The following is a 57,427-nucleotide window of genomic DNA, read 5'->3' on the forward strand; positions in this document are numbered from 1 at the left end:
GAAACGAGGCGCTGCACTTCGCGCTGCGCAACCGCAAGCTGGTCGTCGGCACGATCATCATCCTCGTGTTCCTCGTGGCCGGCCTGGCCGGGCCGCCGCTGTTCGGCCACGGGCCGAACGAGTACGTCGGGCCGCCGATGACGCCGCCGTCCGCGGAGTTCTGGTTCGGCACCACGACGTTCGGCCAGGACGTCTTCGCCCAGTTCGTGTACGGCCTGCGTTCGACGTTCCTCGTGGGCGTGCTCGGCGGCGTGCTGGCGGCGGTCGTCGGCATGGTCGTGGGGTTCGTCGCGGGCTACCGCGGCGGATGGGTCGACGAGCTGCTCAACATGCTCACCAACATCGTGCTCGTGCTGCCCGCGCTGGTGGTGCTGCTGATCGTCAACGCCTACCTGGGCGTGCGCAGCATCGGCGTGCAGGCGCTGTTCATCGGGCTGACCTCGTGGCCGTGGGCCGCGCGGGCGATCAGGGCGCAGACGTTCTCGCTGCGCTCGCGCGACTTCGTCGACCTCGCCCGGCTGAGCGGCGTGCGCACCCCGAAGATCATCCTCCGGGAGATCGCGCCCAACATGAGCTCCTACCTGTTCCTGACGTTCATCCTGCTGTTCGGCAGCGCGATCCTGATCGCCGCGTCGCTCGACTTCATCGGCCTCGGGCCCACCGAGGGGGTCTCACTCGGCCTGATGCTCAACAACGCCGCACGGTGGAGCGCGCTCCAGCTCGGCCTGTGGTGGTGGTTCATCCCTCCGGGCGCCGGCATCACGGCGATCGTCGGTGCGCTCTACGTCATGAACGTCGGGCTGGACGAGGTGTTCAACCCGAAGCTGAGGGAGATGTGACGTGGCGCTGAATGTCACCGACCTCCGGGTCTACTACCGGACGCTGCGCGGCGAGGTGAAGGCGCTCGACGGCGTCACGTTCTCCGTCGCCGACGGCGAGATCATGGGCCTGGCCGGGGAGTCCGGATCGGGCAAGTCCACGCTCGCCAAGAGCCTGATCCGGCTGGACGGCCGCATGCGGCACGTCGGCGGCACGGTGGAGCTGGACGGCACGGCGATGCCGCTGTCGGACGACGACGCGATGGACGAGTTCCGCTTCCGGAAGGTGTCGCTCATCCCGCAGTATTCGATGAGCGCGCTCAACCCGACCAGGAAGATCGGCAGGATGGTCGGCGAGCTTCTGGAGGCGCGCGGCGAGCGGCTGGAGCGGGCCGAGCTGGAGCGGCGGCTCGAACTGGTGGGGCTGTCGAAGGACGTGCTCGACCGCTATCCGATAGAGCTGTCCGGCGGCATGAAGCAGCGGGTCGTCATGGTCGTCTCGACGCTGCTGAACCCCTCGCTGCTGATCGCCGACGAGGTCACCTCGGCGCTCGACGTGTCGAGCCAGAAGGCCGTGGCCACGACGCTGCTCGGGTTCCGCGACCGCGGCCTGGTCACGAGCATGATGGTGGTCACCCACGACATCTCGCTCGTCTACCAGATCGCCGACACGATCATGGTGATGTACGCCGGGCGGCTGGCCGAGAAGGCCCCGGCCGGCGTGCTCGTCACCGCGCCGAAGCATCCGTACACCCGGCAGCTCATCTCCGCGCTGCCCGAGGTGGGGGTGCGCTACGAGGACCGGCGGCTGGCGGGGATCCCCGGCAACCCGCCGTCCCTGCTCAAGCCGCCCGGGGGATGCCGGTTCAGGGACCGCTGCCCGCTCGCGTTCGACCAGTGCGCCGAGCAGCCGCCGTTCGCCGAGGTGGCCCCCGGCCACTTCGTCGCCTGCTGGAAGGCCGAGTGAATGCTGAAACTCGATAGCGTCTCCAAGGTCTACCGCGTCGGCGCCTTCGGCGGAGGCGCGATGAAGGCCGTCTCCGACGTCAGCTTCGAGGTCGGCGAGGGGGAGGTGGTCTCGCTCATCGGCGAGAGCGGCAGCGGCAAGAGCACGCTCGGCCGGATGATCCTGCGCCTCGCCTCCGTCAGCTCCGGCACGATCACCCTGGACGGCAGGGACATCACCTCGATCAAGGACCGCAAGGAGTACTACCGGCAGGTGCAGGGCGTCTTCCAGGACCCCTTCAGCTGCTACAACCCCGTCTTCCGGGCCGACCGCGTCTTCGCGATGATCAAGGAGCAGTACTTCCCCCGGGTCGGCGCGGACGAGTGGCGCAAGCGCGTGGAGGGCGCGCTGGAGAGCGTGCGGCTCGACCCCGGCAACGTCCTCGGCAAGTATCCCCACCAGCTCAGCGGCGGCCAGCTCCAGCGCATGCTGATCGCCAGGGCCGTGCTCCTCGACATCCGCCTGCTGGTCGCCGACGAGATCATCAGCATGCTCGACGCGTCGACCCGCATCGACGTGCTCAACCTGCTGGCCGACCTGCGGGCGCGCGGCCTCGCCATCCTGTTCGTCACGCACGACCTGTCGCTCGGCAACTACGTCAGCGACAGGACCGTCGTGCTGCGGCACGGGAAGATCGTGGAGATGGGCCGGACGGACCTGGTCTTCGGCAGCCCGGCGCATCCCTACACGCGCTCGCTGCTGGCCTCGGTCCCGCGGCTGCACGCCAAGTGGACGGACGTCGTGCCTGAGGACATGGCCGAGGACATGGCTGAGGACATGGCCGAGGACGTGCCGTGCGCCTACCACGCGGCGCCGCAGGAGCGCCGGACCCGTCCCGGGCTGGCCCAGGTCGAAGGCGACGTGGAAGACGACCACTTCGTGGCCTGCTCCGGCTGCACGGGGCCGGGGATCGAGGAGAAGAAGATTAAGGAGAAAGCGTGAGCTCTCACCGTCCGCTGCACGACGGGTGGACCGTCACCGCCGTGTCGTCGACCGGGCAGCTCCGGCCGGTGGTCGCGGGACTGCCCGCGGCCGTTCCCGGTTGCGTCCACACCGACCTCCTCGCCGCCGGGCTGATCGAGGATCCGTACCTGGACGACAACGAGAACCGGCTGACCTGGATCGGGCGCACGGCATGGTCGTACGAGACCACCTTCACGTGGGGATCAGCGGGGGACGGGACCTACGACGGCACCGGCGACGGCACCGACGACGACCGGGCCGACCTCGTCTGCGAGGGACTCGACACGGCCGCCACGCTCGTGCTCAACGGCGTCGAGATCGGCACCACGGCCAACATGCACCGCTCGTACCGCTTTCCAGTACGGCACCTGCTGAACGTGGGCGAGAACACGCTCAAGATCCTGTTCGAGCCGCCGTACGGGTATGCGGAGGCGCAGAAGGCGGCCCTCGGCGACCGCCCCGGCGCGTACGCCGAGCCGTACCAGTTCATCAGGAAGATGGCCTGCAACTTCGGCTGGGACTGGGGGCCGACGGTCGTCACCGCCGGGATCTGGCGGCCCATCGGCATCGAGACCTGGAGCACCGCCAGGATCGCCGAGGTGCGCCCCTTCGCCGCCGCGGACGGCACTGTCGAGGTGCACGTGGCGGTCGAGCGCGCCGCCGAGGGGCCGCTCACGCTCACCGCGTCGGTGGCCGGAAGAGGGGCGGGCGTGACCGAGACGGTGACGCTCGCCGCCGGGCAGCGCCGCGCCGTCGTCACGCTGACCGTGCCGGACCCCGACCTGTGGTGGCCGCGCGGGTACGGCGAGCAGCCGCTGTACGACCTGACCGTCCGGCTGGAGGACCAGGAGTGGACGGGCCGGATCGGATTCCGGTCGGTCGAGCTCGACCGCACCGACGACGCCTTCACCTTCGTGATCAACGGCAGGCCGGTCTTCGTCAAGGGCTTCAACTGGATCCCCGACGACTGCTTCCCCAGCCGGATCACGCGGGAGCGTCTCGCCGAGCGGTTCGCCCAGGCGGCCGCCGCGGGCGCCAACTGCCTGCGGGTCTGGGGCGGCGGCATGTACGAGAGCGAGGACTTCTACGACCTCGCCGACGAGATGGGCCTGCTGGTCTGGCAGGACTTCCCGTTCGCCTGCGCGGCCTACCCGGAGGAGGGCCGCTTCGCGGCGGAGGTCGAGGCCGAGGCCCGCGAGCACGTCGCCCGCCTGACCCGCCACCCCAGTCTCGTGCTGTGGTGCGGCAACAACGAGAACATCGAGGGCCACGCCGACTGGGGCTGGCAGGAGAAGCTGGAGGGCCGCAGCTGGGGCGGCGGCTTCTACTACGACCTGCTGCCCCGGGTCGTCGCCGAGCTCGACCCGAGCCGGCCCTACTGGCCGGGCAGCCCCTACTCCGGTGCCCCCGGCCTGCCGCCGAACGACCCGTCCAAGGGCACGGTGCACATCTGGACGGTCTGGAACCACCAGGACTACACGCACTACGCGGCCTACACGCCGAGGTTCGTGGCCGAGTTCGGCTTCCAGGGCCCGCCGACGTACGCGACGCTGCGCGCGGCGGTGTCCGACGACCCGCTGACGCCGGTCTCCCCGGGCGTGACCCACCACCAGAAGGCCGTCGACGGCAACCTCAAGCTGCTGCGCGGCCTCGGCGAGCACCTGCCCCAGCCGGACGGGTTCGACGACTGGCACTACTACACGCAGCTCAACCAGGCCAGGGCGATGGCGTTCGGCATCGAGCGGTTCCGGGCGCTCGCGCCCCACTGCATGGGCACGATCGTGTGGCAGCTCAACGACTGCTGGCCGGTGACGTCCTGGGCCGCGGTGGACGGCGGCGGACGGCGCAAGCCGCTGTGGTACGCGCTGCGCCGCGTGTACGCCGACCGGTTGCTGACCTTCCAGGGCGACGCGCTGGCGGTCGTCAACGACACCGACGAGCCGTGGTCGGGTGAGCTCGCCGTCGAGCGGCTCACGCTGGCGGGGGAGATCCTGGCCAAGGAGCGGTTCGACGTGTCGGTCCCGGCGCGCGGCACGGCGTCCGTGGAGCTGCCCGAGCTGCCCATACCCGAGGGGGTCGCACGGCCCGGCGATCCGTCGGGCGAGGTGCTGGTGGCCGCCCTCGGCGACGTACGCGCCCTGCGCTTCCCGGGCGAGGACCAGGCCATGGACTATCCGCCGGCGGAGATGGACACGGTGGTCGAGGAGATCGAGGGCGGGCTGCGGGTGCGGGTGACCGCGCGGACGATCGTGCGGGAGCTGGCGCTCTTCCCCGACCGGCTCGACCCCCGTGCGACCGTGGACGACCAGCTCGTCACGCTGCTGCCGGGGGAGACCGCGGTCTTCCACGTCACCGGCGGGGAGGTGGACCCCGGCGCGCTCGTCCGTCACCCGGTGCTCCGCTGCGTCAACGAATCCCGTTAGTCTCGGAATCCCCCTTGACGCCCGAAGGACGCACGTGGACCTGCTCACCAACCCCATAAAGGACTACCCCTGGGGCTCCCGCACGGCCATCGCCGAGCTGACCGGGCGGCCCGCCTCCGGGCCGGAGGCCGAGATGTGGCTGGGCGCGCACCCGGCCGCGCCCTCCCGGCTGACCAGGGACGGGGCCGAGACCACGCTCGCCGACGCGGTCGCGGCCGACCCGGCGGGGACACTCGGCGCGGCGGTCGCCGGCCGGTTCGGTGAGCGGCTGCCCTACCTGATGAAGCTGATCGCGGTGGACGCGCCGCTGTCGCTGCAGGTCCACCCGGACGCCGGGCAGGCCGCAGACGGCCACGCCCGGGGGGACGCGAACTACACCGACCCCTGGCACAAGCCGGAGCTGATCTGCGCGCTCACGCCGTTCACCGGGCTGGCCGGCTTCCGGCCGCCCGAGCAGTCGGCGATGCTGGTCGAGCGGCTGCACGTGGACGCGCTGCGGCCGGTGGTCGCGGCGCTGCGCGGCGGTGACGTGCTCGGCGCGCTGCGGGTGCTGCTGGAGTGGCAGGGCTCCAGGCGAGAGCTGGTCGAGTCGGTGGTGTGGGCGGCCTCCGCCGTCCACACGCCCGACTACGCGCTGGTGGTGCGGCTGGCCCGGCGCTACCCGGAAGACCCGGCCGTGCTGGCGCCGCTGCTGATGCACCGTCACACGCTGGCCCCCGGCGAGGCGCTGTTCCTCGGGGCCGGGGTGCTGCACTGCTATCTCGACGGCTTCGGCGTGGAGATCATGGCCTGCTCCGACAACGTGCTGCGGGCGGGCCTGACCGGCAAGCGCATCGACGTGGAGGAGCTGCTGCGGATCACCGACGCCGCGGCGCAGCCGCTCCAGGTGGAGCCGGTCGGGGGCGCGTACGTGCCGCCGGTGCCGGAGTTCCTGCTCCGCAGGATCGCGCCCGGCGCGAACGGGGCGCTCCCGGGGGGCCTGCCGAGGATCGTGGTGTGCACGGAAGGCGTCGTGAACGTGGGCACGGCCGACGCGGAGGTCAAGCTGCGGCCGGGCGAGTCGGTGTTCACTGCCGCGTCGGAGGGCCCCGTCGAGATCGGCGGGGACGGCGTCGCCTTCTGCGCCGAACCTCACCTGTGACTGACTTAGCGTGATGTTTGTCCTACGCGGCGTGATGTGAACGCACGCCGCGGGTAGGAGCCCCTCATCGTCAAGCGCGGCCCGACGAGGGGGATCCATGGGGCGCTTCAGGGTTGCCGGTATCGCCGCGGCGTCGTTGGGGGCGGTCGCGCTCTCCGCCTGCGCGGGCGGCGGGGGCAAGCAGGTCACACAGGCGAGCCCGGCCGGCCACCAGCAGAAGAACGCGGCGGCCGGGGCGGCGCTGCGCAAGTCCGAGACGGCCGCCGCCGCTCAGGTGAAGGCCAACGAGCTGGGGCAGGTCCCGGTGATCATGTATCACCGGATCGTCAAGAACCCGCCACCGGGCGACGACCGCAGCCCGAAGGACTTCCGCGACGAGCTGGAGCGGCTCGCGGCGGATGACTACGTGCCGGTCACGGCGGCCGAGTACGTCACCGGGAAGATGGACATCCCGGCGGGCAAGCACCCGGTGGTGCTGACCTTCGACGACTCCTCGCCCTCGCAGCTCACGCTCGACGGCATGGGCAATCCGACGCCGGACTGCGCGATCGGCATCCTGATGGACGTCGCGAAGAAGCACCCGGGCTTCCGGCCGGTGGCGACCATGTATGTGATCAAGGACCTGTTCGGCAAGGCCCGCCAGGAAGAACAGATGCAGGTCCTGCAGTGGCTCAAGGACCACAACTTCGACATCGGCAACCACACCCGCGACCACCTCAACCTGCTCGGCAAGCCGAAGGCCGAGGTGGAGAAGCAGGTCGCGTCCGGCCAGTCGCTGATCACCTCGCTGGTCAAGGCTCCGGTGGTCACGCTCGCCCTGCCGTACGGCAACCAGCCGCACGAGAAGAAGTGGGCGCTGCAGGGGGCGGCCGGCGGCACCCGCTACGACTACAAGGGCGTATTCCTCGCGGGCTACACGCCGTCGCCGTCGCCGTTCACCAAGGACTTCGACCCCCTCGGCATCCCGCGGATCAGGTCGAAGGAGAAGGTCGGCGACTGCAAGAAGTTCTGCTCGATGGCGTGGCTCGACTGGCTCAAGGCGAACCCCACCGACCGCTACACCTCGGACGGCAACCCCAACACGGTCGCCTTCCCGAAGTTCAAGGCGGCCTTCGTCGCGCCGTCGTTCACGTCGCGCGCGCTGCCCTACTGACGGGACGGATGACCATGCGGGGGCGGCTACCCTGCCAGCATGGACGACGCCATCGCCGACGAGACCGCCCTGCGGGGGCTCACGCCGCGGCTGATCGGCCCGGAGATCATCGCGGTCTTCGCGGTCTCGCTCGGCGCCAGCGCCCTGCTGTCGCTCATCCGCCTCATCGGCGCACTGACCGCGCCGAAGGACCTGGGCGACCAGCACGCGGTGCTCGTCGGCTCGCTGGCCCCGGGCCGCCCGTGGCTGGACCTGTCGCTGCACCTCGCGGGGATCGCGGTGAACGTGGCGCCGGTGGGGCTCGTCGCCTACCTGCTGGCCCGATCGGGCGAGTCCGTGCGCACTATCGGGGCCGACTGGCGCGAGCCGGGCCGCGACACGGTGCGCGGCGCCGCGCTCGCGGCGGTGATCGGCGGCAGCGGGCTGCTGTTCTACCTGTTCGCCTTCCGGTCCGGGTTCAACCTGAACGTCGTGCCCGACAGCCTGCCGGACTACTGGTGGCGGATTCCGGTGCTGGTCGCCGAGGCCGCCCAGAACGGCGTGCTGGAGGAGGTGCTGGTCGCCGGTTATCTGCTGCACCGGTTGCGGCAGCGCGGCTGGTCGCCGTGGCGCGCGGTGGGGGCGTCGGCCGTCCTGCGCGGCTCCTACCACCTCTACCAGGGCTTCGGCGGCTTTCTCGGCAACATCGCGATGGGCGTGGTCTTCGGCCGGCTCTATCAGCGCTGGGGGCGGACGATGCCGCTGATCATCGCGCACACGCTGATCGACGTGGTCGCCTTCGTCGGGTACGGCGTGCTGCGCGGCCGTGTTTCCTGGCTGCCCTGATCTCCCGTCTAATCGGGCGGAATGCGTTCTCTCCGGCGCGCCTGATTGATTTGGGCCTGTTACCGGTGCATCGTTGACGGGCCGCCGCACGTCTGGATCCCCCCGGGCAAAACCGGCCTGTCCTGGCCGCATTTTCATTCGGGGAATTCGCATGAGGCGTTTATCGATACGCATTCCATATCCGGCGCGCCATCCGTCGCGCCGTCGCGCCGCCGTCGCCCGCCGGCCCGGGGGTCCCACCCGGCCGCCGGGCCGCGAACGTCCGGCAGGCCTTCGGTACCGGTGCCCGGTGAGGGGTGGAGCCGCGAGCCCGCGCCGCGCCGCGCCCGTCACCACGACCGCCGTGCCCGTGCGCACGGCCCTGCCCGTACGGCCCGCTTCCGGGGACACCGGGTCGCGGGGGGTGGTCTCGCCGAGGCGGGCCACGGGCGACTTATTACCGCCGGTGCCGAGGGCACGGTCCGATCCGTTATGAGTGTTGAGCACGCCGGGTGCCCGCAGGGGCGCCCGGCGTCTTCGCGTTCGGACACCGGGCTCAGGCGAGGCAGCGCAGTGCGCTACGGAGCCGGGCGTCCAGGGGATGCCCGGCGGGCAGCCGGCCGACCGTCGCCTCGACGAACTCCTCGGGGAGAAGGTCGGCGGTCAGGTCGTCGTCCAACTGCACCTCCACGCGGCCGCAGGCGCGTTCGACCCTGACCGGCGCCCCCTGCTCCTCCAGCGCGAACATGCCCACCCGGACCCGCCAGTCAAGGCGTTCGGCGGCCTCGTGGGGCGACACCGGAGCCCCGACGTCGTCGGCGTGCGTGGCGTACTCCGAGTCGTAGTGGAAGGCCTGGAGGCCGGCCGGGTAGGGGCCGGCCGACGTGTGCAGTATGCCGTCGCGGCCGAGGGCGCGCATCCGCCGTCGCGTCTCCCCGTTCTTGGTCCGCCACTCGTCGAGCACCTGCTCCACCGGCAGGCCGCGCCGCTTGCGCACGCACCACTCGTTGAAGCCGTCGAAGCCGCCGCCGACGCCCTCGCGGTCGAGCAGCTCGTAGAACCCGTCGATGTCGTCGTCCAGGCACGCGTGGTTGTACAACTCCTCGCCGGCCAGGTGGGCCAGCACGTCGCGCACGGTCCAGCCGTCGCACCGCGAGGGGCGGTTCCAGCCGTCCTCGTCGAGGGACGAGAAGAAGCGGTCGAGCCGCGCCGCCTCGGTGTCGAAGATGTCGAAGGGGTCGAGCCCCGCCAGTTCGTCCCGCGCAGAGGTCATGCCTGTGCCGTACCCTGACCCGCCGCACCCTCACTTCGCGCCGGTACGGCAGGCGTATCAGGCGGTGTCAGGACATTTCTCGCATAAGGCGGACATTTAAACCTGCAGTGGCCTCAACAATGCGCAGGGGAAGGGAAAGACCGGGTCTTAGGTCGTTTGTCCGGTGATCTGCGCGGAAACCCCGAGATCGGTAAGCACGCTGGTCGTGCTCTGATTGTTCTAGGGGGAAAACGAAATGGCAAAAAGCACGAGCGTCGCCGGGGTCCTCACGATCGGCGCCGTTCTCGCCGGTGGCGCCGTGATCGCGAGTGCTCCTCTCCTCGTGGCCCCGGCGGAGGCCGCCTCGATGTCCGCGCAGCACAGCCTCGTCCGGTTGGGCCATCCGCACTCCCGGGGCAAGGGCAACCGCCAGAAGAACAAGCACCGGCAGAATCAGCGGCTGCGGGAGCAGCAGCGGCAGCACCAGTTCCTGATGCGTGACCTCACGCTGGTCCTCGTCCCGTACCAGAAGGACACGACGGGCGCGACCGCGCTGCCGTACAACTGGCAGAACGACAGCGTCTCCGACGTGCAGTACACCGGTCAGAACCAGTTCGACGCGCTGGAGAACGTGCCGAGGGCGGTCGAGATCAACGTCGACGGCGAGGAGGGGGACACCAAGACGACGGTCTCCCCGCAGACGGACGAGCACGACGTGGACATCGCCGTAGACGGGAAGGAGGAGACCAAGCACCACCCCGCGCTCCGGCCGATCAGCACGCCGACATTCACGGCGACGCCGACGCCCATGACGACTACGACGACAATGACGACGACGCCCGTCGAGGCGGACGCACAGCCGGTCGCGCAGCCCGCTGCGGCCCCGGCAGTCGTCGCCAAGCCGGTCGCCAAGCCCGATGCCGCGCCTGCCGTGAAGCCCGCTGTCACGCCCGCCGTGAAGCCGGTCGCGCAGCCCGCTGTCACGCCCACGAGGTGCGCGCCCGCCTGCTCGCCCGGTCTCCTCTCCTTGCCCCTGAGCCTGTCGCTCACGGCCACGGTCTCCCTGGCGCCGGACGCGAACGCGGGCACGACCGCGAAGCCGACCACCACGACCACCGCACCGGCCACCGCGACCACCGCACCGGCCACCACGGCCACCGCGCCGGCCACCACGACCGCGAAGCCGGCCACCGGGGTCTGCGCGCCGCTGGCCGCGAGCTGAGCGTCAGGCGTCCCTGCGGGCCAGCAGGACGGCGGCCAGTGCGTACGGCACCGCCACCCAGGCGACCATCACCGCGAGCGCGGCGAGCGGCGACAGGAGCTCGCCGCCGAGTGATTGGGGGTTGCCGGTGCCGGCCAGCTGGCCCGCCAGGGCGCCGGGGAGGACCGAGCCGATGCGCTCGTTCCAGGGCGCCGGGACGTTGTTGACGATGATCGGGAGCACATACCAGACCGCCACGAGCGCGGCAATGGCGGCGACGGCCGACCGGGTGATCACGGCCAGGCACAGGCCGAGCAGCGCGAACATCGCGACGGACAGGCTCAGCGCGAGGAAGAGCGGCATCTGCCGGCTCAGCGCCTCGGCCGACTGCCCCCGGATGACCCGGTCCCCGATGATGAGCCGCCCGGCGGCCCACGTCGCGAGCACGGCCGCGAGCCCCGTGCAGAAGGCGACGACCGCGACGACGCCCGCCTTGGCGGCGAGCACCCGCCCGCGCGACGGCAGCACGGTGAACGTGGTGCGGATCATGCCCGTGGCGTACTCGCCGGAGCAGGCGAGGACGCCCAGCACGGCCAGGGACAGAGAGGCGAGCCAGTTGGCGAGCTCGGGCAGCGACGACACCTCCAGGCGATCCCGCTGACCGGGCGGCAGGCCCTCCCACAGGCGGACGGCGTACCACGCCAGCAGGGCCATGAGAGCGACGACGACGCCGATCACGCCGAGGACGACGCAGGTGGACCGGAGGGTGCGGAGCTTGAGCCATTCGGCGGCGAGGGCGTCGATCATCGGCCCGCACCCCCACCCGTGAGCCGCATGTAGGTCTCCTCCAGCGAGGCGCCGCGCGGGGTGACCTCGTGGAGGGGGATCGCGTGCCGGGCGGCGAGTTCGCCGATCTCCTTCGGATCGAGGCCGCGCACCGACAGGCCCCCGCCGTCCTCGGCGGCGACCGTCCCGCCCGCGGCCGACAGCGCGGCGGCGAGGTCGTCGGCCCGGCTGCTGCGGACGAGGACGTCCCGCACGGCGGTCAGCTCCCGCATCGGGGTGTCCGCGATGAGCCGCCCACGGCCGATGATGACGAGATGGTCGGCGGTGAGCTCCATCTCGCTCATCAGGTGGCTCGACAGGAGCACCGTGCGGCCTTCGGCGGCGAGGCCGCGGAGCAGTTCGCGGATCCAGCGCACGCCGTCCGGATCGAGGCCGTTGACCGGCTCGTCGAGCAGCAGCACCGCGGGGTCGCCGAGGAGCGCGGCGGCGATCCCGAGGCGCTGGCGCATGCCGAGCGAGAAGCCGGCGACGCGCTTGCGGGCCACCCCGGCCAGGCCCACCTGTTCGATCATGGACACGACCCGGTCGCGGCCGATGCGGTTGGCGCGGGCCATCCAGCTCAGGTGGGCGAGGGGCGTACGCCCGCCCTGGACGGCGCCCGCGTCCAGGAGCGCGCCCACCTCCCGCATCGGGTGGCGCATCCGGTCGTAGCGGCGGCCGCCGACCAGCGCCTCGCCGCTCGACGGGCGGTCCAGGCCGAGGACGACCCGCATGGTCGTGGACTTGCCCGCGCCGTTGGGCCCGAGGAACCCGGTCACGCGGCCTGGTTTCACGTGGAACGTCAGCCCGTCCACGGCGACCGTGCGTCCGAAACGCTTGGTCAGCTCTCTGACTTCGATCATGTCCCGACGGTCTCGCGGACGGCCCGCTCTCCGCGTCGGAGCGAGGTGCGATCCGCCGGCCGCGCCTCAGACCGTGGGATGACAGACCGGGGCAGGAGGCGCGCGTGCGCGCGTATGGCTAGCGTGGGCGCGTGGACGATCCGGACGTGCGGCCGTTGTTCCCCCGGCCGCTGCGCCCCCGCGAGCTGGTCGCGCTCGACGTGCTGGCCGCACTGGGGTACGCGTTCGTGCTGGTCGTGCAGTCCCCGGACGTGCGTCACCCGGCGGCCCTGGCCCTGGTCGCCGCGATGACGCTGCCGCTCGCGGTCAGGCGGCGGTGGCCGCTGCCGGTCTTCTGTCTCGTCGCGGTCGCGTCCGTGGCGGCCATGACGCTCGGCGTCGTGCGCGAACCGCTGGCCGCCGCGGCGTACGCGCTCTATCCGGTCGCGCTCGGCATGCGGCGGCGCCGGTGGGAGCCGACGGCGGCGATCGGCGTGCTGACCGTCGGAGCGCTGCTGCTGGCGGCGTTCGGCGGCGTGGCGGCCGAGCCGGAGGTCAGGCGGATCGTGGAGACGGTCGTGCTCGGCTCGCTCGCGCTGGGCGGCGCGTGGACGATCGGCCGGGCCGTGCGGGAGCGCCGGGCGTACGCCGCGCGCCGGGCCGACGAGGCCGCCGAGCGCGCCGTCACCGAGGAGCGGCTGCGCATCGCCAGGGAGATGCACGACGTGGTCTCCCACACGCTCAGCCTCATCGGGGTCAAGGCCGGGGTCGCGGTGCACGTGGCGGACCGGCGGCCGGAGGAGGCGCTGGAGGCGCTGCGCGTCATCGAGGCCACGAGCAGGCAGGCGCTGACGGAGATGCGGCACATGCTCGGCGTGCTGCGGACCACACCCAGCACCACGCCCAGCACCACGCCGAGCACAACCCCCGGCACCACGCCCAGCACAACCCCCGGCACGACTCCCGACGCGCTGTCTCCCGCGCCGGGCCTCGCGGGCTTGCCGGACATCGCCGAGCGTGCCGCAGCGGCGGGTGTACGCGTCGATCTGGACGTGCGGGTGACGGACCGGCTGTCCCCGGCCCTGGAGCTGGCGGTGCACCGGATCGTCCAGGAGGCCGTCACCAACGTGGTCAGGCACGCGGCCCCGGCGGCGTGCCGGGTGCTGGTGCACGACGAGGGAGACCAGGTGCGGATCGAGGTGACCGACGACGGCCCGGGCCGGAGGGTCCTGCCCGCGGGCGTGCCCGGGCATGGAGGCAGGCATGGGATGGGACACGGGTCGGGACACGGGTTGGGACACGGGATGGGGCACGGCCTGATCGGCATGCGCGAGCGCGTCGCGGCGTACGGCGGGGACTTCACGGCCGGTCCGATGCCGGGCGGCGGGTTCCGCGTGCTCGCCCGGCTGCCGCGGGAGGGGGAGGGGACGTGACCGAGCCCGAGCCGATCCGGGTGCTGCTCGCCGACGACCAGGAACTGCTGCGCGGCAGCCTGCGCCTGCTGGTCGACAGCACGCCGGGGCTGGTCGCGGTCGGCGAGGCGGGCACCGGGGCACGGGCCGTCGAGCTGGTCCGCATCGAGCGTCCCGACGTCGTGCTGATGGACGTGCGGATGCCCGGCATGGACGGCATCGAGGCGACCCGGCGCATCTGTGCCGAGCCTTCCGGCGCCAGGGTGCTGATCCTCACCACGTTCGACCTCGACGAGTACGTCTACGCGGGGCTGCGGGCGGGGGCGAGCGGGTTCCTGCTGAAGAACACGCCGCCGGCCGACCTGCTGGCGGCGATCCGGGTCATCGCCGCGGGCGAGGGGCTGCTCGCGCCGAGCGTCACGCGGCGGCTCATTGCCGAATTCGCCCGGACGGTCGCGGACCGGCCTCGATCAAGCCCTTCGCTCGACGGCCTCACCGTGCGGGAGCGTGAGGTGCTCACGCTGGTGGCGCGCGGGCTGTCCAACCTGGAGATCGCCGCGAACCTGCATGTGAGCACGGCCACGGTGAAGACCCACATCGGTCACCTGCTCGCGAAGCTCGGCGCGCGCGACCGGGCCCAGCTGGTCATCGCCGCTTACGAAGGGGGGCTCGTCTCCACGTCGCGGACGCGCCCGTGACAGGGTGGAGCACGTGGAGAGCTTCGATGTGATCGTGATAGGCGCCGGTCCGGCGGGCGAGGTCGCGGCGGGACGAATCGCGGCGGCCGGCCTGAGCACCGCCATCGTGGAGAGCGAGCTGGCGGGAGGGGAGTGCTCCTACTGGGCCTGCATGCCGAGCAAGGCACTCCTGCGGCCGGTGGACCTCGCGGGCGAGGTGGGCCGGGTCACGGGGCTGCGGCTGGCCGGTCCTGACGAGGGCGGTCCGATCGACGCCGCCGCGGTGCTGGCCCGGCGTGACGCCGTCGTCTCGCACTACGACGACACGGGCCAGGCCGGGTGGCTCGAATCGGCGGGAGTGACTCTCGTACGCGGCACGGGACGGCTCGCCGGTCCCCGACGGGTCGAGGTAACAACGGCCGACGGCGGCACCCGCACGCTCGTCGCGGACCACGCCGTCATGCTGGCCACCGGGAGCCGTTCGGTGATCCCGCCTGTCGCCGGCCTGGCCGCCGCCCAGCCGTGGACGAACCGCGAGGCGACCGGCGTGCGCGCGATACCCGAGCGGCTCGTGGTGATCGGCGGCGGCGTGGTCGCGTGCGAGATGGCCCAGGCCATGCGCGGGCTCGGCACCCGCGAGGTCACGATGCTCGTCCGGGGCGGCGACCTGCTCACGAGGATGGAGCCCTTCGCCGGGGAGATGGTCGCGCGATCGCTGGCGGACCAGGGGGTCGACATCCGCAGGCACGAGAGCGCGGAGAAGGTCGAGCGGCCGGAGCCGGGCGGCGAGGTCACGGTGCGGCTCGCGAGCGGGGGGACGATCACGGCCGACGAGATCCTGGTGGCCGCGGGTCGCCGGTCCGCCACCGACGACCTCGGCCTGGCCACGGTCGGGCTGCCGGAGTCCCGCCCGGTCGAGGTGGACGACAGCATGCGGGCCACCGGCGTGGCGGACGGCTGGCTCTACGCGGTCGGGGACGTCAACGGCCGCGCGCTCCTCACGCACATGGGCAAATACCAGGCGCGGGCGGCCGCCGACGTGATCGTCGCCCGGGCCCGGGGCGAGGCGGACGACCGGCCCGGCATGCGCGACCGCGCGGACCACGCCGGGGCGCCGCAGGTGATCTTCACCGATCCGCAGGTGTGCGCGGTGGGCCGCACGGAGGCGCAGGCCCGCGCCGAGGGCTTCGACGTGCGGGTCGTGGAGTATGACATGGAGCAGGTGGCCGGTGGCTACCTGCTCGGAGACGGCTACCGGGGCAAGGCCAAGGCGGTGGTCGACGAGCGCCGCCGGGTGCTGCTCGGCGTGACCTTCGTGGCTCCGGGAGCGGCCGAACTGCTGCACGCCGCGACGATCGCGGTCACGGCCGAGGTGCCCCTCGACGACCTGTGGCACGCCGTCCCTGCGTACCCGACGGTCAGCGAGGTGTGGCTGCGCCTCCTGGAGGCGTACGGGCTCTAGCGTCGTGGTCCGTCGAGCGGTCACCCGTCGAAGCTGACCAGTCCTGTCTGGTAGGCCATGACGACCAGTCGCGCGCGGTCACGCGCACCCGGCTTCGTCATCGCGGGCTGACATGGGTGCGGGCGGTGGCCGGGCTGAGGGACAGCTCGGCGCCGCGAATGAGCGTGCCCTGCACCTGCATGACGGTGACGAAGAGCGCGAGCACCACGTCGTGTGCCATCACACGCAGGGGAAACGACGCGGCACGGTGTTCCATGCCGTGACCGTACTGTTCGCGTGCCCGGACACGGCTCCGCCCCGGACGCGCGACCCGCTACGCCGACGGCGTAGCGAGACATGAATCCTCTACGTCCGATTGCGTAGACGCCGCCGTCCGCTGTCAGAGGCCAGGGCGGCTTCACCGGCGCGACGATTGCCGCCATGAACGGTCACCCTCCCCCGACCTGGAGGAGCGCGCCATGCGTAGATTCGTCTTCGGTCTGCACGCAGTCGGCGGTCTCTCCATCATGGCGGGGGCCATGACGATCGCCCGGTAGGCCCGGTAGGCCCGGTAGGCCCGGTAGGCCCGGCAGGCACGGCAAATGGCCAGGCCGGGCGCCCCCGTGCGACCGGCTTCATGAGCACCACACTGCTGATCGTCCTGGACCACCGCACCACGACTGCTCGCCGCGAGGCGGGGGCGGCCATGTCGTGTTGATCCTGTCCAGGGACGGGACGCCGGCGACGGGCAGCCCGCTGTGGGTGGACACATTCGACGTCCGCCCGAGTGAGACACGGGAAGTCGCGTTCCGCGGCGGGAACCGCGGGATCTGGATGAATCACTGCCACAACCTCCCCCATGCGCATCAGGGCATGATGCTGCGCCTCCGCGACGACGGGGTCACGACGCCGTCCGGCGGCTCGCACGGCGCCGGCCCGGGCCATGGCCCAACGACGTGAGGAGAAACCTGGTGTCGATCGAGATTCCCCGCACCGACGGAGCTCTGGCGAGACTGGCCCGGTTCTGTTATCGCCGGCGCCGCCTGGTCGTCCTGACCTGGATCGTCGGCGTGATCGCCGTGGCGTTCGCCGGTTTCGGCTATGGTGCCGCCCCCGAGAACGACTTCTCGGGCGGGAACTCCGACTCCGCCAAGGCGCAGGCGCTGATCGAGAAGCACTTCCCCGAGCGGCAGGGAGACACGCTGACTCTCGCCATCAGGGCAGAGCGGGGAATCGACGATCCCGCCGCCCGTCAGAGGATCGAGAAGACACTCGCCGATCTGACGGCCGCACCGGTCGTGGGACCGGTGACCTCGCCCTACCAGGACAAGAGCCTGGTGACCGCGGATCGCCGCATCGCCCGCACGACCATCCCGCTGACCCGGAAGGAGGTGGACAAGACCGAGGTCAAGCCCTTGGTGGACATGGTCAGGAACGCCTCCGGCGACGGCGTGACGCTGGCGCTGGGCGGGACTCAGGCGGAGAAGGCCGAGACACCTCCGCAGGGCTCGGCGGAGAGCGTGGGCATCCTGGCCGCAGCGGTGATCCTGTTCGTCGCCTTCGGGTCGCTGGTGGCGATGGGCTTGCCGATCGTGACCGCGCTGCTGGCGATCACCGCCGGAATCGCCCTGATGAAGCTGGTCGGCTATCTGGTCCCCGCGCCGGATTTCACCGTCATCATCGCCGCGATGGTGGGGCTCGGCGTCGGCATCGACTACGCACTGTTCATCGTGACCCGCTACAAGGACGGCCTGCAGGACGGCGACGACCCCGAAAGCGCCACGGTCAAGGCCATCACCACCGCCGGTCACGCGGTGCTGTTCGCCGGCACGACCGTCGTGATCGCGCTGATGGGCCTGTTCGTCATGGGACAGCGGCTGATGACCGGAGTGGCCGTCGCCACGTCGGTGATCGTGCTGGTGACGATGATCGCCGCGGTGACTCTGCTGCCGGCGTTCCTGGGCTTCACCGGCTACAAGATCAACGCGCTGCGCCTGCCCCGCCGCACGTCCCGGGAGCGCCGTACCCTCGCCGAGCGCTGGGCCGGTGTGGTGCAGCGCAGGCCGCTGGTCTCCGCCGCTCTGGCCGGCGCGGTCCTGGTGGTGCTGGCCGCTCCCACCCTGTCGATGCGGCTGAGCAACCCCGACGCCAGTGTCCAGCCCCGCGACAGGAGCAGCTACCTCTCGTACGAGATCCTCTCCGAGGGCTTCGGCCCCGGCTACGGCGCACCCCTGATCTTCGCCACCGAGGCCGGATCCGGCCAGGCCGATCTGCGTCCCCTCGTCGCAGCGGTCGGCGCGACCGAGGGCATCGCCTACGCCATGCCTCCTCAGGTCAGCGATGACGGGCAGGCCGCGATCTTCATGGCCTTCCCCACGACCGGCTATCAGGACGAGGCGACCGCGGACCTGGTGCACCGGCTCCGCGACGACGTGCTGCCCACGGCGCCCGGCGGCAAGGGGGTCTACGTCGGCGGTCCGAACGCCGCGACGATCGACACAGCCGACGACGTCGGCTCGCGCCTGCCCCTGATGATCGCGGTCGTCGTCGCGGTGTCCCTGGTGCTGTTGATCGCGCTGGTCCGGTCGGTCACGATCGCGGTGCAGGCCGCTGTCATGAATCTGCTGTCGATCGGCGCCGCCTACGGCGTGCTCGTCGCGGTCGTCCAGTGGGGATGGCTGGGCTCGGCCCTCGGTTTCCCCACGACCATGCCGATCACGACGTGGGTGCCCATGATGATCTTCCCGGTCCTGTTCGGCCTGTCCATGGACTACGAGGTCTTCCTGATCTCGCGGGTGCGCGAGGAGTACGAACGCACCGGTGACACCCGGACGGCCGTCGCCCGCGGAATGGCGCGGACCGCCAAGGTCATCACGGCCGCGGCCGCCATCATGATCGCCGTTTTCACGACATCCCTGCTCGGCTCCGACGTCGCGGTGAAGCAGGGCGGTCTCGGCATGGCCGTGGCCGTGCTGATCGACGCCACCGTCATCCGGCTGGTCCTCGTCCCCGCGGTGATGGAACTGTGCGGCAAGGCCAACTGGTGGATGCCCGGACGCCGGGCACCGAAGCCGGCCCCCGCACCATCCGCCGAGGTCGGGGAGGAGGTCAGGGTCTGAGTCATCGGATCACCAGGGCGGGGTGGCGCGGGTCCTCGACGCGGACGGCCACGTCGGCGGCTCGCAGCGGCCCGGTCTCGCGCTCGTACCGCTCGTAGGCGGGCAGCGTCCACCGCTCCTCCGGCGGTGTGCGGCGGGCCAGCGCGGCGGCCGACAGGGACAGATGGACGGTCACGTCGAACGGCAGGCCGCGCCCGAGCAGCAGCGCGCCGTCGATCAGCACCACCCCGCCCGGCTTCAGCGTCACGTAGCCGGCACGGGTGGCCCGGTCGCGCTCGCTGTCCCACAGCGAGGGCAGCACCCGGCCCGTACGGCCCGGCTCCAGCGGCCCGAGCACCTCGCGGACGAGGCCGCCCACGTCGAGCCACTCGTCGTGGAACACGTCGGGGTCGGTCCGGCCGAACTCCAGCCGCAGCGAGGCCGGGCGCAGGAACCCGGCCGCGGGCACCCGCAGGACCTCCCTGCCGCGCAGGCGCAGCGGCTCCACCAGGTCGTCGGCCAGCCGCCCCGGCCCGGCGGCGGGAGCGCCGTCCACGGCGACCCGCACCCACGCGTCGCGCGGCCGGTCGGCGATCAGGTCGGCGAGTTCCTCCACGAGCAGGGACGGGGAGACGGGACGGGCACGCACGTGCCCATCATCTACCCGTTCAGCCGGCGGCCGGAGATCTGCTCGGGGGCGACCACGATGAAGTGGTCGCGGCTTCCGGGCACCCACGGTGTGAGCGGCAGCGCCGACAGGCGGGCGATCTCCTCCGGGTCGGAGACCGCGCGGGCGTGCCCGACCGCGGTCACCGACCAGCCCGTACGGAATGTCGGGTCGAAGTCGTCGGCCTCGAAGGCCACGACGGCGTTGCGCGCCGCGGCGGCGAGCTTGGACCCGGGGGCGGTGCGGATGACGATGTTCCCGTCGAGCAGGCAGAAGTTGACCGGCTGGACGGCGGGGAGGGCGCGATCGGTGAAGACGATCCTCCCGATGGGGACGGAGGCCAGCAGGTCGAGGCACTGCCCTCCGCTGAGGATCTCCAGGCCGGCCGAGTCGAGCTTCATGTCTGCAAGCCTGCGCGATCGGCCGTCGCCGGGTTAGGGACGAAGGTCCCGTTGTCCACGTCGATCGGCCCGGTGTCCGTGGGCGCGGTGTCGATGGGCCCGGTGTCCGTGGGCGCGGTGTCGATCGGCCCGGTGTCCATGGGCGCGGTGTCGATGGGCGCGGTGTCGATGGGCGCGGCGTCGATCGGCCCGGCTCAGCCGTCCCGCCCGGCCTTGAGGCGGGCGGCGAGCGCGGCGGCCTGGGTGCGGCGCTGCATGTCGAGCTTGCTCAGCAGGTTGGACACGTAGTTCTTGACCGTCTTCTCGGCCAGGAACATCCGCTCGCCGATCTGGCGGTTGGTCAGGCCCTCGCCGATCAGCTCCAGGATCTGCCGCTCCTGGTCCGACAGCGCGGCCAGCGGATCCTTCTTCGCGGCCTGGTCGCGCAGCCGGTGCAGCATCGCGGCCGTGGTCTGCGGGTCGAGCAGCGACTGCCCGCCGGCCACCGTGCGCACCGCGCCCACCAGGTCGGAGCCGTGGATCTGCTTGAGCACATAACCGGCCGCCCCGGCCATGACCGCGTTGAACAACGCCTCGTCGTCGGCGAAGGAGGTCAGCATCAGGCAGGCCAGGCCGGGCACCTTCGAGCGCACCTCACGGCAGACGTCCACCCCGCTGCCGTCGGGCAGGCGCACGTCGAGCACCGCCACATCCGGCTTCAGCGCGGGGATGCGGGCCACGGCCGACTCGGCCGTGCCCGCCTCGCCGACGACCTCGATGTCGTCCTCGGCGTCCAGCAACGCCGCCACCCCACGCCGTACGACCTCGTGGTCGTCCACCAGGAACACCCGAATCATGACCTGGACGCTAGCCTTCCTCGGGCCGCCGGAGAAGTGCCGAAGGTCCCGCGTGTCGGCCTCGTCTCATGCCGGACCTCAGTGGCGGGACAGGCGGCGCAGGGCGCTCCTGATCCTGCCGCCGAACGGCGCGCGCCGCCGGGGCTGGGCGTCGCGGGCCACCCGCAGCTCCGCGAGGGCCGTGGCCGCGTCGGGCCGCTTGGCCGGTGTGGGATCGCGCATCCGCCGTACGAGGTCCATGACCTCGGGGGCGACGCCTCCGGCGTCCGGCTCGGCGTCCATGCCGGGGGCGGGCAGCTCGCCGGTGAGGAGCTGGAAGGCGATCACCCCGGCCGAGTAGACGTCGGCGGCCGGGGTCATCCGGTCCGGGCGGGCCCGGCACTCGGGGGCGACGTAGTGGACGTCGAGGATGTTGGGCAGCTCGTTGGCCACGGTGTGCTTGCGCGGGCCGGGCTTGGCGTAGTCGAAGCCGGTCAGCATCCCGTTGCCGTCGTCGGTGACGAGCACGCAGGCGGGGGTCAGCGCCCTGTGGATGACATTGTTGGCGTGGACGTGGGCGAGGCCGTCCAGCATGTCCTCCATCACGGTGAGCTTGGCGTCGATGCCCAGCTTGCGCCCGGTGAGATGCAGGTGCAGGGCCTGCCCGTGGACGTCGTCGAGCACGAGCACGAACCGGCTCTCGTCGTCGATGGCGAAGAAGTCCCGTGAGCGTACGACGCAGGGATGCGGCGGGATCTTGGCGAGCGACTGGTAGGCGTTGGCGATCCGGCGCTGCTCGGCCACCCGCCGCCGCTGCTCGGCCATCGGGTCGGCGCGATAGACCCGCAGCAGCACGGTCCCGCTGGTCGGGGCGGTCGCGTTGACGGCGCGATACTCGGTGACCCGGCTGTCGCCGCCGAGCTGCTCCTCCACCTCCCAGTTGCCGAAGCGCGGGGGCGCGGTCGAGCGGCGCACGGTGCCGTTCAGCGCCTCCAGGATCGCGGTGCGGTACGGCTCGGCGTCGCGGCTGCACCCGTGCCGCACCCGGGACACGTCACTGAGCATGGGGATGAGCCCGGCGATCGTGGTGACGTGCCGGGCGTCCCGGCCGGTGGGGTCGACGAGGACGGCTCCGGGCGCGGTCAGCACCACCACGTTGTCGACGTACAACCGCTCCAGCTCGCGGTGCTCCTCGATCAGCAGGCCCTTCAGCGCCCGCGCGGTGCCGCGCAGCTTGGCCACCGGCGAGCCGAACGCCTCCCGGTGCTGGGGGAACCACCGGGTGCCCGACACCTCGAACCGGCCCCGGGCCCCCTTCACGTCGATCACCACGAGGGAGTGGCCGGTGAGCACGACCACGTCCACCTCGAACAGGTCGGCTCCGCGCGGGATCTCGATGTTGTGCAGGAGCAGCCAGTCGTCAGGGGCGTTGTCCCGCAGGTGCGCGATGACCCTTCGCTCGGCGTCATTGACGGGGCGTCCGCCACCGACGATATGAGCCATCTCTGCCGCTCCGCCTCTCTGACCAGATTGAGAACTTAATCCTCCTAGGTAGCGGTATTCCCGCGCCACCACTGATTCCCCCGCATTGTCCCAGGGGAAATCTGGAGCCCCATCTTCGGGCCCGCTCTGGTCGGGGATGGCGGCCATCGCGGTTTGTGGCGGCTGTGCCGGGAAACGGTGTATTTCATGCGAGTTGTCGTGATTGGGGCAAGCGGGAACGTCGGCACGAGCCTGCTCGCCACCCTGGAGTCCGAGCCCGCCGTGACCTCCGTCGTCGGCGTGGCCAGGCGGAAGCCGGACTGGCAGCCGGCCAAGACCGAGTGGCGTACGGCCGACATCTTCAGGGACGACCTCGATCCGATCTTCGCGGGCGCCGACGCGGTCGTGCACCTGGCCTGGCTGTTCCAGCCCACGCACGACCCGGTCACGACCTGGAACTCCAACGTGCTCGGCGGCATGCGCGTCTTCGACGCCGCCGTCCGGGCCGGGGTCTCCGTCCTCGTCCACTCGTCGTCCGTGGGTGCGTACTCGCCCGGGCCGAAGGACCCGCCCGTCGACGAGTCGTGGCCCACCCACGGCTGGCCGAACGCCGCGTACGGGCGGGAGAAGGCCTACATCGAGCGCGTGCTCGACATCTTCGAGCGCGACCACCCGGACATCCGCGTGGTGCGGATGCGCCCGGGGTTCATCTTCAAGGAGGAGGCCGGGACCGAGCAGCGCCGGCTGTTCGCCGGGCCGTTCCTGCCGCAGCGGCTGTTGCGGCGGGAGCGGATCCCGTTCGTGCCGGACATGCCGCGCCTGCGGTTCCAGGCGCTCCACTCCGAGGACGCCGGCGAGGCGTTCCGGCTGGCGCTCACTCGCGACGTGCGGGGCGCGTTCAACCTCGCCGCCGGCCCGGTGATCGACCCGGCCGTGCTGGCGGACCTGCTCGGCGCGCGGCGTGTGTCGGTCCCGGCCGCGGTGGTGCGCACGGCGGTGTCGGCCGGCTGGCACCTGCGGCTGATCCCGGCCTCGCCCGGCATGGTGGAGATGGTCCTCCAGATCCCGGTCATGGACACCACCCGAGCCCGCGAGGAGCTGGGCTGGCGGCCCCGGCACAGCGCGGTGGACGCCCTGCGCGCGGCGATCGAGGGAATGCGGCGCGGTGCGGGCATGGAGACCCCGCCGCTCGCGCCCGACTCGGGCCGGGAGCGGGTCAGGGAGGTCACGACGGGCGTGGGCACCCGGCCATAGATACAGGCCCACCTGGAAACGGCCGTGAGAGCGGCCCTGATAGGCGACGGCGAGGGAGGCGCGATGGCGCTGCTCGACCCCGACTGTGTACGGCGGCTGCTGGAGTCGGCCGACCCGGACGTCGCGCTGGTGTTCGTCCGCGGCGAGTGCCGGGTGATGCCGCTCGACGAGATCGACGAGAAGCATCGCAAGCTCGTGGTGGTGCGCCGCGCGGACCTGCCCGAGGCCCAGGGCGACGAACCGGTGACGGAGGAACGGGTGGAGGCGCTCACGCGGTGCCTGGAGAACGCCGTACGCGACCTCGGCGGCTGAGGCCGCCACCCGCCTGGTGATGCGTGACGGAGGCGTCACGTTCGGTAACATCGTCTCGGACATCCCCCGTCTGAGAGTGGTCCCGGCCTTCCCGTCTGATGCCGTCCTCTGAGACAAATGACGGCGTGTCGCGCGCTGACCCAAAATTCCGGAAAGCGCGGCGGATAAATCGGACAGTGAACTTCGCACCGCCGGACAAATCAGGATCAAAAGCTATCGCAAGCTGTGATCTGATCGTCACTCTTCGTACGGAACCCCGAATGCCGCTCGTATTCGTTGCGTGCACGGTGGGTCACCTGTGAACATCAGGGAAAGGTCCGGAATCCCTCCTACCGGGTCGGCGGCGCGACAGCGGCGGGGATTCCGCCCATGGCGCGCGTCGACCGGATGGAAACGGATTCCTGATCGGGCCGATCGACAGGTCCGAGACTTCGGTCTCGGCCGGCGCATATGGGGAGGGGGCCCCGATGACTGCTATCAGGCCCCGCGGGAGCGGGGGACGCCGTCACGAAGGGCGGATTCACGACCCGGAGTTCGGCTCGTGGATCGGCGAGGTGGCCAGAGCGGTCCGGGACGTGGTTGACAGCACACCCCGGACCATCCGCCTCTGCGCCCTGATCGCGGTTGCCGCCGCGTCATGGGCATTCCTCAGGTAGCCGTCCAGCAGCCATGAGGAGGTGGTCGCGGACCCAGGTTAAGGCGGCTGGAGAGTCGTGACGGCCCGGTTTACGGGATCGGGACGATAACCAGGGCCAACCCGGGGCTGACCAGGGGCCGACCAGGGGCCGACCAGGGGCCGACCAGGGTTGGGCCCGGCGCTTCCTGGGTCCGCGACAGGCTGCCGCTTGCCGACGGGGGAAGGCGGATGGGGGCCAGGTGATAGGGCCCAGGTGATAGGGCCCAGGTGATAGGGCCGGCTGATGGGGCCGGATGATGGGCAGGTGCCCGCTCAGACGGAGCGGGCGCCGCGCCCGAAGGCGGAGCCTCCGCCGGCGGCGGAGCCGCCCGCGTCCGCGCCGTCGTCGACCTGCATGGCCAGCCGGATCGTGGACTGCCCGGGGATCCTGTCGATGGTCACCGAGTCGCACAGCTCGCCCATGAGCCACAGGCCGAAGCCGCGGTCGCCGCGGCCGCTGGGCCGTTCGCTCGGCACCGCGCCGGGCCGCAGGACGCCGACGCGGTCGACGACGTCGACGGCGAGCGTGCCGCCGTCGCAGGAGATCGTCAGCGTCCCGGATCCCCCGCCGTGTTCGAGCACGTTGATGGCGGCCTCGTTGGCGGCGATGACCAGGTCGTCCAGCCGGGGTCCGGTGAGGCCCGCCTGCACGGCGTAGCGCTGGATGTTCTCACGCAGCGCCGCGAGATCATCCGTTATCGGCCACTGCCGGCGGTGATCCGCCACCTGTCCTCCTCGCCGCGTTTCCCGGCCGGGTCTGCCGCCCGATGCCTTCGAGGCTACCGTCTCGTTACTCGCTTGCTGCCTTCACCTGGGATTCGAGCGCGCGCCGACCACGTCGAGGGCCTCCGCGAGGCTCGGCGCGACGGTGAAGGCGCTGATCAGCCCGGTGAGTTTGAAGATCTTCGCCAGCCGGTCGTTCGGGGCCGCCAGCGTCACCGCGCCGTCCCGCTCCTGCAGCAGCTTCCGTACGGACAGCAGGATCCGGAGGCCCGTGGAGTCGCAGAAGCTCACGCCGCTCAGGTCGAGGACGAGCTCGCGATGGCCCTCGCCGACGAGCGCCTCGACGTCCCGGCGCAACGGCTCGGCGTTCGTGTAGTCCAGGGCGCCGTCGAGCGCGGCGACCAGCACATGGTCGGCGACCGGGGCGGACACGGGGGTCAGGACGACGGCGGTGGTCACGGGGCACACCTCGGCGGACGCTGCGAGGAACAGGGATTCGTCAGTTTAGAACAGCGGTGCCTCCCTACCGGGGCGTACGGCATGCGGGACCGGGGCGTACGGCATGCGGGTCAAGAAACGCCATATGGGGTTTCTTGCCCGATGGTCGGGGGATTGGGGGACTAATCGACTGGGCCGCTCCTGAAAAGACCGCTTATGCCAGACGTGACAAGGGAGGTCCAGTTTGACGCCATGCACGGACTCTCCCTCGTCGCGCAGGCACCGGTGAGTGCGGCGACGCTCACACTCGGTGTCGAGGAGGAGTTCCTGCTCGCCGACCCGCGGACCGGACGGGTCGTCCCCGCGGCGCGGGAGATCCGCGAGCGGGCGGCAGGGCCGGGGGCGGATCGGCTGGTGTTCGAACTGACACAGTTTCAGCTGGAGAGCAACAGCGCCGTGCACACCACCTTGCGTGATCTGCACGGAGACCTGCTGGACATGCGCCGCGCCGCCGCGCGCGCCGCCGAGAGCGCAGGGCTCGCACTCATCGCGAGCGGCACCGCCCTGGACGGCAACGCGGGAGTGCCGCCGCTGTCGTCGTGCCCGCGCTATGCGGCCATGCTCCGACAGTTCGGGGCGATCATGGACCGTCAGGGCGTCTGCGGCTGCCACATCCACGTCGGGATCGCCGACCGCGAGGAGGCGGTGCGGGTCAGCAACCACCTGCGGCCCTGGCTGCCGGTGCTGCAGGCGCTCGCGGCCAACTCGCCGATCGCGGACGGCCGGGACACCGGTCATGCGAGCTGGCGTGCGCTGATGATGGGCAGGTGGCCGAGCGCGGAGCCGCCGCCGTTCTTCCGCTCGGCCGAGCACTACGAGAGCCTGGTCGCCGGCATGCTCGCCGGGGGCACGATCCTCGACCGCGGGATGATCTACTGGCTGGTCCGTCCGTCCGATCACGTGCCGACGCTGGAGATCCGCGCGGCCGACGTCTGCCCGACGGCCGGGGAGACCGTGCTGCTCGCCGGGCTGGTGCGGGGGCTGGCCGAGACGGCGCTGCGCCAGGTGCGGGCCGGCATGCCCGCCCCCGACGTCGAGGACACCCTGCTGCGGGCGGCCTACTGGAAGGCCGCCCATGACGGCGTGGACGGCGAAGCCCTCGATCTGCTCACGGGAAGCAGCGTCTCGGGAGTGCCGGCCTGGCGGCTGGTCGATCGCCTGCTCGAACACGTGCGGCCGGTGCTGGAGGAGAACGGCGACTGGACGCCGCTGACCGACCAGATCGAGCGCGTACGCCGCAGCGGGTCCGGGGCGGCGCGTCAGCGGGCGGCGTACGCCCGGCGTGGCCGGCTGGCCGACGTGGCCGAGCTGCTCACGGCGCAGACGACCGCCTCCTGCTGGGCCTGACCTGGGCCCTGCTCACTCCGAGACGACGCGCAGCGTATTCAGGGCGGGGTCGCTGGAGTCGGGAATGTACATGCCGCCCGCGAGCCCGCTGGTCAGGTAGCTCAGCACCGGCTGGGTGATGCGCTCGCCGGGGCACAGGGCGGGCGCGCCGGGCGGGTAGGGCGTCACCATCTCGGCCGCGATCCGGCCCACCGCCTGACCGGTCGGCACGTTCTCGACCCGGCCGAAGAACGCGTCCCTGGGCAGCATCGCGATGTCCAGCTCCAGCTCGCCCGGCTCGGGCACGTCGATCTCGGCCGCGGGCGGCAGATCGCGGGCCGACGACAGGGCGCGCAGCGCGTCGAGCAGCCGGCCGGCCGTCTCCTCGCTGTCGGCGACGGTGATCTCGGCGCTGACGCGGCGGTGGTCGCTCAGCGCGAGGTTGACGTGGCAGCGCTCGCGCAGCCAGTCGTTGGCGTGGTAGCCGTCGACGCCGAGCCCCGACACGTCGATCACGATCTTCAGCGGGTCCACGTCGAAGGCGCGGGTGTTCTCCTTGCTCAGCACCCACAGGCCGGGCATCTTGTCGATCTCCCGGCGGACCGACTCCGCGAGCTCCAGCGTGCGGTCGAGCAGGCCCTTGCCGTGCTCCACCATCTGCCTGCGCCAGCCGTCGAGCGCGGCGTAGATCAGCGTGGAGGGGCTGGTCGTGCCGAGCAGGTCCTCGCGGGCCTTGAGCACGACCGGGTCCACCCGGTTGCCCTGGAGGTGGAACACCGAGGTCTGCTCCAGTCCGTTGCCCATCTTGTGGACGCTCGTCACGCACAGGTCGGCCCCGGCGTTCATGCCCCACCTGGGCAGGTCGTCGTGGAACGGCAGGTGGGCGCCCCAGGCCTCGTCCACGATGAAGGTCCGGTCATACCTGCGGCACACCTCGTTGATGCCCTCCAGGTCGCCGCAGGTGCCGTAGTCCACCGGGGTGGCGACGATGACGCCCTTGGCGTCGGGGGCCGCCTCGAACGCCTCCGCCACCGCCTGCGGCGTGGGCGGGTAGGACATGTGCAGCTCGCCGTCCCAGTCCCCGTGCACCCAGACGGGCTGGACGCCGCTCAGGATCAGTGCCGAGATGACCGACTTGTGGGAGTTGCGGGCGACCAGCAGCTTCTCGCCGGGCCCGGCCACGGAGAGCATGGCGCTCTTGACCGACAGGGAGCTGCCGCAGGTGGAGAAGAACGCGTGCTCGGCGTTGACCGCCTCCGCCATGAGCCGCTGCGCCTGTTGGAGCACGCCGCCGGTCTGCAACCGGTCGTCCAGGCCGTTCATGACCATCACGTCGGCCCTGAAGAGGTCCTCGCCCAGGACGTCCAGAGCCCGTGGATCTACCCCTCGCCCCTGCTTGTGGCCCGGAGGCGTGAAGTTGATGTCTCCCCTCCGGCGATAGGCGACGAGCGCCTCCAGCACGGGTGCGCGGGATTGATCCATGTCCGTGTTCCCTTCCCCCGCACGACGGGCGCAGGCGGCCGGAAGCCCCCGCCCTCGGCCGGAGGACGGGGGCGCGGCGGTCAATCGGGCATTCAGACCATGGACACGTCCTGTGAGGCCGACAGCACCATGGCGGCGACGGCCTCGACGGGTGTGCCGTCGATGACGAACGTGTCGCGCAGCCGGGTCGCCTCAAGGACGATCTTCAAGATGCCGTGAACTCCGGTGAGCCGCATGCAACCGGCGGCCTTCTCGATGTCGTCCCGGGCGTCCAGCAGCGCTTCGAGGCCGCAGGAGTCGCAGAACCGCAGACCGGACGCGTCCACCACGATCCTGATGCGACCCTGGCGGACAAGATTCCTGATCGCCCTCCGGAGCGTGTCCCCGCTGGCGATGTCGAGTTCACCTCGCAGCGCGACCACGACGGCCGGCTGGTGATCGCTCACAGTAATCTCGAGCTGCTGCGTTGTCATATACGCGCCTTCATCCATATTTTTCGGGCGTACTGTCTTAAGCGACGCTACCCGGCAGAGTGTCAGGTCCCGGTAATGCGCGACGGTCGATGGTATGCGGGTCAGTCCGGCAATCCCACCTGAACACCAGAATGTGGCAAATAGGTAAAGAAGATGGGCCTCGTGGCGATCTCAGCGGATGCGTCCCGAACGTCCCGGGATCGGGGGGAACCCCTGTCCAGTCGGGGTTCCCGGCCTTCGGATGATCGCCGGAGGCGGACGTCCGTCGCGGCGGCCGGTGCAGTGCCCGGCATAGTGACCGGTGCAGTCCGGCCGGTCTCGCGGAGGCGAGACTGGAGTTCTTCAAATATATCAGCTAGCCAGACAAATGAGGCATAAACCGCCTTTCTCGGTTAATGCTTACTCTTCCCATTCCTTCTTGAGGTGCCCATTACCGGCCATGCCGGGCGCTTGACCCGTCCGTGCACGGCCAGAGGGCCGATCCCCGGTCCGCCTACGGGCGTACGACGACGTATCCGCCGGGGTCGAGCCTGCCGTCGACGGGCTTGCCGGTGATCAGGTCGGTGCCGTGGAGTGGCACCGGCTGCTCGTCGTCCGTGTGGTTCACGGCGAAGACCAGATCCCGCCGGCGTACGACCTCGACGCCGGGGACGCCGCTCCCGGCCAGCCCGGCGCGGGCGAGGACCCGCGCATAGCCGGAGTCGTCGAGCCGCGTCGAGACGTACCACGCCGTGCCGCGGCCACGGCGGTGGCACGTGACGGCGGGCCCGCCCCCGGGATAGCGGGCGACCGCCCCGGCCCCGTCGAGGTGGACGACCTCGCTCCACAGGGTCGCGCGGCCGAATTCCGGCAGTTCGACCGGCTGGTCGAGCGGGCGGAACTCCTCCACGGCGATGCCGAGGATGTCGCGCAGCGCCCCCGGATAGCCGCCCAGCCTGATCCGGGTGTGCTCGTCGGCGATCCCGCTGAAGAACGACACGACGAGCGTGCCGCCGCCCTCCACGTACGCGGCGAGGTTGCGGGCGGCCTCGTCGGAGATCAGATAGAGGCTCGGCACGAGGACCGCGCGGTAGGCCGGCAGATCGTGCGACGGATGGACGAAGCAGGCGGCGACGCCCTGCCGCCACAGCACCCGGTGGGCCTGCTGGACGGCCGCGAGATAGTCGATCTCGCCGGACGGCAGGCCGGGCCCCTGGACGGCCCACCATGCCTCCTCGTCCCACAGGATCGCGGCCTCCGCGTCGATGAGCGGCCCGTCGACCGGCGCGGGGAGTTGTGCGAGCGCCTCGCCCAGGGCGCAGACCTCACGGAAGACGCGGGAGTCCGGGCCGGTGTGCGGCACCATGCCCGGATGCCACTGCTCGGCGCCGCCGCGGGAGGCCCGCCACTGGAAGAACATCACGCCCGTCGAGCCCCGGGCCACGTGCTGCAGGCTGTGCCTCGCGATCTCGCCGGGCTCCTTGGGCCCCTTGCGCGGGCCCAGGACGTACCCCGTGGCCTGCTCCATCAGCAGCCAGGGCCGCCCGCCCGCCCACGAGCGGGCCAGATCGGCGGTGAAGGCCGTCTGCTCGGCCGCCGCCATGCCCTGCCCCGAGGGATAGTCGTCGACGGCGACCAGGTCCACCTCGCGCGACCACTTCCAGTGATCGACGGAGGCCCAGCCGGCCGGCACGTAGTTGGTGGTGACCGGCACCCCGGGGGTCAGTTCGCGCAGCAGGTCGCGCTGCTCGCGGAAGTGGGCGAGCATCTCGTCGGCGACGAACCGGCGGAAGTCGAGCGCCTGCGCCGGGTTGGGGAGATACTGCGTCGCCCGGGGCGGGGTGATCTGCGCCCAGTCCGAGTAGTGCTGGCCCCAGAACGCGGTCGTCCAGGCGTCGTTCAGCCCGTCGAGGCCGCCGTACCGCTCCCGCAGCCAGGCGCGGAACGCCGCGGCGGCGTGGTCGCAGTGGCAGGGCGTGCCGTACTCGTTGTGCACGTGCCACATCGCAAGCGCGGGGTGGTCGTGGTAGCGCTCGCCGAGGGCGCGGGTGATCCGCAGCGACGCCTCACGGTAGGCCGGGGCGCTCACGCAGTAGGTGTCGCGGCTGCCGTGCGTGAGCCGTACGCCGTCCCGGGTGACGGTCAGGGCGTCGGGGTGCGCCAGGGAGAACCACGGTGGAGGAGAGGCGGTCGGGACGGCCAGGTCCACCCGGATCCCGCCGTCGGCGAGCAGGTCGAGCACCCGGTCGAGCCAGCCGAAGGTGTATCGGCCCTCGGACGGCTCCAGCCGCGACCAGGAGAAGACGCCGACGGTGACGAGGTTGACGCCCGCCCGGCGCATGAGCGCGACGTCCTCGGCCCAGACCTCCTCGGGCCACTGCTCCGGGTTGTAGTCCCCTCCGTACCACAACGGCATGCACATGCCCTTCTTTTGGGGCGACGCCCCGCCGGTGGGAGGCGCGGCGGGGCGTCGGGTCGCGGAGTGGAGCGTCCGGGGAAGGTCAGCCCTTGATGGCGCCGATGATGACGCCCTTGGTGAAGTGACGCTGCACGAACGGATAGATGACGAGGGCGGGCAGGACGGCGATGGCGACGATGGCCATCTTGATCGCGAGAGTGGGCGGCGCGACGTGGCCGAAGCCGTTCACGCCCACGGTGGCCGTCGGCAGCGGGTTGGAGTCCACGACGTACGACCGCAGGATCAGGGCCAGCGGCCATTTGCGGGTGTCGTCGATGTAGAGCATGGCGTTGAACCACGCGTTCCAGTAGCCGACCGCGTAGAACAGGCCGATGACCGCCGTGACCGCCTTCGACAGCGGCAGCACGATCCGCCACAGGATGCGGAACTCCCCGGCGCCGTCGATGCGGGCGCTGTCGAGCAGCTCGCGCGGGATGTTCATGAAGAACGCGCGCAGCACGACGACGTTGAACGCCGACACGGCCGACGGCAGGATCAGCGACCAGTACGAGTCCTTCAGCCCGAGCGAGGCGACCATCAGGTAGGCCGGGATCAGGCCGGGGAAGAACACGAACATCAGCAGCACGCAGAACAGGATCGGCCGGTGGAACAGCGTGCCCGGCCGCGACAGCGCGTACGCCCCGAGGACGCTGACGCCGAGGCTGACCGTGGTGCCGGCGAGGGTGACGCCGGTGCTGACCAGCACCGCGCGGCTGACCACGCTGTCGGAGAAGATCTGGCGGTACGCGTCGAACGTGATGCCGTCCGGCACCAGCACCAGGCCGCCGACGCGGTTCACCGTGTCGGCGGACGACAGGCTGGTCAGCACGATCGTGTAGAGCGGCAGCAGCACGGCGAGCACGATGAGCGCGAGCGCGCCGCCCTTGCCGATCCGGCCCGCGACCGAGCCCGGCTCCTCCCAGGGCGCGAGCCCGGAGACCTTCGTCTTGGTCATGATCGCGAGTACACCCCCCGTTCGCCCAGGGCGTGCGCCACCCGGTTAGCCACCAGGATGAGCACCAGCCCGACCAGGCCCTTGAACAGCCCGGCCGCCGCGCCGTAGCCGAAGTCGCCGGTGCGCAGGCCGGACCAGTAGACGAAGGTGTCGAAGACCTCCGACACCTTGCTGCCGACCGCGCTGCGCTGCAGCATGAACTGCTCGAAACCGACGTTGAGCGCGTCGCCGAGCCGCAGGATCAGCAGCAGCACGATGACCGGCCGCAGGCCCGGCAGCGTGATGTGCCACATGCGGCGCCACCGGCGGGCCCCGTCGACCGCGGCGGCCTCGTACAGGTTCTGGTCGAGCGTGCTGAGCGCGGCGAGGAACACGATCGCGCCCCAGCCGGCGTCCTTCCAGACCGTCTCCGCGGTCACGAGCAGGATGAACGTGTCGGAGTTCGTCATCCAGTCGATCCCGGAGTATCCGTGGTCGCGCAGGATCTGCGCGACGAGGCCGGCGCCGCCGAACATCTGCTGGAAGATCGCGACCACCAGCACCCACGAGAAGAAGTGGGGCAGATAGACGACGCCCTGGATGAACGCCCGCAGCCGCCCGGAGACCACGCTGTTGAGCAGCAGCGCGAGCGCGATCGGCACCGGGAAGTAGAAGACGAGCTGGAACGCGGTGATGCCCAGGGTGTTCACGATCGCCCGGATGAACTGCGGGTCGCCGAACAGCTGGGCGAAGTTGGTGAAACCGATGATCGGGCTGCCCGGGATGCCGCCGCTGAACGGGTTGTAGTCCTGGAAGGCGATGACGTTGCCCAGCGCCGGGACCCACCAGAAGGCGGTGACGAGCACCAGCATCGGCATGGCCATGACCAGCAGCGGCCAGTCGCGGCGCAGCCGGTCCCTGAAGGCGCCCCGTCGTGCCGCGGCCGGTCCGGCCTGGGTCGCCCCGGGCCGGACCTCCGCCACGCTCCCCGTGTCCGCGTTCGCGCTCACAGCCGGCCGTTCTCCCTGGCGACCTTCATGTAGAACTCGCGGGCCTCGTTGCCGCCCTGCTCCTGCCAGTCCTTGACGATCTGCGCCCACTCCGAGATCGGGCGCTTGCCGCGGAAGATCTCGTTCATCTTGTCCTCGGTCGGCTTGACGAGAGCGGCCATCTTCGACGGCACCTCGACCCGGATGCCGACGAACGGGTCGTTCTCCAGGTATTTCGAGGCCGTCTGCTGCCAGCCGTGGTACGCCTCGACGTAGCCGGGATATTGGTTCTCGGTGATCGCGCCGGGCCGGCCGGACAGGAACATGTACGTCGGGGCGAACTCCTTGCGGCCGAGCGCGGTCTGCTGGACCTGCCCGTCCTTGATCGTGAAGTGCTTGCCCTCGACGCCGTTGCCGACCAGGTCGTACTCCTGCGTGCCGTACGGCGCGGAGCACCAGTTGGCGATGCCGATCAGCTCGCGGGTGCGGGCGTCGCCGAGGCCCTTCCTGATGAAGCAGAACATGCCGGCGGGCTCGTTGCGCCAGACGATGACCTTGCCGCCCGCGTGGGCCGGGTAGGGGTCCACCGCCCGCACGTTGAACGTGGGGTTGCTGGGCAGGAACCGGCCGAACAGCTCGTGGATCGCGCCGATCCCGTCCTTGTACATGGCGAGCTGCCCGGCGCCGAAGGGCTCCTTGTGGTCGGCGAACTGGTTGGCCACGACGTCCGGGTGGACATATCCGGCCTCGAAGAGCTTGGTCACCAGCTCGATCGACTGCAGCCACTCGGGCGTCTCGTACTTGTAGACCAGCGTGCCGTCGGGCTGCCTGCGCCACTCGCGCGGGGCGCCGAACGCCCGCTGGACCTCCTGGTCCATGCCGCCGAACGCCCAGCGCTTCTTCTTCGGGTCGGTCAGCTCCTTGCCCAGCGTGAGCAGGTCGTCGGCGCTCGCGGGCGCGGGCAGGCCGAGCTCGTCGAGGATGTCCTGGCGCACGACGGTGGCGAACGGATAGGGCGCGTTCTGCCACGGGATGCCCTGGAGCACGCCGCCGAACACGCCGTACTCCCACGCGGCGGTGTCGTAGTTGGCCAGCAGCGGGAACTCCTTGGCCTTGTCGCCCGCGAGGTAGGGCGACAGGTCGGCGAAGAGCTTGTTGGCCGCCTCGGTGAAGTGGGCGATGGTGATCAGGTTCCAGCCCGGAATCTGGATCATGTCGGGCACGTCGCCGCTGGCCAGGATCGTGTTCAGCTTGTCGACGTAGGTGTTGCCGTCGGAGATGTTGAACCGGACGACCCCGCCGAGCCGCTCGTTGACGGCGTCGTAGTAGGAGTTCTCGCCGAGGCCGGGAGGCACGGTGCCCCACAGCGGGGTCATGACCTTCACCTCCGCGCCGCTGGTGATCGGCTTGGCGGTGACGGCCTGGACCATCGTGCCCGGCCTGGTCAGGAAGCCGGGTTCGACGAATTCGGAGCCCGGCAGGTCGGGCGACAGCCCGGGCACCTGGAACGGCACGCGGGTGGGCACGAGGCTCTTCAGCTTGTCGGCGGCGACGGCGGTGCCCTTGGACACGTCCTTCTTGGCCGCGCAGCCGGTGAGACCTGCGGCGGCGAGCGCGCCCGCGCCGGCCAGTCCGAGGAATCCGCGGCGGCTGGTGAGGGGGCCGCCGGGCGGTTGGCTCATGGGTGCGGTCCTTCCGGGGAACGGAGTTCCCATTAGTTAGTCTATTGGCCGAACAAATTAACCGGTTAACGGAGTGGCGACAAGGTTTCATGAAACGTTCATCGCCGCCGCGGGATCGCTCGTACGGGCGATCCGCCGATCCGCCGGACTCGCGATACTGAGACGTTGTGTCACTGTCGTCCCTGAAGTCCCGATTGCAGAGCCGATTGCAGAGCCGATTGCGGGGCCTGCCTCCGCCCGTCGTGGACGCGTTCCTCGTGCTGGCGGTGCTCGCCGGGCAGTCCGCGCCCTTCCTCTTCACCCAGCCGGGTCCCGGCCGCCCGCCCTGGACCGTCGCCGAGTATCTGCCGGTGCTCGGGGCCTCGATCCCGCTGCTGTGGCGGCGGCGCATGCCCGTGACCTGCCACCTCGTCGTCGCCGTCTCCATGGGCTGGTACGCGTTGTACGACCCGATCCAGCCCGCACAGCCCATCTGGTTCGGCTCGCTGGTCGCGATGTACACGGTCGCGGAGAAGAGCCCGCCCGTGCGCCGTTATCTGGCCGCGGCCTTCGTCGGTCTGGGATTCCTCGTCCAGACCGGGCTCGCCACCACGGCGCGCGGCGTGGTCCTGTGGGCCGGTGCGTACGCCGTCGGCCGGGCCGCCGCGATGCGGAAGGCGTACTCCGCCGCGCTGGAGGCACGGGCCGTGCAGCTCGAACGGCAGAAGGAGATCGAGGCCGAGCGGGCGGCGGAGCGGGAGCGGGCCAGGATCGCCCGCGACATGCACGACATCCTCGCGCACGCGGTCAGCCTGATGGTCGTGCAGGCCGAAGCCGGACCGGTGGTGGTGCGCGGCGACCCCGACCGGGCGGAGAAGACCTTCGACGCGATCGCGGCGGCGGGCCGGGACGCGATGGCGCAGCTCAGGCGGATGCTCGGGGTCCTCAAGGAGACCGAGGCGTCCCGGGGCCCGCAGCCGACGCTCGCCAGGGTGCCCGAACTGGTCGCCGCGGTGTCCGCGACCGGGCCGCGCACGACGCTCACCGTGCGGGGACGGCCGCGGCAGGTCCCCCCGGACCTCGACGTCGCGGCCTATCGGGTCGTCCAGGAATCGCTTACCAACATCGTCAAACACGCCCGGGCCGCGTCGGCGACCGTGGCGGTCGACTGGGAGGACGACGCTCTCGTGATCACTGTCATCGACGACGGACGCGGGCCGGGAACGCCGAGCCCGGTGGGCGGCGGCAACGGGCTGATCGGCATCAGGGAGCGGGCCGCCGCCTGCGGTGGCCGGGCCGCCTTCGGTCCCGGGCCGGATGGCGCCGGCTTCCGGGTCACCGTACGGCTCCCGCTCGTGGAGACGGCGGCGGCCCGGTGATGGGCCCGGTGATCAGAGTGGTGGTGGCGGACGACCAGGAACTCGTCCGCGGCGGGTTCGCCATGATCCTGGACGCGCAGCCGGACATCGAGGTCGTCGGCGAGGCCGGAGACGGCCGGGCCGCCGTCGAGGCCGTGCGGGCGCTGCGGCCCGACGTCGTGCTCCTCGACATCCGGATGCCGCGTATGGACGGCATCGAGGCCGCGAAGGTCATAGCGGCCGAGACGGGCTGCAGGGTGGTCATGCTGACCACGTTCGACCAGGACGACTACGTCTACGACGCCCTGCATGCGGGGGCCAGCGGCTTCCTGCTGAAAGACGTGCGCCGCGACGACCTCGTGCACGCCGTACGCGTCGTCGCGGCGGGGGAGTCGCTGCTCGCGCCCTCGGTCACCCGCCGCCTGATCGGCGACATGGTGAGCAGGGCCAGGCCGCGGCCCGCTCCGGCCGGTCTGGACGCGCTCACCGCCCGCGAGCGGGAGACGCTGGAGCTGCTCGGGCGCGGGCTGTCGAACGCCGAGATCGCCGGGCGCCTCGTCGTCAGCGAGCACACGGTGAAGACGCACGTCAGCAACGTGCTGTCCAAGCTGGGCTTGCGCGACCGGGTGCAGGCGGTGATCCGCGCCTACGAGTCGGGGCTCATCCTTCCGGGGAGCTGACTCCCTCGCGCGAGGGGGAAGGAAGATCGCCGATGTGGGCGATCTCGGCGAGGGGTGTGTCCCGAAACGATGGGGTCATCCCCGAACGAGATCCCTCAAGGAGAACTGCGTGTTCACGAAGGTCGTCACCCTCGCTCTGGCCGCCGCGATCACCATCCCCGCCGTCGCCGTTCCGGCCGCGGCGGCCGCGGCTCCCGCCGCCAGGTGTTCCGCCGCCACCCGGCCGTCGGCGCCGACGTCGCTGCCCGCCCTCGACGCTGCGGCCCTGTGCCGGTCCATCTCCGGCCTGCCGAACGGACAGGCGACCTACTCCCTCGTCCGGGTGCGGGGCGAGGCGGGCTCCTGGACGGGCTCGTCGGGGGTGCGGGACGTGCGGACCGGCGGCCGGGTGCCGGACGGCGCCCGCTTCCGGATCGGCAGCGTGACCAAGGTGTTCACCGCCACCGTGGTCCTCCAGCTCGTGGGCGAAGGGAAGATCGACCTCGACGGCACGGTGCAGCACTACCTGCCCGGGCTGCTGCCCGCGAGCTACCCGTCCGTGACGGTCGCGCAGCTGCTGAACCACACGAGCGGCCTGCCCAGCCCGACCCTGCCCGACGACGACCGGTGGATCCTCGGCCACCGGTTCGACGTCTGGACCCCCCAGCGGTGGATGGACGGGGTGGCGAAGAACCCGATGGAGTTCACGCCGGGGACGAAACAGCACTACCTCAACACCAACTACTTCGTCCTGGGCATGCTGATCGAGAAGGTCACCGGCCGGCCGTACGGCGACGCGGTGCGCGAACGGATCATCCGCCCGCTCGGCCTGCGGCACACCACGATTCCCGGTAGGGATGTGCGGATCCCCGGCCCGCACGCCGAGGGCTACATGGCGGTCGACGGCACGCTGGTGAAGGTCACGGAGATGAGCCAGACGATGACCTGGGCGGCCGGAGAGATGATCTCGACCACCGCGGACCTCGACCGGTTCATGGTCGCGCTGTTCCGCGGCAGGCTGCTGAAGCCCGCGCTGCTGGACAAGATGTTCACGCTGCCGAAGGACGTCCAGATGTACGACGGCAACGACGACCCGTCCGACGACCAGCCCGCGGCGTACACCATGGGCATGTCGGTGATGACCCTGCCCGGCGGCGTGACGATCTACGGCAAGACCGGCAGCAGGTATGGCTACAGCACCGGCATGTTCGCCACCCGCGACCTCAAGCGCAGGGTGGTCGTCTCGGTGGGCTCGACCACCAAGGGCGACTCGGCCATGCTGCAGACCATAGGCCTGGCCGCCTTCGCCTTCTGAGGAGTCGAGAGGACTCTTGAGCACTCCTGGGCCGGCCGGCCCAGGAGTCCATTTCCGGGATTGTGGGCGGACCGAATGGGATCGCCCCGGAATTGACATATGCCCGCAAACAGGATTGACATTGTCCGTAATGCGATGGAATTGCGGAGATAGCGCCAGATTCAACTACCCACCAGTACAATTTCCCCGCTCCGCATCCCATCTGAGCAGCACAGATGTCCCGAATATCCGTGCTCTGTGTCCAATCCGATGATGCGGACGCATTTCCGGATGAGAATGACATAATGCGTGGGAGCGCTCCCGCTCCCGGCTGCATTCTCCGCAGCGCCATCCGGCACGCCTGCCCCGAAGGGCACGTTGGAAGGAAGGTGCCGCGTCTCCATGACGGCATTCGGCAAAAGTCCTCCGTCCCGGCTCGACGGAGATGTTCCGGCGGACGTCGTCCGCGCCGGCTCCCGCCCCTGGGCGCCCCACCTGTGGTGGATGGCCCTGGCCGTCGGGGCGCTCGGTTTCGCCTTCGTGTGGCTGGCCACGCCGCACGCCAGGGAGATCGGCTCGCCCTGGGAGCTGGTGGCCAAGCTGGTCGCGTTCGCCTGCCTGTGCGTGGCAATCGCGGTCTTTCCCTGGGTGTCGCCGCGGCTGAACTGGCTGCTCTACGTGCCGTTCGTCTTCTTCACCGGCTATCTCGTCCCTCGGATCAGCTGGTTCTATTACGGCGACGGCGCTCGGGCGCAGGGCGACAGCTTCTACACGCACCTCTATCTGCTGCTTTATCCGGGCATCGTGCTCACGGTCGCCGCCGCCTACCGCATCGGCGGGGGCACCCCGGGCCGCACCCTGAAGATCATGCTGAGCGGGGTCCTCATCGTGTTCTCGGGCTTCCTCGACCTCATGTGGTTCGTCGTCAACCCGGTCGGCATTCCCGAGGTCATCGACGCGCCGCACATCAACCTCTTCACCGGAGGGCCGATCTCGTTCGGCGCGACGATCGTGTTCGCGCTCGTGCACGTCCCGGTCATCGTCGGGGTCAACCTGCTGCCCCTCGACCGCTGGATCGGCCGCCTGCTGGGCGCGGGTGACCGGTGAGCGTCCCCGTGAACAGCACGGTCGGCGTCCCGGTGAACATCCCGGTGAACATCCCGGTGAACATCTCCGTGGCCGCGCCCGCGTACAACGAGGCGGAGACCATCGCTGCGGTGGTGGGCGAGTGGCAGGACTATCTGGAGAACGCCCCGGCCGTGGGCGACTGGGAGATCGTGGTCTGCGACGACGGGAGCGGCGACGCGACCGGCGAGATCCTGGCCGGCCTGCGGGAACGGTGCCCGCGGCTCGTCGTCGTCACGTTCGAACGCAACCGCGGCGCGGGCGCGGCCATCGCCGCCGCGATCGCCCATACCCGGCTCGACTGGGTGGTGCTGCTCGACTCCGACGGCCAGTTTCCGATCGCCAACCTCGATCGCATCCTGCCCCGCGTCCAGGCCGGAGAGGCCCTGGCGTTCTCCGGCGCCCGGATCAGGAAGGCCGACGGCCTGGCCTACCGATGGGGGTCGGCGGCCAGCGGCGCGGTCAGCAACCTGCTCCACCACACGCGCTACCGCGACTTCAACTCGATCTTCAAGGTGGTGCACGGCCCGCTCTTCCGGTCGCTGCCGCTGGAGTCGGCCGGGATGAACTGCTCGACCGAGATCACCGCGCGGGTCGCCGAGATGGGCCACGCGTGGGTGGAGGTGCCGATCGAGCACCGGGAGCGCGGCGGCGGCGCGCGCGGCTGGCGATACTGGCGCGGCGCCCGCGACCGGGCCCTGTTCGTCGCCTATCTCGGCTACCGCCACTGGCTGCTGCGCCGGGGGGTCCTGCGCAGGCCGGCGGCGCGTGAGGAGATCCGATGAACGTCGCGGTGACGATGTTCTGCGGCGGGCGAGGGGCGGCCGGCATCGCGAGGGGCATGCTGGGCGCTCCGGGCGTCGTCCTGTCGCTGATCGTGAACGGCTACGACAACGGCCTTTCCACCGGAGCGCTGCGGCGTTATCTGCCCGGGATGCTCGGGCCGTCGGACTTCCGCAAGAACCTCCTGCCGCACCTCGATCCCGCCGATCCGGCGCAGGCCGCGCTGGCGGCCGTGCTCGACCACCGGCTGCCGGGCGCGACGACGCCCGCGGGGCTCGCCGCCGTCATCGAGTCGATCGCCACGCGGCGGGGCCGGTTCGCCGCGCTGCCGGAGGCGGCCCGCGAGGCCGTCACGGCCGACCTGCGCGTGTTCGCCCGGCGGCTCGCCGCCTATCCGCACGGGCTCGACCTTTCCGACTGCGCGCTCGGCAACCTCGTGTTCGCGGGGGCCTACCTGCGGCTCGGCCGGGACTTCAACGCCGCCGTCGACGCCTGCGCCCGCACGTTCGGCTCGTCCGTACGGCTGCTCAACGTGACCAACGGGGAGAACGCCTTCCTGGCCGCGCTCCGGCGCGACGGCAGCCTGCTGGCCGACGAGGCCGAGATCGTCGCGCCGCAGGGCCCGGGAGTGATCACCGACCTGTTCCTGCTGCGCGAGCCGCTCGGCGCGCGGCGGCGGGCCGAGCTGGAGGCGCTGCCGCCCGCGTGGACCAGGGAGGTCCTGCGCCGCGAGCGCGCCGAGGTGACGCCGAACCCGCGGGCGCTCGAGGCGATCCGCGACGCCGACCTCATCGTCTATGGCCCCGGCACCCCGCACTCCTCGCTCCTGCCCAGCTATCTCACGCCGGGGGTGGCCGACGCCCTCGCGCGGAGCCGGGCGGCGGCCAAGGTGTTCGTCGTCAACACCCGCGGCGACCACGACGTCCGGGGGCTGAGCGCGCCCGACCTCGTGGACCGGACGCTGGCCTACCTCGGCGATCCCCGCAACGAGCGGCGGCTGGTGACCCACGTGCTGAGCCATCGCGCGCCCGCGCCGGACGCCCCGGGGGACGCGCCGGCGGTGCCGTACGGCGTGCTCGACCGGGGTGAGTGGGCGGGGGCCCGCTGGATCGGCGCCGACCTGGATCACTTCGGCGTGCACCACCCGGGGCGCACGGCCGAGGCCCTGCTCGCCATCAGGGACGAGGCGGCCTTGGCACGGGCCCGATGAGGGCGGTCCTGGCGGACGCGTGTGCCCGCCGCGTCTGGCTCTTCGACCTCGACGGCACGCTCGTGGACTCCTGCCCGGCGCACGAGGCGGCGTTCCGGCAGGCCATCGCCGAGGTCGCGCCCGACCGGCTCGCGTCCTTCCGCTACGCCGACCACGCGGGCGCGAGCACCGGCGAGGTGGCGGTGCGCCTGCTGGGCGACACCGGGGAGGCGGACCGGCTGGCCCGGCTGAAGCAGCGGCTCTACCGCGAGCGGGCCGGCGTGGTGGCGGTGTTCCCCGGCGCGCGGCGGCTGCTCGGCCGCCTGGTCGCCGCGGGCCGCGACGCCTACCTCGTCACCAGCGGCAGCCGGGCGTCGGTCGCGCGGGTGCTCGCGGCGTGCTCGCTGGGCGCGTACTTCCGTGGCGTGCTCACCAGCGACGACGTCCCGGCGAGCAAGCCCGACCCGGCCTTCTACGCGTACGCGTGCGCGCACTGGGGGCTCGATCCGGGCGCGGCCGTGGCGCTGGAGGACTCCGCGCACGGGGTGGCGTCGGCGGTCGGCGCGGGCCTGACGACCCTGCACGTCCACACGGCGGAGCCCGCTCCCGGGGCGGTGGCCGTACGCGACCTCGAAGAGATCCTGTCGCTCCTGTACGCGGAGGTGGGCGGTGCCTGCTGAACGGTTGTGCGCGGTGATCCCGGCGGCCGGGCGGGGGAGCCGCCTGGGCCTGGACATCCCCAAGATCATGGTGGAGATCGCCGACGGCGTCACCGTGTGGCACGTGCTGTACGAACGGCTGCGGCCGTACGCCGAGCACGTCCACGTCGTGATGTCGCCGCAGGGTGAGGGGCCGTTCCGCGCGCTGGCGGCGGAGCAGATCGCGACCGGCACGGTCTCGGTGAGCGTGCAGGAGCGGCCGACCGGGATGGGCGGCGCGATCTTCGGCGCCGCGCCGCACTGGGAGGCGTACGGCACGATCCTCGTGGTCTGGGGCGACCAGGCGGGCCTGTCCCCCGAGACGGCCGGCCGGGTCGTCCGGGCGCACGAGGAGGGGGTCACGCTCCCGCTGGTGCCGATGGCCGAGCCGTACGTGGAGTATGAGCTCGACGACGCCGGGACGTTGGTGCGGGTGCGCCAGTCGCGGGAGGGCGACGAGTGCCGGCCCGGCGGGCTCAGCGACGTGGGCGTCTTCTGCCTGAGCACGCGCCTGAGCACGTGCCTGACCACTGCGGGGCTCACTGTGGGGCTCCGGGAGGAGTGGACCCGCTATCTGGGCGGGGCGGCCGTGGGCGCCCGCACCGGGGAGGTCAACTTCCTGCCGTTCCTGCCCTACCTGTCGCGGGAGCGGCGCTGGCCGCTGACGGTGGTGCCGGTGACCGACCCCGACGAGGCGCGCGGCGTCAACACGGCCGACGACCTCGAATTCGCCCGGCGGGCACACCTGCGGTGGGCGTGACGGGGTGGGCGCGCTGACGGACCGGGCGGCCGGGCTGCTGGCCGCCCACCGCTGGGCCGCGGGGCCCACGCTGGTGAGCACCGTGGCCAGCGGCACGGCCGCCGCGACCACGCTCGTCATCGCGCGAGGGATCGGCGCCGCGGCGTTCGGCCAGTTCACCGTCGTCCTGTCGATCGCGCTGATCGTCACCGTCGGCATGCTGACCAGCCTCAACTACGTCATGTTCCAGGAGCTGCCGCGGGCCGAGCCGGGGGCGCGGCCCGCCCTGGTGACGACGGCGCTGCTGGCCACGCTCGTGCTGGGCGCGGCGGTGTTCGCCGTGGGTCTCGCCGCCGCTCCGCTGCTGACCGCCGCGCTCGGCGTGGACGCCCGCACGCTCGCCTTCGCGCTGGCGCTGGCGTTGTCGATGACGCTCAACCAGCTCACCGAGAGCTTCCTGCGCGGGCTGAAGAGGTTCCGCCTCGTCGCCGGGCTCAAGCTCGCCGTGGCCGTCGTCTATCTGGGCGCCGCCGCGTGCTGCCTGCTGGTCTTCGGCGTGCGGGACGCCGAGCCCTACCTGGTCGCGCTGATCGGCACCAACCTGGTCTTCGCCCTGGTCTCGGTCGCCGGGTTCGAGGTCGTGCCCCGGTCATGGTCGTGGGCGCTGGCCCGCTCGCTCTACCGGCACGGCGCGTACGTCACCGCCATCGCCGCGCTCACGGCGGTGGTGTTCGGGGTGGACGTGATCTTCCTCAACCACTGGGCGCCCCGGGCCGACGTGGGCGTCTACTCCGTCTACAACGGCTTCCCCAAGCGGCTGCTCGGCGTGGTGTTCACCGACGGGATCGGCCTGGTGCTGCTGCCCACGCTGGCGACATTGGACAAACCCGCCGTGATGCGGCGGATCGCCCGGCTCGCTCCGGCGGTGTTCGCGGCGACCGCCGTGTTCTCGTTCGCGGCGAGCACGGTCTTCTTCCTGCTCATGGGGAGCGAGTATCCGTACGCGCTGGGCCTGATGGCGCTGTCGGCGCTCGGGATCGGCGCGCACACGGTGTTCAACCTCCAGCAGGTCGCCCTGACCATGGACGGGGTGCGGGGGGCCAGGGTGCTCATCGGCTGCCTGCTGGCCGGGACGCCGCTCGCGCTCGCCTGTCAGGCGGCGCTCATCGCCTGGCAGGGGCTGGTCGGCGGGCTGGTGGCCTTCGCCCTGAGCAATCTCGTCCTCGTGGCCGTCGTGACGGCCGTCTCCGCCCGGCTCTATCGGCCGGCCGGCGCATTGGAGGTGCGCGGGTGAGGATCGCCCACGTCATCAACCAGTTCCCGCCCAACATCACGGCGGGGCTCGGCCGCTATGCCGAGCTGATCGCCCCCCACCTGGCCCGCGACCACGAGATGGCGGTCTTCACGCTGAACGACGGCCGTCTGCCCGTGTGGGAGCGGGCCGGCCGCATCGGCGTCTACCGGCCGCGCGGGCGGGTGCTCGGGCTGCTGGCCGGGGCGATCGCCCGCCGCCGGCGGCTCAACCGGACGCGGGGCGTGGAGTTCCTCCTGCTCGCGCTGACCGTGGTGTCGAGCAACTGGCGCTACTTCCTGCTCCTGCGGCGGCTGCGTCCCGGCCGGCGGCCCGATCTCGTCGCCGTGCACGACTCGACGAACTTCCTGTGCGGCCTGCTGTGCCACTACGTGCTGCGGCTGCCGGTCGTGTTCCACGTCCACACCACCGAATACGGCGTCGCCCCCCAGCGCAGCATCACCGACCCGCTCAACTTGTTCGCCGCGCTGGAGCGGTGGCTGGCGCGGATCTCCCGGCGGGTCGTGGTCGCCACGCCGGAGGTGCGCGAGCAACTGCTGGAGGCGGGCTGGGACCACTCGCCCATCGACGTCGTCCGCCTCGGCGGCACGTACGAGCGGGTGGTCGCCGATCCCGCGTTCGACCGCGACAAGCTCCGTCTCGGCGCCGCGGATCTGCGCGCCCGGCTCGGCATCGCCGAGGACGATCCGGTGCTGCTGTTCGTCGGCCGCCTCGAACGGCAGAAGGGGATCTATCCGCTGCTCGACGCCATGCGCGACATCGCGCCCGCCGTGCCGGGGCTGCGCCTGGTGCTCGTGGGGGAGGGCGACGAGGCGGGCGTCGCGCGGATCGTCGAAGAGACCGGGCTCGGCGGCCGGGTGCTCACCTCCGGCGGCTTCGTGGACGGGCGGGCGCTGCCGGACTACTACGCGATGGCCGACGCCTGCGTGTTCCCCTCGCTCTTCGAGCCGTTCGGGCTGGTGGCGACCGAGGCGATGGCCCTGGCCCGGCCGGTGATCCTCGGTGACGGCTTCTCCCGGATCTTCCTCGGCGACCCCGAGCGGCCCGCCGTACGGTTCGTGCGGGCGGCCGATCCCCGCGACATCGCCGACGGGGTGATCGAGGTTATGACCGATCCGGCGCTGCGCCGCGCCCTGGCCGAGCGGGGCGAGCGGCTGGTGCGCGAGACGCTGAGCTGGAGCCGCGCCGCCGAGGAAACGCTCGCCGTCTACGCGAGGGTGCTCTCGACGGAGGGGATGCGGCGATGATCTCGCTGGTCGTGCCGTGCTACAACGCGGCCAGGACGCTGCGGTTGTGCCTGGAGTCGGTGCTGGCGCAGACCCGCCTGCCCGGCGAGATCGTCGTGGTGGACGACGCCTGCACCGACGGCTCGGCGGAGATCGCCGAGGAGCTGGGCTGCCGGGTCGTGCGGCTGCCGGAGAACCGGGGCGTGTCGGCCGCCAGGAACGCCGGGATCGACGCCACCACGGGCGACGTGGTCTTCTTCCTCGACTCCGACGTGGCGCTGCGGCCCGACGCCGTGGCGAACGCGATGGAGATCCTGGAGCACGATCCCGAGGTCGGCTGCGTCCACGGGGTCTACGACACCGTGCCGCTGATCGACGACGGGCCGGTCGAGTGGTATCGCATCCTCCATGCGGTGCACTGGCGCCGCCGCCACCTGGGGGAGGTCAACAGCGTGGTGTTCGCCCTCGCCGCCGTCCGCCGCGACGTGCTGCAGGCCGTGGGCAGGCTCGACGAGCGGCTGCGCGACTGCGAGGACGTCGAATACAGCAGCAGGCTCGCCGTACGCAGCAGGATCGTGCTGACCGACACGGTCGTGGGCCGCCACGACGACGGCAGCCGCCTGCTGCCGATCCTCGGCGAGCAGTGGCGGCGGGCCCTGCCGCTGATCCCGCTCGCGCTGACCACGACCCGGCGCGGGGCGGCCAAGCCGGAGCACGCCAACAGCCCGGCGGGCATCCTGTCGTGCGGGCTCGCCCTGGCCGGGCTGGGGCTGGTGCTGCTGAGCGTGCCGTTCGGGCTGTTCCGTCCCCTGCTGCTCGCCGTCCCGGCCGTGTTCGTGGCCGGGTTCGTCCTCGCCGATCCGGAGCTGGTCGGGTTCGTCCGGCGGCAGCGGGGGCCGGTCTTCGCCGTCTATTTCATGGCCGTCCACCTGGTCGTCCACGTGGTGCTCGTCGCGGGCCTGGCCGCGGGCTCGCTGCGCCTGCTGACCGGCCCGCGCGATTCCCGGCAGGTCGCGTGACGGGCCGGGTGACGGGCCGGGTGACGGGCCGCGTGAGACGTCAGGCGCAGCCGACGCGCTTGCTGCTCAGGGCGATGTCGTCCACCCAGAGGTCGTACGCCGCGGGGGAGGGGTTCGGCTGGTAGAGCTGCCAGCCGATCTTCACGGTGTCGAAGCGGGGGAAGACGAAGTCGACGTCGTTGCCGCCGTGGTCGTGGGTCGACACGGTGAGGTCGGGCTTGGGCACGCCGTCGAACCAGAGCGAGATCGCGTTGTCGGCGGGGTCCATCCGCCACTCGACGCACTGCCACACGTCCGCCCGCGACGGGGCCGACTCGCGCCAGTTGGTCCAGTCGCCCGTCGGGCCGCCGTCCGCGCCGACGCCCCACAGGTCCTTGCCCAGCGTGGGGACCCACTGGCCGCCGAGTGGCCGGACGATCTCCGGACCCGCGCCGGTGGCCTCGACCAGCGTGTAGTGGGCCCAGTTGGGGGCGGTGGGGAACGCCTTGACGCGCAGCCGCAGACGGCCGTAGAAGCCGTTGCCGGGCGGGGCGAAGTCGTCCACCTTGAGGAACGCCCGGCCGTTGCCCTCGGTGTGGACGTGCAGCATCTTCTGGCCGCGGGGGCCGCGCTCCACCGTCAGCGTGCCGTGCTTGGTGTCGACGCCCCACTTGAGGCTCGCCGCGCCGCCGACGGGCAGCGACTGGAAGTCCTCGCAGAACAGCGTGCCGCCCTTCGCGCAGGTGTCCGGCCCGTGTGCCGGGGACGCGGAGGCGGCCGACGCGGCCGTCAGCGGCAGCAGCAGGGCCAGACAGGAGGACACCACGGGTAACAGTCGTCGCACGACGCGCTCCTTTTCCCGGTGACAACGGCAGAAGTAAGGTACGTCATTTGGGAGCGCTCCCATAGAGTCGTGCGGAAGATCGATGAAAGAGGGGAAGCGCGCGGATAATCTACGCGTGAACCGACCTTCCCGGCGATTATTTCTCCAGCTCGGCGGGCTCGCCGTGCTGACCGCCGCCTGCGTTCCCCGCCGGAAGGCCGACGCCGGGACCCTCACCCTGCTGCGCCGCCGCTGGCGCGAGGTCACGCTCGGCCACCCCGGGGCGTTCGACCCCGAGCGGGAGCCGTACCGGACCCGGCTGGCGCGGCTGGGCGCGCAGGCGCGCCGGCACCGCGACACGATGACGCCCACTGCCCGATCACTCTGGCCCGACCTGCCCTTCCCCTCGCTCGACGCCACTCCGGCCCGGCTGCGGGCGATGGCCCGCGCGTACGCGCTGCCGGGCACCGGCCTGACCGCGGAGCCGGGCCTCGGCACGGCGGTCGCCGCGGGCATCGAGCACTACGTGCGGCACGTGTACGCCGCGGACGCCGAGCAGACGGGCAACTGGTGGGACTGGCAGATCGGGACGCCCAGGGCGCTGCTCGACGCGGCCGTGCTGGCGGCCGCGCACCTGACGGACACCCAGGTCTCGGCGCTGTGCGCGGCGGTGGACGCCTTCGTCCCGGAAAGCCGCCTGGACGACTACGAGGGCAACAGCACCGGGGCGAACCGGGTCGATCTGTGCACGGTGACGCTGCTGCGGGCCATCGCCGGGGCCGACCCCGACCGTGCCGCGCTCGCGGTCTCCGCGCTCTCCCCGGTGTTCCCCTACGTCGCCGAGGGCGACGGCTTCCACCGCGACGGCTGGCACACCGGCTCGGGAATGCTCTACTGGTGGGCGCGCGGGCACGGCGACCACTACTCCGACGCCTTCTGGCCCACCGTGGACCCCTACCGGCTGCCGGGGACGACGGTCTCCACCCGGAGGCTGCCCGACGGCGCGGGCGGCGCGTGGGGCGACACCCGCACGCCGGCCGAATGGGCGGGCGGCGCGACCGACGGCACGTACGCCGCCGTGGGCCAGCACCTCTACGGCCTGGAGAGCACGCTGGAGGCGTTCACGTCGTGGTTCTTCCTCGACGACGCGGTGGTCTGCCTCGGCGCGGGCATCACCTGCCGCGACGGTGTGCCGGTCGAGACCGTCGTGGACAACCGCAGGACCGGCGCCCGGCTCACCGCGGCGGCCGGATGGGCGCACCTGGACGGCCACGGCGGTTACGTCGTGCCCGCCGGTCAGCCGTTGCGCACGCTGCGCGAGGACCGCACGGCCGCGGGGGTCACCCGGGCCTACACGACGCTGTGGCTCGACCACGGTGTGGACCCTGACGGGGCCGATTACGTCTACCACCTCATGCCGGGGGCAGGCCCGGCCGAGACCGCCGCCCGCGCCGCCGATCCCGGCTGGGCCCGGGTGCTCGCCAACACCTCGGCGCAGCAGGGGATCGAGGTCGCGTCGCTGGGCGTCACCGCGGTCAACTTCTGGACGGGCGGACGGGCCGGGGGACGCGCGGGCGGCCTGACGGCCTCCGATCCGTGCGCGGTCCTCGTGCGCGACCTCGGCGACGGCACGGCCACGGTGACGGTGGCCGACCCCCGGCGCGCTCTCGACGAGCTGGCGGTGACGTGGGACCGGCCGGTGGCGGCGGTCACGCACGGGCACCCGCTCCTGGAGCGTGCGGAGACCGGCGCCCGGCTCACGCTCACGTTCGCCGGCCTGGCCGATCACGAGGGCGCCTCCTGCACCATCACCGTGCGGGGCTGCGGGAACGCCATGTCATCGAACGCCATGTCATTGAACGCCGTGTCATCATGAACGCCGTGTCCACCCTGCCCGACGACCTGGACGACGCGCTCGAAGCGTCGCTGGGCCGCTTCCCGACGACCGAGCTGACGCGGAGCGTGCAGACGCTCATCCGCCAGTATCGGGAGGGCTTCGACCGCAGCGTGCCCGCGCTGAGCTCGGAGGCCGCGGTCGCGGCGTACGCCGGTTATCGCATGCCGGCGACCTACAGCGCCGTGCGCGCCGCGCTGCGTCAGGTCGCCCTGCTGGCCCCCGGGTTCGTGCCCGAGACGCAGATGGACGTCGGCGGCGGCACGGGCAGCGCGCTGTGGGCCGCGAGCGCGGTCTGGCCGACGCTGCGCACGGCCACCGTGCTTGAGCAGTCACCCTCCGCCATCGCCTTCGGACGCCGGCTGGCCGGTCACGCGCCCGCCGCGGCCGTACGCGAGGCGCGCTGGCAGCAGGCGTTCGTCGACCGGGACGCGCCCGCGCCGGCGGCCGACCTGGTCACGATGTCCTACGTGCTCGGCGAGCTGTCGCCCGCCGTCCAGGAGGACGTGATCGGTTCCCTGGCACGAGGAGCGGCCCGGGGATCGGGCATGCTCGTGATCGTCGAGCCGGGCACGCCCGCCGGATATGTCCGGATCGCGGCGGCCCGGCGGCTGCTGGCCGCGTCGGGCCTGCACGTGGTCGCCCCGTGCCCGCACGACGGCGAGTGCCCGATCCGCCCCGGCCAGGACTGGTGTCACTTCGCGGTCCGGCTCAACCGCACCGCCCTGCACCGGCGGATCAAGGACGGCACGCTGAGCTTCGAAGACGAGAAGTTCTCCTATGTCGCGGCGTCGGCCCGGCCGTGGCCGCGAGCGGAGAGCCGGATCCTCCGCCACCCCCTCAAGCGCAAGGGGCTGGTGACGCTGCGCCTGTGCACGGCCGAGGACGGGCTGGCCGACCGCCCGGTGTCCAAACGGCAGGGCGAGACCTACCGCGAGGCGCGCGACGCCGTCTGGGGCGACGCCTGGCCGGCCGATCGGGAAAGCACGAGCCCGGCAGGTTAGGGAGGCCCCCGTAAGGTTAGGGAAGCCTCCGTCAGGTCGGACAAGCCCCCGTCAGGCCAGGCAAGCACCAGTTCGACCGTTTCGTAGGATGGGGCGAATCACGCACCGGGCAGGCGGGACTTCCAGGGCCCCGGCCCGGTGTGACGGAAGGAGCTCGACGTCAGCACCGTCGACGAAGCGTCCGGCAGACCGATGTCGCCCGCCTCTCCCGCGGAGGCGAGCCGCCTCGCGGCCGTACGCCGCTACGCGGCCCTGAAGACCTCCTCCGGCGCCGCGTTCGACCGGGTGGCCGCCCTGGCCGCGCGGATCTTCCGCGCTCCCTTCGCCACCGTGACGATCGTCGGCGACGACACGGTCCGCGTCATCGCCGCGCATGGGCTGCCACCGCGCCGCGGCCTCGTCGAGAGCCTGTGCGCCGCGGCCGTACGGCACGGCGGCCCGTACGTGGTCGAGGACGCGTGGCTGCACCCTCACGCGGCCGGAGATCCGGCGGTGCACGGTGAGCCGGGCATCCGCTTCTACGCCGCCGCGCCGATCACGACGCCCGACGGTGAGGCGCTGGGCAGCGTCAACGTCATGGACGTCCGCCCCCGTGAGGCCGGCGACGAGGAGCTCGCCTGCCTGCGCGACCTGGCCGGCCTCGTCATGGACGAGCTGGAGGCGCGGCTGGCCACGCAGCACACGGTCGAGGTCGAAAGGGAGCTGCGCGCGAGCGCGGAGCGGCTGGCCCGCACCCTCCAGCGCACCCTGCTCCCGCCGGCGCTGCCCCGGGTGCCCGGCCTGCGCGCGGCCGCCGCCTATCACCCCGTCTCGGCCGACGAGGTGGGCGGCGACTTCTACGACCTGTTCCCCCTGGACGGCGGTCGGTGGGGGTTCTTCCTCGGCGACGTCTGCGGCAAGGGCGCCGACGCCGCCGCGCTGACCTCACTGGTCCGCTACACCCTGCGCGCCGCGGCCGTCTACGACGCCGACCCGCACGCGGTGCTGGCCAATCTCGACGCGGTCCTGCAACAGGAGCACGCGGGCGGCGAGGCCCCGGCGCCCTACTGCACGGCGGTCTTCGGCGTCCTGCAGCCCGACGGCGACGGGTTCGGCGTCACGCTCGCCACCGGGGGTCATCCCCCGGCGCTGGCGGTGCGGGCGAACGGCGCCGTCGAGCCCATCCACCCCGTCGGGGGGCAGCTGATCGGCATCCTGCGCAATCCCCGCTTCGCCCAGGTGAGCGCGCGGCTGAACGCCGGTGACGCGCTGCTGCTCTACACCGACGGTCTCACCGAGGCGCGGACGCCGTCCGGCTCGATGCTCGACGAGGACGGGCTGACCGCCTATCTCGCCGCCGCCGGGCCCACGAGCGCCGACGATCTCCTGACCGCCGTGCACGACCTGATCACGGAACTGGGCTCGGGGGTGTCGGACGACACCGCGGTCCTCGCCCTCTCCGTACCACCCGCAACTCGAACGCCGTCCTCCGGGAGTCTCGGTGCAGCATGACAACGGTCTGACCGTCAGCCTCCAGTCGCCCACCTCCGGGCCGCGCCTGCTGGTCGTGGCCGGTGACCTGGACCATCACACCACCCCACGCCTACGGGCGGCCCTGGAGGAGGTCGAGTTCGGCCCCGGCGCCGACCTGGTCGTCGACCTGTCCGACCTGACCTTCTGCGACTCCACCGGCATCGCCACACTGGTCGCGGCCCACCAGCGCGCCGCCGACGCGGGCGCCGCCCTGCTCCTGGCCGGTCTGCACTCCGACATCGCCCGGGTCTTCCAGATCATGGGCCTCGACCAGCTGCTGTCCTTGTACGACAGCCCGGAAGAGGCCGTACGCGCGCTGAGTAAATGAGCGCTGAGCAGATGAGCGTGCGGGCTACAGGGGCCCGGCGACGGCGACGACGATGTTCTGCTTGATGTCGCAGTTCCTGGTCCGGCGGCAGAAACCGTCCTCCACGTTGGTCGCCCCACCCGCGGTGCTGGCCTCCGTGTGCTGGTGGCCGCGATTGCGCGTGGGGCTCTGCAGGTTGACGATGTTGCGGTTGCGCGTGCCGTTCCCGACGGAGGTCGGGCCGTCCCCGTCCCCCCGCCCGGCCCGCGCGTACGCGGGAGCGGTGAGCAGGACCTGCGCGGCGGCGGCCGCGACGAGGACGACGGCGAACAGCGGGACACGCCCAGATGCGCCGCGTGAAAGGAGCATCGCCACCACCCGTCCGCCCGTCCGTCCGCTCGCCCGTCTGCTCGCCCGTCCGTCCGCCCGTCTGTCCGCACGGAATCTCGTCACACCGTAGCGTCCGGCCCGGTCCGGCCGGCGTCTTCGCGGGTCCGTGTCCCGCCATGTTCTCGGCTGATCAGCGTCCGATGATCCGTCAGCGTCCGATGATCACCGTGCCGCTCGTCCTGGGGGAGCTCTGCATGTGGCCTCGCATGTTCTGGGCGCCCTTGCAGCCGGGCCGGCGCCTGCAGCTGGACGCCTGCGTGTTCACCGACGCGTCCACGCCGGAGATGACCTGCTGAGCGCCCGTCGCGTTCCGCGCGCTGCCGACGAGCAGGGAGTTCAGGTTGTTCTGGCCGTTGTTGAACACGTACCTCGAATTGGCGCCGTTCCCGTCGCCACCGCCCCGTCCCCGGATGGCCGCCGCGTCGGCGGGGGAGAGCAGCGGGGAGAGCGCGACGCCGGCGCCGGCGACCGCGAGCGCGGTCAGCGCCAGCAGCCGCGCCGCCGGGCCGGCGAGCGCGTGCCGCCTCGTGTCGTGAGGCCTGAGATGAGGCCTGAGATAAGCCCTGCGACGAGCCCTGTGAGGAGCCATGTTCTCCTGTGCCTTCCCCGGTGACCGTCGAACAGATCCGTCCGTGTGCGGATCTGCCGGGCATCTACCCCGCAAGCACGCGCCCGTCGCGGTCGCTGAAGGAGGATTAGGACCTCCCAACGGAAAGATCTTCCGACTAGCCCTCCTGGAGCGACCCCCGCATTCGCTGGGTCAGCTTGCAGAGGCGCGCCCCTCGGCGGCAGATGATGCTCTGCCCGTTCGCCACGCCGCCGACGCCGATCGTCTTCTGCTGGATGCCGGACCCGTTCCGCGCGCTGCCCACCGTCAGCTGGCTGACGTTGCGGATCCCGTTGCCGACGCGGACGCCGGCGGTGTTGCCGTTGCGGTCGCCGCTCCCAGCCGTCTGGCCGGCCGCGGCGTGAGCGACCGTCGCATGCGCGGCGAGCGCCGCCGTCATCACCGCTGTGGCCGTCGTGGCCGCCACCAGGGCGAGACCGCCGCGCATCAGCGGCTCACCGCCCGCGCTCGGACTCGTCGTCCGCCGGGCCGCGGGAGCCGATGTGCTGCGACAGCGTGCAGAACCGGCCGCGCGGCCGGCACAGGCCGCCCTGCACGCTGCTGACCCCGCCCACGCCCGACGAGAACTGGTGGAGGGCGCCACGCAGGCGGGTGCTGCCGATCGTCACCAGGTTGCGGTTGTCCGAGCCGTTGCCCACGCGTACGGCCGAGCGGTTCCCGTTGCCGTCGCCGCCGGAGGCGTACGCGTCCATCGGCGCAACCAGAGCAAGTGCCAGTGCAAGGGCCAGGGCCGGCGCGGGCCGTCGGCGAAGGGCGCCGGGGGATCGCGTGAGGGTGTGGATGATCGGCATCGACGTGCCTCCTACCCCGCTCGCGGGCCCGCGTCCCGGCACCGGCGGAAATCGCAGCGGGTCATTCCCCGGGCATTGAGCGGACATGGACCGGCCGCCCCTCGGGTGAAGGTGCGGCCGGTCGCCGGTTATCGGCTGGTCACCTCGTAGGTCCGCAGGTAGTCGAACGTCGCGGTGGCGCCCGCCGCGTTCATCGAGATCAGGCCGATCCTCACCGGCCCGGTGCGCGGGAGCGACCAGCTGCCGCCCCAGATCCAGTGGGCGCCGTCGGTGCTCGACGCCATCCGGACGTCGTGCTCGCCGTTCTCCTGGTCGTGGTGGTAGAGCAGCCGCAGCCAGGTGGTCTCCGCGGCCGGGCCGCCGAACATGGGCGCGTTGGCGACCGCGGTGGGCGGGGTGGTGCCGGGGCGCGGGCCCTCTTTGCCGAACTCGGTCTGGTGCAGCACCGCGCCGTTGCCCTGGTTGAGGGGCAGGACGGTGTGCGTCAGCTTCAGCCACCGGTCGTCGTTCTCGTACAGCAGCAGACCGGCCTGCTGGTTGCCCTTCGTGCCGTCGAAGGTGAGCTTCGTCTCGACGGCGAAGTCGCCCTGCGGCGCGTCGCGGAGCAGGATCGACGCGGTGTTGTTGCCCTGGAACAGCTCGGCGTTCTGGGTCGGCCAGACCAGGGAGCCGTTCGACAGGGTGGCCGACGGGTTGCGGACCTTCGTCCAGCCGGTGGGCGAGCCGGTGCCGTCGAACTCGTCGGAGTACGCCGGGAGTTGCCTGCCGAGGACGGGATCGGGCACCCGCTCGGTCACCGGCCGGTAGAGCGGCGCGGCGCCCACGTTGTCGGCGTCGGCCGCGCCGCGGGTGGTCACGCCGATGGCGCCGGACGTGGGGGCGCCCTCGGGCAGCGTCAGGGAGACGCTCGCCACCGGGTCGCCGAGCCGGTCGGCCGACACCGACACGGTCAGGGCGTTCCCACGCCGCTCGGCGGCGACGTTGTGCCAGGAGCCGTAGTCGAACGAGGACGGCAACGGGCCGCTCGCCGTCGTCGTCCTGCCGCGCGCCTTGGCCGTGACGACGAGCTCGCCGCGCTCGCGGTCGAGCCACGCGGTGATGTCCTTCGCGCCGTTCTCGCGGGTGACGACGAGCCCGGCGGCGCTGCCGCCCTCGCGCAGCCGCAGGTCGGCCTCCACGCGGACGTCGCCCCGGACCCGGTCGTCGCTGAGCTCGCTGGTCGAGCCCTTGCCGGTGAGGTGGCCGAGTGAGTCGGGGTCGGAGGCCGGCTTCCACGGCCCGGTCCACCCGGCCGTGCCCTCGTTGAACGTGCCGCCCACGGTCCAGGTGGTGACCGGCGCGGGCTGCGCCCCGGTGGACGGCCCGGCCCCGGCCCGTACGACCGGCCAGCCGTCGATCCAGTCGAGCCGGTCGATCATGAGGGGACGCCGGCTCAGGTTGCTGATCGTCGTGCCCCAGGTCGTCGTGACCGGCCCGAACTCGGGGGCCGACGAGGCGATCGCGTGATAGACGAGCCAGTCCTGTCCGCTGAGGTCGGTCTGGACGGCGTTGTGGCCGGGGCCGGCCCAGCCGTTGCCGCCGGCCGCGAGGACGATGCCGTCCTTGCTGGTCAGGTCCATCAGGTCGACGCCGGTCGGGGTGGTGAACGGCCCGAGCGGGCTGTCGGCGCGGCCGGCCTTGACCGTGTAGCCGCTGAACGCGCCGTCGCAGCACCCGGCGTCGGAGTAGAACAGGTAGTACCTGTCGTCGTGCCGGACGACGAAGGCGCCCTCCATGCGGCGTCCGCGGGCGATCTGCGTGACCGGGCCGGTGACCGCGGTCGCCTCGGTGTTCATCCTCGCGCCGCAGATCGTGTCGTAGCTGCCCCAGTAGAGGTAGCTGTCGCCGTTGACGTCGGTGAACATGGCCTGGTCGATGTTGCCCGTCGGGCAGCCGCTGCCGCCAGCGGGGACGATCATGCCGTGGTCGGTCCAGGGCCCGGTCGGGTGCGGGCCGGTCGCGAGCCCGACTCCGCCCGTGGAGAGCGCGTACGTCAGGTGGTAGGCGCCGTTCACATAGCGGATGTCCGGCGCCCAGGGACGCGTGCCGTTCGGCCACCACGCGGGGTGGTCGGCCGCGGTGTAGACGTCTCCCGCGTACGTCCAGTGGACCATGTCGGGGGACGTGAGCATCGGCAGGATGTGCTCGGTCTTCCCGTCGATGGGGTTCGTGGTGCCGTAGGCGTACCAGAGGCCGTCTTTGCCGCGGATCATCGTGGGGTCGGGGAAGGTCTGCACCGTCCCGGCGCTCACGGGGTTGGTGTAGGCCGGGTCCGGCACCGCCTGCACGGGCGACGTCTGTACGGGTGCTGCCTGGGCGGGGGGCGTCACGGCCACGGAGGACGCGAGGAGTAAGGCTCCGATCACCAGTTGTCTCACGGCGAGCACGGTAGACAGGCCAAATTTTTCCGTCGAGACGCCGTCAGAATCCCGTGCCCCACCGGCCTCAGGAGCGTCAAGCGGGTGCGGCAGGATGCCTGGGTGCGTGTCGGGGAGGTGTCCGCGCTGGTCAGAGGGTTTCGTCAGGCTCCCGGGCAGATTTACCGATTCTTTTTGTCGGATGGTTGACGTAAAAAACGGACGAACCTTAGGTTGCCAGCGTGTCAACGACCCCCAACGGCGTGCATGCCCTCGTGCGCCGCTCCCATGAGGAGCGGGTGCTGCGCGTGCTCCGCCAGAACGGCGCACAGAGCCGCAACGAGATCGCGGCCCGGGTCGGCCTGTCACGCACCACGGTCTCGGAGATCACCAGCGACCTCCTCGGCCGCGGGGCCATCCGCGTCGTCGACACCGACGCCGTGGAACGCGTGGGCAGCGGCCGGCCGGCCGAGCGGCTCGCGCTCGACCCGGCCTCCGGCCAGTACATGGGGGTCGACTTCGGCCACCGCCGCGTGAACGTCCTGGTGGCCGACGCCGCGCACGACATCATCGCGTCCGGGACCGCCCGCTATGAGGAGTCGGCGCAGTGGCCCGAGCGTCTCGACGCCGGGCTCGCGCTGATCGACCGGCTGAGCGCCGACACCGGCGTCCACTACGGCGCGCTCCAGGCGATCGCCGTCGGCGTGCCGGGCTGGGGCGACCGTTCGAGCGCCGACGGTGTGGCGGAGGTGTTCGCCACCCGCTTCCACGCCGGCGTGATCGTGGACAACAACGTGCGCTTCGCCGGGCTGGCCGAGGCCCTGCACGCCCAGTCCGACTCCGTACGCGACCTCATCTACCTGCGTCTTTCCGACGGGGTGGGCGGCGGCCTGGTGGTCGGCGGGCAGCTCGTCAAGGGCGCCAACGGCTACGCGGGGGAGCTCGGCCACGTGACCGCCGTCCCCGGCGGCGCGCGGTGCCGCTGCGGCAAGAACGGGTGCGTGGAGACTGTGGCGTCGGTGCCGGCGATCCTCGGGCGGTGCCGCGAGCTCGGCGTGCCCGTGGACACGCTCGACGACCTGAAGGCCGCGGTGGAGATCGCCCATCCGACGGTC

At 71.8% G+C, this 57,427-nt stretch carries 54 protein-coding genes (1 of these 54 cut by a window edge); 32 read left to right on the forward strand and 22 right to left on the reverse strand.

The annotated features are described in order from the left end of the window. The 7 genes from FLX08_RS27545 to FLX08_RS27575 form a co-directional block, all read left to right on the forward strand. Positions 1–839, forward strand: an 839-nt coding sequence (locus tag FLX08_RS27545; protein WP_142622885.1) for an ABC transporter permease, incomplete at its 5' end; no start/stop codon positions are given. Between the two features lies 1 nt (position 840). Continuing rightward, positions 841–1,785: an ABC transporter ATP-binding protein gene (locus tag FLX08_RS27550; RefSeq protein WP_142622887.1), complete on the forward strand. Its 945-nt coding sequence runs from the start codon at positions 841–843 to the stop codon at positions 1,783–1,785. Then, on the forward strand, positions 1,786–2,766 hold the full coding sequence (locus tag FLX08_RS27555) for an ABC transporter ATP-binding protein (protein ID WP_142622889.1): 981 nt from the start codon (positions 1,786–1,788) through the stop codon (positions 2,764–2,766). It abuts the gene before it with no gap. Beyond that, entirely contained in the window at positions 2,763–5,210 is a 2,448-nt protein-coding gene (locus FLX08_RS27560) for a glycoside hydrolase family 2 protein (RefSeq protein ID WP_142622891.1), read from the forward strand. The genes FLX08_RS27555 and FLX08_RS27560 overlap by 4 nt, the downstream gene beginning before the upstream one ends. A 34-nt stretch (positions 5,211–5,244) precedes the next feature. Beyond that, positions 5,245–6,351: a mannose-6-phosphate isomerase, class I gene (gene manA, locus FLX08_RS27565; protein WP_142622893.1), complete on the forward strand. Its 1,107-nt coding sequence runs from the start codon at positions 5,245–5,247 to the stop codon at positions 6,349–6,351. A gap of 97 nt (positions 6,352–6,448) precedes the next feature. Further along, on the forward strand, positions 6,449–7,504 hold the full coding sequence (locus tag FLX08_RS27570; RefSeq protein ID WP_142622895.1) for a polysaccharide deacetylase family protein: 1,056 nt from the start codon (positions 6,449–6,451) through the stop codon (positions 7,502–7,504). Between the two features lie 39 nt (positions 7,505–7,543). Continuing rightward, positions 7,544–8,329, forward strand: a complete 786-nt coding sequence (locus tag FLX08_RS27575; protein WP_142622897.1) for a CPBP family intramembrane glutamic endopeptidase — start codon at positions 7,544–7,546, stop codon at positions 8,327–8,329. A gap of 535 nt (positions 8,330–8,864) precedes the next feature. Here the strand turns inward: FLX08_RS27575 and FLX08_RS27580 are convergent. Beyond that, positions 8,865–9,581, reverse strand: coding sequence for a maleylpyruvate isomerase family mycothiol-dependent enzyme (locus tag FLX08_RS27580; RefSeq protein WP_142622899.1), 717 nt, complete (start codon positions 9,579–9,581; stop codon positions 8,865–8,867). A gap of 235 nt (positions 9,582–9,816) precedes the next feature. Between FLX08_RS27580 and FLX08_RS40865 the strand changes: the two genes are divergently transcribed. Beyond that, positions 9,817–10,782, forward strand: a complete 966-nt coding sequence (locus tag FLX08_RS40865) for a hypothetical protein (protein WP_167530595.1) — start codon at positions 9,817–9,819, stop codon at positions 10,780–10,782. Positions 10,783–10,785: 3 nt separating this feature from the next. On the opposite strand, the gene FLX08_RS27590 is transcribed toward FLX08_RS40865, so the two are convergent. Beyond that, positions 10,786–11,568, reverse strand: coding sequence for an ABC transporter permease (locus tag FLX08_RS27590; RefSeq protein ID WP_142622901.1), 783 nt, complete (start codon positions 11,566–11,568; stop codon positions 10,786–10,788). Next, on the reverse strand, positions 11,565–12,449 hold the full coding sequence (locus tag FLX08_RS27595; RefSeq protein WP_142622903.1) for an ABC transporter ATP-binding protein: 885 nt from the start codon (positions 12,447–12,449) through the stop codon (positions 11,565–11,567). Before FLX08_RS27595 ends, FLX08_RS27590 begins: the two co-directional genes overlap by 4 nt. 131 nt (positions 12,450–12,580) lie before the next feature. Here FLX08_RS27595 and FLX08_RS27600 point away from each other — a divergent pair, with 131 nt between their 5' ends. The 3 genes from FLX08_RS27600 to FLX08_RS27610 are packed head-to-tail and all read left to right on the forward strand — an operon-like array spanning position 12,581 to position 15,979. Beyond that, entirely contained in the window at positions 12,581–13,861 is a 1,281-nt protein-coding gene (locus tag FLX08_RS27600; RefSeq protein ID WP_142622905.1) for a sensor histidine kinase, read from the forward strand. Further along, the gene (locus FLX08_RS27605; protein ID WP_142622907.1) at positions 13,858–14,538 is read left to right on the forward strand and encodes a response regulator; all 681 of its coding nucleotides are present in this window, start codon (positions 13,858–13,860) and stop codon (positions 14,536–14,538) included. The genes FLX08_RS27600 and FLX08_RS27605 overlap by 4 nt, the downstream gene beginning before the upstream one ends. Positions 14,539–14,551: 13 nt before the next feature. Beyond that, positions 14,552–15,979, forward strand: a complete 1,428-nt coding sequence (locus FLX08_RS27610; protein WP_208761693.1) for a dihydrolipoyl dehydrogenase family protein — start codon at positions 14,552–14,554, stop codon at positions 15,977–15,979. Positions 15,980–16,076: 97 nt separating this feature from the next. Here FLX08_RS27610 and FLX08_RS27615 read toward each other — a convergent pair whose 3' ends face one another. Then, complete coding sequence (locus tag FLX08_RS27615; RefSeq protein WP_208761694.1) at positions 16,077–16,235, reverse strand: hypothetical protein; 159 nt, start codon at positions 16,233–16,235, stop codon at positions 16,077–16,079. A gap of 434 nt (positions 16,236–16,669) precedes the next feature. Here FLX08_RS27615 and FLX08_RS43480 point away from each other — a divergent pair, with 434 nt between their 5' ends. Together FLX08_RS43480 and FLX08_RS27625 are read left to right on the forward strand one after the other, a co-directional pair. Next, positions 16,670–16,918, forward strand: coding sequence for a multicopper oxidase domain-containing protein (locus tag FLX08_RS43480; protein ID WP_208761695.1), 249 nt, complete (start codon positions 16,670–16,672; stop codon positions 16,916–16,918). 11 nt (positions 16,919–16,929) lie between these two features. Next, entirely contained in the window at positions 16,930–19,077 is a 2,148-nt protein-coding gene (locus FLX08_RS27625) for an MMPL family transporter (protein ID WP_244312922.1), read from the forward strand. A 1-nt stretch (position 19,078) separates the two neighbouring features. On the opposite strand, the gene FLX08_RS27630 is transcribed toward FLX08_RS27625, so the two are convergent. From FLX08_RS27630 to mads6, 4 genes are all read right to left on the reverse strand, one after another. After that, on the reverse strand, positions 19,079–19,705 hold the full coding sequence (locus FLX08_RS27630; protein ID WP_142622913.1) for a nucleoside/nucleotide kinase family protein: 627 nt from the start codon (positions 19,703–19,705) through the stop codon (positions 19,079–19,081). Between the two features lie 11 nt (positions 19,706–19,716). Beyond that, positions 19,717–20,124: a pyridoxamine 5'-phosphate oxidase family protein gene (locus FLX08_RS27635; protein ID WP_142622915.1), complete on the reverse strand. Its 408-nt coding sequence runs from the start codon at positions 20,122–20,124 to the stop codon at positions 19,717–19,719. Between the two features lie 194 nt (positions 20,125–20,318). Next, positions 20,319–20,960, reverse strand: coding sequence for a response regulator transcription factor (locus FLX08_RS27640; RefSeq protein WP_142622917.1), 642 nt, complete (start codon positions 20,958–20,960; stop codon positions 20,319–20,321). A 78-nt stretch (positions 20,961–21,038) separates the two neighbouring features. Then, a complete protein-coding gene (mads6, locus tag FLX08_RS27645) occupies positions 21,039–22,442 on the reverse strand; it encodes a methylation-associated defense system protein kinase MAD6 (protein ID WP_142622919.1) in 1,404 nt (467 codons plus the stop codon). Between the two features lie 186 nt (positions 22,443–22,628). On the opposite strand from mads6, the gene FLX08_RS27650 reads away from it, so the two are divergent. Next, positions 22,629–23,675 carry an NAD-dependent epimerase/dehydratase family protein gene (locus FLX08_RS27650; protein ID WP_142622921.1) on the forward strand — a complete coding sequence of 349 codons (1,047 nt, stop codon included), beginning with the start codon at positions 22,629–22,631 and terminating at the stop codon, positions 23,673–23,675. Between the two features lie 24 nt (positions 23,676–23,699). Beyond that, positions 23,700–23,987: a hypothetical protein gene (locus FLX08_RS27655; RefSeq protein WP_244312923.1), complete on the forward strand. Its 288-nt coding sequence runs from the start codon at positions 23,700–23,702 to the stop codon at positions 23,985–23,987. A 949-nt stretch (positions 23,988–24,936) separates the two neighbouring features. On the opposite strand, the gene FLX08_RS27660 is transcribed toward FLX08_RS27655, so the two are convergent. Further along, a complete protein-coding gene (locus FLX08_RS27660) occupies positions 24,937–25,389 on the reverse strand; it encodes an ATP-binding protein (RefSeq protein WP_142622924.1) in 453 nt (150 codons plus the stop codon). A gap of 81 nt (positions 25,390–25,470) precedes the next feature. Next, the gene (locus FLX08_RS27665; protein WP_142622926.1) at positions 25,471–25,845 is read right to left on the reverse strand and encodes an STAS domain-containing protein; all 375 of its coding nucleotides are present in this window, start codon (positions 25,843–25,845) and stop codon (positions 25,471–25,473) included. Positions 25,846–26,076: 231 nt separating this feature from the next. Here FLX08_RS27665 and FLX08_RS27670 point away from each other — a divergent pair, with 231 nt between their 5' ends. Next, a complete protein-coding gene (locus FLX08_RS27670) occupies positions 26,077–27,231 on the forward strand; it encodes a carboxylate-amine ligase (RefSeq protein ID WP_142622927.1) in 1,155 nt (384 codons plus the stop codon). Between the two features lie 12 nt (positions 27,232–27,243). Here the strand turns inward: FLX08_RS27670 and FLX08_RS27675 are convergent, their stop codons facing one another. From FLX08_RS27675 to FLX08_RS27700, 6 genes are all read right to left on the reverse strand, one after another. After that, positions 27,244–28,692: an aminotransferase class I/II-fold pyridoxal phosphate-dependent enzyme gene (locus tag FLX08_RS27675; RefSeq protein ID WP_142622929.1), complete on the reverse strand. Its 1,449-nt coding sequence runs from the start codon at positions 28,690–28,692 to the stop codon at positions 27,244–27,246. Positions 28,693–28,784: 92 nt separating this feature from the next. Beyond that, positions 28,785–29,165 (reverse strand): STAS domain-containing protein, encoded by a 381-nt coding sequence (locus tag FLX08_RS27680; RefSeq protein WP_167530596.1) that lies wholly within the window; start codon positions 29,163–29,165, stop codon positions 28,785–28,787. Positions 29,166–29,658: 493 nt separating this feature from the next. Further along, positions 29,659–31,566 carry a beta-galactosidase gene (locus FLX08_RS27685; protein ID WP_142622933.1) on the reverse strand — a complete coding sequence of 636 codons (1,908 nt, stop codon included), beginning with the start codon at positions 31,564–31,566 and terminating at the stop codon, positions 29,659–29,661. 79 nt (positions 31,567–31,645) lie between these two features. Beyond that, positions 31,646–32,557: a carbohydrate ABC transporter permease gene (locus FLX08_RS27690; RefSeq protein ID WP_142622935.1), complete on the reverse strand. Its 912-nt coding sequence runs from the start codon at positions 32,555–32,557 to the stop codon at positions 31,646–31,648. Continuing rightward, the gene (locus FLX08_RS27695) at positions 32,554–33,546 is read right to left on the reverse strand and encodes an ABC transporter permease (protein ID WP_244312924.1); all 993 of its coding nucleotides are present in this window, start codon (positions 33,544–33,546) and stop codon (positions 32,554–32,556) included. The genes FLX08_RS27690 and FLX08_RS27695 overlap by 4 nt, the downstream gene beginning before the upstream one ends. After that, a complete protein-coding gene (locus FLX08_RS27700; protein ID WP_142622937.1) occupies positions 33,543–35,207 on the reverse strand; it encodes an extracellular solute-binding protein in 1,665 nt (554 codons plus the stop codon). Before FLX08_RS27700 ends, FLX08_RS27695 begins: the two co-directional genes overlap by 4 nt. Positions 35,208–35,374: 167 nt before the next feature. On the opposite strand from FLX08_RS27700, the gene FLX08_RS27705 reads away from it, so the two are divergent. The 11 genes from FLX08_RS27705 to FLX08_RS27755 all read left to right on the forward strand — a co-directional run bounded on the left by FLX08_RS27705 (position 35,375) and on the right by FLX08_RS27755 (position 46,588). After that, positions 35,375–36,565: a sensor histidine kinase gene (locus FLX08_RS27705; protein WP_244312925.1), complete on the forward strand. Its 1,191-nt coding sequence runs from the start codon at positions 35,375–35,377 to the stop codon at positions 36,563–36,565. After that, a complete protein-coding gene (locus tag FLX08_RS27710) occupies positions 36,565–37,224 on the forward strand; it encodes a response regulator (protein WP_142622996.1) in 660 nt (219 codons plus the stop codon). The genes FLX08_RS27705 and FLX08_RS27710 overlap by 1 nt, the downstream gene beginning before the upstream one ends. 109 nt (positions 37,225–37,333) lie before the next feature. Beyond that, entirely contained in the window at positions 37,334–38,518 is a 1,185-nt protein-coding gene (locus FLX08_RS27715) for a serine hydrolase domain-containing protein (protein WP_208761696.1), read from the forward strand. A gap of 381 nt (positions 38,519–38,899) precedes the next feature. After that, a complete protein-coding gene (locus tag FLX08_RS27720; RefSeq protein ID WP_244312926.1) occupies positions 38,900–39,604 on the forward strand; it encodes a hypothetical protein in 705 nt (234 codons plus the stop codon). Further along, positions 39,601–40,407 (forward strand): glycosyltransferase family 2 protein, encoded by an 807-nt coding sequence (locus tag FLX08_RS27725; RefSeq protein ID WP_244312927.1) that lies wholly within the window; start codon positions 39,601–39,603, stop codon positions 40,405–40,407. The genes FLX08_RS27720 and FLX08_RS27725 overlap by 4 nt, the downstream gene beginning before the upstream one ends. Beyond that, positions 40,404–41,615: a 2-phospho-L-lactate transferase CofD family protein gene (locus tag FLX08_RS27730; protein ID WP_142622939.1), complete on the forward strand. Its 1,212-nt coding sequence runs from the start codon at positions 40,404–40,406 to the stop codon at positions 41,613–41,615. The genes FLX08_RS27725 and FLX08_RS27730 overlap by 4 nt, the downstream gene beginning before the upstream one ends. Further along, on the forward strand, positions 41,612–42,274 hold the full coding sequence (locus tag FLX08_RS27735) for an HAD family hydrolase (RefSeq protein ID WP_142622941.1): 663 nt from the start codon (positions 41,612–41,614) through the stop codon (positions 42,272–42,274). Before FLX08_RS27730 ends, FLX08_RS27735 begins: the two co-directional genes overlap by 4 nt. After that, positions 42,264–43,052, forward strand: a complete 789-nt coding sequence (locus tag FLX08_RS27740) for a nucleotidyltransferase family protein (protein WP_244312928.1) — start codon at positions 42,264–42,266, stop codon at positions 43,050–43,052. Before FLX08_RS27735 ends, FLX08_RS27740 begins: the two co-directional genes overlap by 11 nt. 4 nt (positions 43,053–43,056) lie before the next feature. Beyond that, positions 43,057–44,325 carry a lipopolysaccharide biosynthesis protein gene (locus FLX08_RS27745; RefSeq protein ID WP_208761697.1) on the forward strand — a complete coding sequence of 423 codons (1,269 nt, stop codon included), beginning with the start codon at positions 43,057–43,059 and terminating at the stop codon, positions 44,323–44,325. Further along, positions 44,322–45,590, forward strand: a complete 1,269-nt coding sequence (locus FLX08_RS27750; RefSeq protein WP_142622943.1) for a glycosyltransferase family 4 protein — start codon at positions 44,322–44,324, stop codon at positions 45,588–45,590. The genes FLX08_RS27745 and FLX08_RS27750 overlap by 4 nt, the downstream gene beginning before the upstream one ends. Further along, a complete protein-coding gene (locus FLX08_RS27755) occupies positions 45,587–46,588 on the forward strand; it encodes a glycosyltransferase family 2 protein (protein ID WP_167530598.1) in 1,002 nt (333 codons plus the stop codon). Before FLX08_RS27750 ends, FLX08_RS27755 begins: the two co-directional genes overlap by 4 nt. Before the next feature lie 40 nt (positions 46,589–46,628). On the opposite strand, the gene FLX08_RS27760 is transcribed toward FLX08_RS27755, so the two are convergent. Further along, a complete protein-coding gene (locus FLX08_RS27760; RefSeq protein WP_208761698.1) occupies positions 46,629–47,411 on the reverse strand; it encodes a hypothetical protein in 783 nt (260 codons plus the stop codon). 115 nt (positions 47,412–47,526) lie between these two features. On the opposite strand from FLX08_RS27760, the gene FLX08_RS27765 reads away from it, so the two are divergent. From FLX08_RS27765 to FLX08_RS27780, 4 genes are all read left to right on the forward strand, one after another. Next, the gene (locus FLX08_RS27765) at positions 47,527–49,266 is read left to right on the forward strand and encodes a polysaccharide lyase family 8 super-sandwich domain-containing protein (protein ID WP_142622947.1); all 1,740 of its coding nucleotides are present in this window, start codon (positions 47,527–47,529) and stop codon (positions 49,264–49,266) included. A 5-nt stretch (positions 49,267–49,271) separates the two neighbouring features. Beyond that, positions 49,272–50,288: a small ribosomal subunit Rsm22 family protein gene (locus FLX08_RS27770; protein ID WP_244312929.1), complete on the forward strand. Its 1,017-nt coding sequence runs from the start codon at positions 49,272–49,274 to the stop codon at positions 50,286–50,288. A 192-nt stretch (positions 50,289–50,480) separates the two neighbouring features. After that, complete coding sequence (locus FLX08_RS27775; RefSeq protein WP_142622951.1) at positions 50,481–51,779, forward strand: PP2C family protein-serine/threonine phosphatase; 1,299 nt, start codon at positions 50,481–50,483, stop codon at positions 51,777–51,779. After that, positions 51,769–52,128, forward strand: coding sequence for an STAS domain-containing protein (locus FLX08_RS27780; RefSeq protein ID WP_244312930.1), 360 nt, complete (start codon positions 51,769–51,771; stop codon positions 52,126–52,128). Before FLX08_RS27775 ends, FLX08_RS27780 begins: the two co-directional genes overlap by 11 nt. A 24-nt stretch (positions 52,129–52,152) precedes the next feature. Here FLX08_RS27780 and FLX08_RS27785 read toward each other — a convergent pair whose 3' ends face one another. The 5 genes from FLX08_RS27785 to FLX08_RS27805 all read right to left on the reverse strand — a co-directional run bounded on the left by FLX08_RS27785 (position 52,153) and on the right by FLX08_RS27805 (position 56,333). Then, complete coding sequence (locus FLX08_RS27785; RefSeq protein WP_142622953.1) at positions 52,153–52,476, reverse strand: hypothetical protein; 324 nt, start codon at positions 52,474–52,476, stop codon at positions 52,153–52,155. Between the two features lie 169 nt (positions 52,477–52,645). Further along, on the reverse strand, positions 52,646–53,086 hold the full coding sequence (locus FLX08_RS27790; RefSeq protein WP_142622955.1) for a hypothetical protein: 441 nt from the start codon (positions 53,084–53,086) through the stop codon (positions 52,646–52,648). A 136-nt stretch (positions 53,087–53,222) separates the two neighbouring features. Next, positions 53,223–53,552, reverse strand: coding sequence for a hypothetical protein (locus FLX08_RS27795; protein WP_142622957.1), 330 nt, complete (start codon positions 53,550–53,552; stop codon positions 53,223–53,225). A gap of 7 nt (positions 53,553–53,559) precedes the next feature. Continuing rightward, a complete protein-coding gene (locus tag FLX08_RS27800; RefSeq protein ID WP_142622959.1) occupies positions 53,560–53,817 on the reverse strand; it encodes a hypothetical protein in 258 nt (85 codons plus the stop codon). A gap of 227 nt (positions 53,818–54,044) precedes the next feature. Continuing rightward, entirely contained in the window at positions 54,045–56,333 is a 2,289-nt protein-coding gene (locus tag FLX08_RS27805) for a glycoside hydrolase family 43 protein (RefSeq protein WP_208761699.1), read from the reverse strand. A 221-nt stretch (positions 56,334–56,554) separates the two neighbouring features. On the opposite strand from FLX08_RS27805, the gene FLX08_RS27810 reads away from it, so the two are divergent. Next, on the forward strand, positions 56,555–57,427 hold the 5' portion of the coding sequence (locus tag FLX08_RS27810; RefSeq protein ID WP_208761700.1) for an ROK family transcriptional regulator. It continues 303 nt past the right edge of the window; only the first 873 of its 1,176 coding nucleotides appear in the window; its start codon is at positions 56,555–56,557; its stop codon lies off the right edge, out of view.

It is taken from the genome of Microbispora hainanensis (genome assembly GCF_006874475.1).
In the GTDB taxonomy this organism is placed as follows: domain Bacteria; phylum Actinomycetota; class Actinomycetes; order Streptosporangiales; family Streptosporangiaceae; genus Microbispora; species Microbispora hainanensis.

What these genes read in the sequence shown, in the direction of transcription:
- FLX08_RS27555 (WP_142622889.1), top strand. Translation starts at nt 1,786, where the DNA reads ATGCTGAAACTCGATAGCGTCTCCAAGGTCTACCGCGTCGGCGCCTTC.
- FLX08_RS27570 (WP_142622895.1), top strand. Translation starts at nt 6,449, where the DNA reads ATGGGGCGCTTCAGGGTTGCCGGTATCGCCGCGGCGTCGTTGGGGGCG.
- FLX08_RS27575 (WP_142622897.1), top strand. Translation starts at nt 7,544, where the DNA reads ATGGACGACGCCATCGCCGACGAGACCGCCCTGCGGGGGCTCACGCCG.
- FLX08_RS27580 (WP_142622899.1), bottom strand. Translation starts at nt 9,581, where the DNA reads ATGACCTCTGCGCGGGACGAACTGGCGGGGCTCGACCCCTTCGACATC.
- FLX08_RS40865 (WP_167530595.1), top strand. Translation starts at nt 9,817, where the DNA reads ATGGCAAAAAGCACGAGCGTCGCCGGGGTCCTCACGATCGGCGCCGTT.
- FLX08_RS27590 (WP_142622901.1), bottom strand. Translation starts at nt 11,568, where the DNA reads ATGATCGACGCCCTCGCCGCCGAATGGCTCAAGCTCCGCACCCTCCGG.
- FLX08_RS27595 (WP_142622903.1), bottom strand. Translation starts at nt 12,449, where the DNA reads ATGATCGAAGTCAGAGAGCTGACCAAGCGTTTCGGACGCACGGTCGCC.
- FLX08_RS27615 (WP_208761694.1), bottom strand. Translation starts at nt 16,235, where the DNA reads ATGGAACACCGTGCCGCGTCGTTTCCCCTGCGTGTGATGGCACACGAC.
- FLX08_RS27635 (WP_142622915.1), bottom strand. Translation starts at nt 20,124, where the DNA reads ATGAAGCTCGACTCGGCCGGCCTGGAGATCCTCAGCGGAGGGCAGTGC.
- FLX08_RS27640 (WP_142622917.1), bottom strand. Translation starts at nt 20,960, where the DNA reads ATGATTCGGGTGTTCCTGGTGGACGACCACGAGGTCGTACGGCGTGGG.
- mads6 (WP_142622919.1), bottom strand. Translation starts at nt 22,442, where the DNA reads ATGGCTCATATCGTCGGTGGCGGACGCCCCGTCAATGACGCCGAGCGA.
- FLX08_RS27650 (WP_142622921.1), top strand. Translation starts at nt 22,629, where the DNA reads ATGCGAGTTGTCGTGATTGGGGCAAGCGGGAACGTCGGCACGAGCCTG.
- FLX08_RS27670 (WP_142622927.1), top strand. Translation starts at nt 26,077, where the DNA reads ATGCACGGACTCTCCCTCGTCGCGCAGGCACCGGTGAGTGCGGCGACG.
- FLX08_RS27675 (WP_142622929.1), bottom strand. Translation starts at nt 28,692, where the DNA reads ATGGATCAATCCCGCGCACCCGTGCTGGAGGCGCTCGTCGCCTATCGC.
- FLX08_RS27680 (WP_167530596.1), bottom strand. Translation starts at nt 29,165, where the DNA reads ATGACAACGCAGCAGCTCGAGATTACTGTGAGCGATCACCAGCCGGCC.
- FLX08_RS27685 (WP_142622933.1), bottom strand. Translation starts at nt 31,566, where the DNA reads ATGTGCATGCCGTTGTGGTACGGAGGGGACTACAACCCGGAGCAGTGG.
- FLX08_RS27690 (WP_142622935.1), bottom strand. Translation starts at nt 32,557, where the DNA reads ATGACCAAGACGAAGGTCTCCGGGCTCGCGCCCTGGGAGGAGCCGGGC.
- FLX08_RS27700 (WP_142622937.1), bottom strand. Translation starts at nt 35,207, where the DNA reads ATGAGCCAACCGCCCGGCGGCCCCCTCACCAGCCGCCGCGGATTCCTC.
- FLX08_RS27710 (WP_142622996.1), top strand. Translation starts at nt 36,565, where the DNA reads ATGGGCCCGGTGATCAGAGTGGTGGTGGCGGACGACCAGGAACTCGTC.
- FLX08_RS27720 (WP_244312926.1), top strand. Translation starts at nt 38,900, where the DNA reads ATGACGGCATTCGGCAAAAGTCCTCCGTCCCGGCTCGACGGAGATGTT.
- FLX08_RS27730 (WP_142622939.1), top strand. Translation starts at nt 40,404, where the DNA reads ATGAACGTCGCGGTGACGATGTTCTGCGGCGGGCGAGGGGCGGCCGGC.
- FLX08_RS27735 (WP_142622941.1), top strand. Translation starts at nt 41,612, where the DNA reads ATGAGGGCGGTCCTGGCGGACGCGTGTGCCCGCCGCGTCTGGCTCTTC.
- FLX08_RS27755 (WP_167530598.1), top strand. Translation starts at nt 45,587, where the DNA reads ATGATCTCGCTGGTCGTGCCGTGCTACAACGCGGCCAGGACGCTGCGG.
- FLX08_RS27775 (WP_142622951.1), top strand. Translation starts at nt 50,481, where the DNA reads ATGTCGCCCGCCTCTCCCGCGGAGGCGAGCCGCCTCGCGGCCGTACGC.
- FLX08_RS27785 (WP_142622953.1), bottom strand. Translation starts at nt 52,476, where the DNA reads ATGCTCCTTTCACGCGGCGCATCTGGGCGTGTCCCGCTGTTCGCCGTC.
- FLX08_RS27790 (WP_142622955.1), bottom strand. Translation starts at nt 53,086, where the DNA reads ATGGCTCCTCACAGGGCTCGTCGCAGGGCTTATCTCAGGCCTCATCTC.
- FLX08_RS27795 (WP_142622957.1), bottom strand. Translation starts at nt 53,552, where the DNA reads ATGCGCGGCGGTCTCGCCCTGGTGGCGGCCACGACGGCCACAGCGGTG.
- FLX08_RS27800 (WP_142622959.1), bottom strand. Translation starts at nt 53,817, where the DNA reads ATGGACGCGTACGCCTCCGGCGGCGACGGCAACGGGAACCGCTCGGCC.